This is a genomic window from Acinetobacter sp. 24-47-62, assembly GCF_056779765.1.
Genome location: NZ_JBWYIN010000008.1, coordinates 57,672 through 115,342, shown reverse-complemented (window position 1 = coordinate 115,342; position 57,671 = coordinate 57,672). Strand labels below are relative to the sequence as shown.

The window sequence follows — 57,671 nt, the reverse complement described above, 5'->3', positions numbered from 1 at the left end:
CTTTAGCTGATGAAGTAAATGCGATTGCGATTGTACCTAGCGACTTACGTGACGAAGTGACTGCACTGGTTGAATGGCCTGTTGCGCTTCGTGCAAGCTTCGAAGAACGCTTCCTTGCTGTTCCTCAAGAAGCACTCATCACAACAATGCAGGACAACCAAAAGTACTTCTGCTTAGTAAACAGCGACAATAAACTTCAACCATACTTCATTACTGTCTCAAATATTGAGTCGAAAGACCCGACACAAATTATTGAAGGTAACGAGAAGGTTGTTCGTCCACGTTTGTCTGATGCTGAATTCTTCTTCTTACAAGACCAAAAACAACCGCTTGCTTCTCGTAAAGAGAAATTAGCAAATATGGTCTTCCAAGCAGAATTGGGTACGCTTTGGGACAAATCGACACGTATTGCAAAACTCGCTGTTGCTTTAGCGCCAATTACAGGTGCAAACCCTCAAGACGCTGAAAAAGCTGCGCTTCTTGCAAAGTGTGACTTAACGTCTGAATTAGTGGGTGAATTCCCTGAACTTCAAGGAATTGCAGGCACTTACTACGCACGTCTTGAAGGCGAAAATGACGAAGTTGCTGAGTCTTTGGGTGAGCAGTATTTACCTAAATTTGCAGGTGACGTTTTACCGAAAACCAAAACAGGTACAACGATTGCCCTTGCTGACCGTTTAGATACACTCACAGGTATTTTCGGTATTGGTCAAGCGCCGACAGGTTCTAAAGACCCGTTTGCACTACGTCGTTCTGCGATTGGTATCTTACGTCTAGTGACTGAAAACGAGCTTGATGTGTCTATTGAAGACCTGATCAAACTAGCACTCGCTGCTTATGGCGATGTATTGAAAGACCACGATAAGACTTTGGCAGATGCAGTTGCATTCCTTGAAGGTCGTTACCGTGCGAAATACGAAGACCAAGGCGTTGCTGTAGATGTGATTCAAGCGGTTCAAGCGTTGTCTCCAAAATCACCACTTGATTTTGACAAACGTGTAAATGCGGTAAATCATTTCCGTGCATTACCTGAAGCGGCTGCGCTTGCTGCTGCTAATAAGCGTGTTGCCAACATTCTTGCAAAAGAAGCTGCACCTGAAGGTCAAGTGATTGAAGCGAACTTGGTTGAAGATGCTGAAAAAGCATTGTTCGCTGAACTTGCAAAAATCACGCCTGTGGTTGAGCCGTTATTTGCTGCGAAAGACTACACTGCTGCGTTGTCTGCACTTGCTGCACTTCGTGCGCCAGTCGATGCATTCTTTGACGGTGTAATGGTGATGGCAGATGATGCTGAATTAAAAGCAAACCGTTTACGTATGCTTGCACAGCTTCGTGACTTGTTTACGAAAGTGGCTGATATTTCGGTGTTACAGCACTAAGTTGAATTTGAAATAAGCTTAAAACCCTGCTAGAAATAGCGGGGTTTTTTATTAAAAATTTTGAGTAAATTATTCCTATTTTTAATCATCCCATAAAAAAGTAAGTTCCTCTTATCATATTTGACTATTGTGAGACATCTTAAAATAGGAAATCCAGAATGTTAGACACATGTATCAAAGCAGTGGATTTGATATTAGATGCAATATATTCAACAGGTGAAAGACACCAACTACTATCTGAATTTGGGATTCGTGAACCAGATAGCCCTATTTGGTCTAGCACACTTGGTACTTCAATCTATGTGAGAAATGAAAAAACGTACTCTAAAGCTATTTTTTACATTAGACAAAATGGTGTTCCATATCTATCAGAACTTCCTATATCAGAACTAAAACGACAAGTAACTCAATTTTTAACAGAAAATTTCTGGTACATCAAATACGGGGAATTTTCCCCTAATCCAAATTTATCCTACAACTTACAAATCCCTTTTAATGCAAAATTGCAATTAGCTAGGGCATTAATGATCTCACCGCTTTTTCAAACAACCCATATAATTTTTCTATACCCATTTAATTCCATTTCCACAGAAAATAACTTAAGGCTAGAAAGTTTTTTTATAGTAAATAGCTCTAATCTAAGCTCTAAAGATCTAAATATTTCTAATGATGACTTCAAGCAATTTAATTTTAATTATTATCCTAGCATTATTGATGATCAAATAAATCAAAAAAGAATATCGACATGGATTGGTATACATGCTCCAACAGAGAAAATTTCTCAGCGAATGTTATATGCACTTCTCGGTGCAATTTCCTTATTTGAAGACTTAAAAAAGAGATATTGCTTTAATGGCGAACCCAAAGATTCTGGGTGCGCTTATTTTCCAAACGATTATCAATATACTTATAAAGAGACCGCAGATTTACTACCAAGCTTATATTTCAAATTAAAAATTGGAAATGATCTATCAACTCATTTGAAAGATATCTCTAATTTTATGAGCTCTATGAGTAAAGAAAGCGAAAGGAGTATTTTAGCTTTAACTAATTTTTATAAAAGTTGGTTTGAAGATGAAGCTGGACAATATAGAACTCTTTGTACTTGTATTGAATCCTTAATTGAAGATACTAGTGCTAAGAGTTCCCAAAAATTTAAAAATTTATGTCTACAATATTCAAATAAATTTGATAACAACCAAATCCGTCATTTACTAAATATTAGAGGCTCTATTGTTCATGGAAAAGCCCCTCACCTATCTGATAGCTCATACTATGACTCTTATTTTGAGACCTATTTATCGGAACCATTAGCCGATCTTTTAAATATTGTTGAAATTGTCTTAAAAGGTCATATTTTTAACATCTGAGAGTAAAAAATGAAATTTCTAAATTTTGTTATTGCATTATCAAGTAGCTTAACCCTTACAGCCTGTTCAACTACACCAACGAATCCAAACGCCCCTATTGTATTAGAACAACACAAAAACATCGCTGTTGAACCTGAAACTCAACACAATATTGCTCGCCTCATTAAACAAAAAGACAACTGCCTCATCGAATTCACAGGCAACTTTGCAACAGGCAAAGCCACTGAATACTGGTTCTTCCAAGGGAAGCAACTGATTTCAGCCCATTCAAATTTAGATGCAGATGTCGAAAACAAACAAACCGTGTTTGATATTCAAGATTCGGTGAAACAAGCCAATTTCAACGCGCTAAAAAACCACTTTAACGCGCAAAATCTTCAACAGTGTGAACATTTCTAAGACTCTAAAACACCATTCATCTGTTCATTCGTAAACTACAAAAGCACAATTGGCTAAAACCAATTGTGCTTTTTTAATTGGAATGAAGCTACTTCATGATTTCTTAATCACAGTACCTAATTGGCATAAATGCTCACAATTTATAATTTTCTTTAGAAATCAGATAGAAGAAATATCTTCTAAATTATGATTAATTTATATACAGTTGTATTTTTTAAACTGACCCAATCAATTTTTTTTATATTAAAAATAAAACACTTAATCAAAACATCATTGCCAATCCGACAAACAGCAAGACCCCAACTTGTTAGTTAAACTAAACAGTGATACAATATCAAAGCCTAATCTGAATTATCTTTTTTGATCAGATTAGGAGACATAAAAATAAAATGAATGGAACGATTTTGCTTTATACATATTTCATTCTTCACTCAAGCACGACTAAAAAAATGAAAAACAAAAAGGAATTATGTAATGAAGTTGCTAAATTCTTTCTATGCTGCTGTTGGCATCGGTGTCACGATACTTGCGACCACCATTGGCATAGCGAATAAAACAATTAATCCAACTCCAAATGTGACACCAGACTTAAGCTATTTAAGTCCTCAACCCGACCCGGTGACCTCCCCAGATGTCACACTCCCAGGTACTCCCGTTGCATTAAAAAACACCCGACTCGGAACTAGACAATCTCCGAGTCAACCTCAAGTCCCATTACTTTCCAATGCCAATGCTCAATGGCAATTGTATGATCGACCTGCTGAATATCCTAAGTCGGTGACCTTGCCAGCACAGTGGATTACCATGCGTGATGGAACGCGAATCGCCACTTATGTCACACTCCCTGCGGATGAGTCAGGTCGTCCTATCAATGCAAAATTCCCTGTGATTGTTATTCAAACGGCTTATAGCGCAGGGGTTGCAGGTAAGGTTTCAGCAATAGCAGGTGGTGCAGACCCTGAAATGGTGAAACGTGGCTACGCAACAGTCGTTGCAGATGTTCGTGGAACAGGTAACTCTACAGGCAAGTGGGAAGCTTTTGGCAAAGTCGAACAACAAGATGCTTATGAAATTATTGACTGGTCAAGTAAACAAAGCTTCTCTGATGGAAATGTCGGCTTATATGGCGTTTCTTATTTAGGAATCACGGCGATGCTGGGTACAGCGACACAACATCCAGCAATCAAGGCAGCGTTCCCAATCGTACCTATGGGTGATGCGTACCGTGATATTCTTTTCAATGGTGGACAGCTAAATACTAACTTCATTCCACTTTGGATGAGTTTGATTACACTGTTGGGTACTTTACCGATTGATACCTTGGTTCAAGACCCGATTACTGGAAAACTTACCGCACTCGATAAAATTATTAACAGTACAGAGTTCCAAATACCGCTTTTTGCCAATGCTCTAAAAGGCAAAGCTGATGCATTTGATAATGACTTTTGGCAAGAAAGATCGCTGTTAGAACAAGCCAATAATATTAAAGTTCCGACTTTTATTGTCGGGGGAACACGTGATTTGTTCCAACGCAGTGAACCGCTTTGGCATGAAGCATTAAAAGGTCATACCACAGTAAAAACCTTTATTGGACCTTGGGCACACATTCAAGCCGCACAACTTTTCCCAAGTTTGCCTAAAGGTAATGTACCGCGTTTAGACAAAATGCAACTTCAATGGTTTGATCAATATTTAAAAGGCATCAACACTGGCGCTGAAACTCTACCTAATGTCACACAATGGGTGCACGGTTATGAAGATTATGTCGTCAGTACGGATTGGCCGCATGTAGCATTAGAACCTGATCGTTTATTCTTAAATACACGGGGAAATCTTGCAAAAGATCGACCAACGTCAAGCTCTGGTGAAAACTACTTATTACAAGCGCCAACTTTCGGTTTATGCTCAAGTACTGTTGAACAAGTTCTCATTGGTGCAACGTCTATCCTACCGTTCCCATGTCTGGAAAATAGCAACTTGGCGAATATTCCTGCTTCAGTCTTTAACTCAGTACCTTTAACTGAAGACTATTATTTAAATGGACCGATACAAGCTGACTTGTGGATTTCATCCAGCTCTAAAGACAGTGGTTTAGTCGTACGTGTATCCGATGTGGACCCAAGAACGGGCAATGCTAAAACATTAAGCACGGGTATTATCACAGCGTCCATGCGTAAAGTTGACGAATCACGTTCTCGTTATATCAAAGGACAAATGATTCAACCTTGGCATACATTTAAAGCATCGGATATTCAGCCTTTAGAAAAAAACAAGCCAGTCTTGGTCAATGTTGAGATTCCAGCAACTGCTGCGCTTATTCCTAAAGGACATCGTATTCAAATTTCGGTGGTTTCCAGTGATGTATGGAAAGGCGTTGCCCCATTACCAAGTTTAACTTCATCGCTTTTGGGATCGATTTCGATCTATTCGAATTCACAATACCCATCAAGCGTGGTTTTACCAAAAGTCCCGACTCAATATCTGAAGCATTAATTTTTAGATTTCTTATAAACAGCGTCTGAGCATGAATCCATGCTCAGACTTTTTTTATGTTGAATATATTGGTTTGATCAACACCTGTCTTAGAATCGGAGGATAAACTTTACTTTTAATTTTGTTGTCCACGATCCAATTCACACGATGTAGCGTTGTATCCTAAGAGCCTTTAAGCGATACAAGATGAATAAAAATTGTAGCTTTAGTCATTAAAACTGCCGAAGCACAACGTTACGGATACATTTCAACATTGAAACAGCCCCATCGCTCATGTAGTTTGCTTGGAAACTGATAAAAAATTCAAAAGTTTTGTACAGATGAGGCGATTGAGTCACAGCGCCACCTATACAGAACCGAGAAGAGGATCCTTCATGAACATAATGAAAACGATGCTGGTAAGTTGTATTACGCTAAGCTCAGCAACTACATTTGCTCAAGACTCTACTTTAACAGGCAACAATCCTGCTTACGGTGACAATCCAAATTTAGCCAAAGTACTTGCAGTCAAAGCACAAGAGACTTTGCAAAATACAGCCAACACCGTTGATGATGCGACCAAGCGTGGTATTGCTAAAATCAAACCATCCGTCGATTCAGCTTGGCAAAACACCAAAGAATTCACCAATGAAAAAGCGGTTGCATTACGTGACGGTGCTCGTCAAGGCGTAGATACAACTGTTAAATCTGTGCAGCATGTTAAACAGAACCTCGTCGGAGCAGGTGGTGTTCCCATCGAAAGAGGCAGTTTGAGTCAACCTAACCCAACGACAGCACCTGCTGCCATAGCCTCACCTGCTCAAACCACTGCATCGGTCGCTTTACCCGTTCAAGAAAATTCAGTCAACCTTGAAACTGCGCAATCAGCCAACACCACGCTAGCAAGTCAAAATCAAGCACCTGAAGCAGAACCGACCATTCAGCGTCAAAGTGTTGCTTTACTTAATAGTGGAGCTACCACCTCTAGTCCAGCTGTAGATGACAGTGATGCAGGTGTCCCACGTTAACCCATGTCGTTTTATTCAAACCTAAGTGGAGTTTATTTATTAGGTTGAGTTTATTTATATCTCTTCAAGAAAAAAGGTGCTTCTCACAGCACCTTTTTTTATTGCTTAACTTCAGTTGACTTGACGGATCGGTTGACCCACTTTAAATGCAGCTGCGTTTTCCTGTACTTGTTGCACAATGCGTTGACGTGCTTCAACGCTTCCCCATGCACTGTGTGGTGTAATAATGAGATTAGGGATATCCGAATTCAATAACACATTGCCTTGCTGAGGCGGTTCTATACTCAATACATCAGTCGCTGCCCCTGCGATTCTCCGATTTATTAGTGCTTCCGCCAATGCTTGTTCATTCACAATACCACCACGGGCACAATTAATTAAATATGCACTTTCTTTCATTAGACTGAATGCTTCTGCATCAATTAAGTCGCGTGTTGTTTCAGTTAATGGACAATGTAAGCTAATAAAGTCTGATTGACGCAGCAAGCTTTCTAAACTGACACGATCAGCGGCTGCAGGTCGTCCTGGTAAATGAGCCACAATCACCTTCATACCAAAGGCTTCAGCCAATTTCGCTACGGCTTGACCAAGTTCACCATAGCCCAAAATCCCTAAGGTCTTACCATTCAATTCAGCAATGGGGAAATCTAATAAACAAAATTGTGATGCTTTATTCCATTCACCCGCACGAACTGCACGATCGTATTGAATAAATGATGTCGCCAAGTTGAGCATCAACATCATGGTATGTTGAGCTACAGCGGCAGTACCATATGCCTGACAGTTACAAACCACAATGTTTTGTGCTTTTGCTTGGATTAAATCGACATTATTGGTGCCTGTGGCTGAAATTAAAATTAATTTAAGCTGCGGTCGTCGTTGCATCATGTCTGTCGTAATCACCACTTTATTGGTCACCACCACATCTACATCAGCGATGCGTTCAAGCACTTGATCTGGATCAGTGCGCTCAAAGAATGTTACCTCATCAAAGACTTGATACCACCCCGAAAAATCTAAATCATCCTGATCGAGAGAGAATTGATCCAAAAAAACAGCTTTCACGTTGAACCTCAGCTATATTGATCTGCATTTCGACTGCAAGATTTTCATGATAATTCAACTGATTGTAAGCTTAATTGTAGGTCAACAATAGTTGATTTGACTGGTTTTTTGTCTCAGATTGCATCGTTGCTGCACGCTGTGCTTTTAGGGAAAATTGATCTTCTTTTAGTGCATTTAAATATGCAGTCGCCAAACGATACGCCTCTTCACAAATACGTTCAGAAATCCGATCTTCTGTGTAATAACCATGCTTCATACAAGTAAAGATCATTTCAATAATGATCAACATACTGTCAGGTTGTTGCGGTAAATAATCATCTACCCGAATTGCTTTAAGTGCATCTCTTAAATCTTGACTGAACTGTTTGAGTTCCATTTGATGACGTAAATATACTTGTCGGTTCAGTGGTCCTGATAAAATCAATAATCGGGCCACAGCAGATTCATTATAAAACTTTGCAGTGGTCTCAATCACAGCTGCAGCCACCATTCGACCATAAGCCGACATACTTTCGTGCGGATGTTCTCGTATGACGTTTAAACCAGCTTCCTTAAGCAAGCTTACCAGTTTCTGCAAATGCAACTGTGCCATATGATGCAACAGATCATATTTTGTCGGAAAGAACTGATAAATACTGGCTCTTGGAATTTTTGAAGCATTGGCAATTTCGGGAATTGAAATTGACTCTAAGCCCATTTTAACTAAAAGTTTTTCAGCAGTTTGAATCACCTGCATAACACGACGATGTGTACGCGATTGTTTTGGAGGATTCATTCCTGTTTCAGTTTTTGCAATTTTCTTTTTATTCATTTGTCCCACCTAAATTCCATTTATATGGGTTTTTTTGTGCTCAAGTAGACACGTGAAAGATGCATGAATATTCCGATATTCATAAATACATCATCATTTGAATCATTCAAATTCGTTATATATTGCCTGATCTTAGCAACGAAACAGAGTCATTCCGTCGCTTTCGTTACAAAATAAACACGGGTAAATTTTAAACAATATCACTTTTTATGACAGATTGAGACCTATCACACACTCTATCTTTTTTTTACTTAAAGATAAAAAAAGCGCCGAAGCGCTTTGATCAATAACTATGAAAAATTCAGCCTTACTCCACTGAAAATTTTTCTGCCTCACCAACAGTATCTGATTCAAAAATACAGTTTCCTAACTCATCGCAGTGCATATAGAGATGCTTATAACTGATGCTAAAGAAACCTTCGCCCTTTTTCACAATCAAAGGGCTCATATCCGCACTGAGCGCATCATCCATTTTGATCAATTTGGTGACACGGCGATCATTCATACAAATGAGATAATGCTGTTTTTTAATTTCAATCTGGGCCAATCCAGTACTTTCCACATGTAATGGAATAATATACTTACCATTAATATCAATCACATGTTGTTCATAGCTTTCTAGTTTTTGGGTGATCACGTTAAAGACCAACACTTTGCCAAAGCTGTCATGAAGTTGTGTTTTATTTTCAAATGGCAAATGAATCGAAATACCAAGCTTTTGTAAATCTTGTTCATCAACTCTTTTATTGGTCAGTAAGATACGTGTAATCGTCTGTTTAAGACTGGCATCAAAAAAGCTACTGTCTAGTTGTAGATCGATGGTTTTTAAAATATTACCTAATGCTTCATTGTGGGTGCCAAGCAGATGTGCGATCACGCTTCGATAGTAAAATTTACTGTTCTTTTTAACTGCTCGAATCTGGCGATAAAAGTAAGTTGCATCAAATTCATGTTCAATAAAATCATGCAATAACGCAGAATTTGCTAATACAGCAACCGCATCATGACCCGTATAAGGTAAATGAAGTGTATTGAGTTGAGGAATAAGTGGCTTAATCTTTTCATAGTGCTCGCGATCCAGATCAAAGTAAGGATCATAAACCACGATATATTCTGCATCGCACGCAATATCTGTAGCGGCAATTTGCATGTCAGCATTGACCTTAGGATCGTAAAAATCAGTATAACGGCGGTCTTCAATTTCAGCAGGATTAATTGAATATTGCGGCACCATTGAAACCACACGTGCTGCGCCCAATAACTTACTGTACTTAATCGCTGCGTAGCCGCCCATAGAACCACCATAAGCCACGACACGCTGAAATTGATTCAACAAAGGCGATATTTGCTCGATTAAAGCGTGCATGCTCTGTGATGGGAACCATGACTTTTGTTTTGGCATGATACCTATGACATTGTAGTCATATTTGGCTAAGGATTTTTCAGCATTAATGGCATTGCCTTTGGCACGACTGATCAAGTCACCAAAAGAGAGAACCAATGTTTCTGTTGTTCCTTTTAAATAAATTGCTCTGATGTGTTCGTCTTCAAATACTATTTGCTTATCCATTGCAATTCCAAAAAAGGGTTCTCATCATCTGGTTTGCAAAATGAATCAATCGTTCACTTGCTTACATCACATTGTCGGTGTCATATTTTATAGATACTGTTCAGATTAAAAAGCGCAAAATATGACACATTCACTTCATCCTGCTGCTGAAAATGGGTTTAGTTCTGCGGCTGAACTTTATCAACAAGTCCGACCAAATTATCCACAGGCTATCGTCACGTGGTTGAAAGATGAGTTGAATATTCATCCTGATGCAGTTGCGATTGACTTAGGTTCAGGGACAGGAAAATTCCTGCACTATCTAAAACAAGTCACCTCGAACATAATCGCCGTTGAACCGATTCCAGCAATGCTCGAACAATTGAAAATAGTACATCCTGAGGTGCAGACACTACAAGCATCAAGCCATCAAATTGCGCAATCAACGCATAGTGTTGATGCTATTTTATGCGCACAGTCATTTCATTGGTTTGCTGAACGACAAACATTGCAAGAAATGCATCGCCTTCTTAAACCCCAAGGGCATTTAGGTCTAGTCTGGAACCAACGAGATATCTCAGTGGATTGGGTCAAAGCATTGGCGGATTACATCGCACCTTTTGAGTCCGATACGCCACGCTTTCATAGCAACCAATGGCAAAATGTATTTCAGCAGCAAGAATTATTTGAATTCCAAAGTTTAAGCACCTTCACTCAGCATCAAGTCGGCAGTGTTGAACAGGTCGTCAGCAAACGACTGTTATCTACCAGTTTTATTGCGGCAATGTCAGCAGCAGACCAAGCAAAAATGAAAACAGTATTTGAATCGATCGTATTTGAACATACGGGACTCATGCCCCATGATGAGGTTTCCTTTCCTTATATCACTTATGCCTATCACTATCGTGCGCGATAAACTAAACTTAATCTCGATCATTCATTAAAAAAACCAACAGAGGATTGACTCTCATGACGGCAAATCTTCACCCTATTCGACTTTCGATATTTGCACTCTGCCTGAATATACCTTTCATGCTCATTGGATGCCAAAAAACAGAACAAAACCCTCAGACCGAACAAAAAGAATCCGTTGATCCATCCGTTGAATTGAAAACACAGATCGAAGCTCAGCCGATCAAATCGTTTGAATCTACTCCAAATGACGCACATGACGTTGCTTTGCTGAATCAATATGATCAAAGTTTTGAGCAATTAAGTGATGAGCTAGACGCAGAACTTCAGCAATTAAAAGCAGATGGCAATTTAAATGCGGATATGGAGTTCCAACGTAAACGAGATCTCATTCAGTCTTCCCTCAATATGTTGAAAGACTTAGATCTTAAGACGGAACAAGGTAGATATATTCAAGGCTTATTTTATCAATACTGGGAAAATCAGATTAAGGTCTATCAAGAGCTCGAACAGTCTCCCGAAGATGAGCTTCGAAATCCTAAAGATGCAATTCGAAATATGAGTGATTATTATACTGCGAAAGCCCAACTCCAACATTGGAGTCAAAATACTAGTGTCACGAAAGAACAATAGCGTACATAGTAAAAGTACAGCACAATTTTAGAAACAGTCTTCTGCCTGCTTAAGAAATACGTACTCGACATTGCCACGATGTTGGGGCATCTGTTTGAGTACGGTCTTGAGCAACTTCCCAAGGTCGCACATACGCCAATTCAATGAGTTCCTGACCAGGCTTTAGCGCAGTCAGCTTCACTGTCTTTTCACCTCCAACGCCTACCATCGCTTTTGATTTTTCAGTCGCCAAATATTGTTCTTCAACTTTAAAGAGATGAAGCGGTTGCATAATTTGCCATTGATAACCCGTACTTGGATTTTCTGCTGCATTAAATTCTAAGGTTTCACCCACTTTCATCACCAATAGTGCAGGACAATTTTGCTGATCAGTATAGTGATGGGACTCCGCTTGCACTTCAGAGACTGGATTTTGACATGCGGCAAGACTACTCCCGAGTACGCCAATACATAAACTCATCCATAAGGATGTCTTGCCAACGCTCATGATCCCACACTCTCATTTATCTAATGATCAAAACTTTGAGCTGAAAATCATTTCAAACTCATCAATCTCAAATCCTGTTTAAATATTTCGCTTTTCTAACCATTCAATCGATTCGACACGAATTAATTTGCATGCACCATCGCCGATACCATTCCAATCCAAAGCTGACTTCCACACCAAATCTTTGGCATTGATTTGAACCAATTCCCCTTCTAAGCGCACCAGATCACCACGTTGAACTTTCTTAATTTCTTTCGCAATTTGTGGATTAGCCGGGATAATGTGCATGTTACTCACCAACTGTGTTGCTAAGCGTGGGTGAATCGGTGGTTTTGCCATTTTCCAATTTAAATAGCGGTCATACTGATTAATCGAAATTTGTCGTGCAATTCCAGGTTCTGTGAAAATACCGCGGGTCACTGCATAGTCGATGGGTGAAAATTGGGCTTGCGGATCATCGGTATATTCTTTCGAACCAAGAATACGAAATTCCCCTTCAAAAGGTTCCAATACCGAAATTTTTTGATCTGCCGAAGCTGGCGGCAAACCATTGGCAATATTAAAGTCGCTCGACTTCACACTGGCAGAGCTATAAGCCGAAACACCACCAAGGGCGATACATAATGCGAGAACTAACTTTTTCAACAGACATCCATCCTTCTTTCTAAGTGTCAAAAACAACTCAACAGCAGCACATACATCTACTATGGACAACATCCGACTGAATTGTATTTAACCTAAATCTATATGATCTATCTTAGAACTTCATTCTGAAAAGGAAATTGATGAACAGTAACAATCTATCGTGATTTAGTCACAATTTTGTCTACTGTTAAAAGTGTATTCAACGTGTAAAATAATCGAATAATGGAAGATGTTAAGAACAAAAATGATTTATAAATTTTATCAGCAACGAGTATTCCCTCATATTCTGAATCAAGTCATGCAGTTACCAAGTATGATGGATAGCAGACGCCGTCTACTGCTTCCGATTCAAGGTGAGGTATTAGAAATTGGTTTTGGTACAGGAATTAACCTGCCATTTTATCAAGCTGTGGACAGTCTCTATGCGCTTGAACCGAGCCTAGATGTATACAAATTAGCTGAACAACGTATTCAAGATGCACCGTTCCATGTGGAACATGTTCATGCTAAAGCGGAAAATTTACCATTTGAAGATCAATCTATTCAACATGTCGTCAGTACATGGACATTGTGTAGTGTGAGTCATGTTCAACAAGTTCTACATGAAATTAAACGTGTATTACGCATCGGCGGCACTTTGCATTTGGTTGAACATGTTGCTTACGATGCACAACAGCAAAAGAGTTTAAAGCGTCTTCAAGATCTTTTAACGCCAGTACAGAAAGTGATTGCTGATGGTTGTCATTTGAACAGAAATATCGAGCAAGCACTGCTTGATGCTGGCTTTGAAATTTCTGAACTCGATTATTTCGAAGCAGAAGAAGTGCCCAAAGTAGGTCGTCGCATGATGCTTGCTCGCGCGACTAAAACCAACTGATCACTTCTAAGTAGTGGATTATTGATCCAAGCTAGTCTTGAAAGTCGATACGGATCGTCTCAAAACGCACACGCCCTTCGGCAATTGCATTCGCAATTGCCATCTGACCTTTGGTGAGCCGTGCTCCACCACTTTTAATGTCAATCAATACAACTTCAATATCTTCTGCCGCGCCATCACCATCACGAAAATCTGAATATCCATCAAATACCACATAGTCGACAGGATCACCTAAGAATTTAGCATCACTGGGTAAATATTGAAATTCTGGCATAATCGGTGCTAATTGTTCAGCCATTTTACCTTTCAGTACCGCACGACTGGTATTTACACTGCGTTTTTGAGCAGCAGCTAATGCGTGTTGATGCTCAAGTTCAAGCTCTGCAATATATTGTTCATATTCTGCTTTAATACGGCCATTGCGGGTTGAGCTCAACATCATTGTGGTGATTACCACGCCAATAGCGGCGCCTATTAACATTGCCATCCAAATGGACATTGACGTTCTCTATGACTTGTTATGCGGACAATTTAAACAAGAACTAAACTTTTGTCATGTATGCGCGTTTTGGCTGATTTTAATGCTAAGCTAAGATTAGACCTTATTTGAAGCATGTATAATTTTAAACTCATGAAAACGATACTGATTGCCAACCAAAAAGGTGGCTGTGGAAAAACAATTTCTGCGATTACGCTTGCGACAGCACTCGCACAGAAAGGTTATAAAGTTGCATTGGCGGATGCGGACAATCAAAAATCTGCATTGCAATGGTTAAAGCAGCGCCCAGAATCAGCAACACACATTCAAAGTTTAGACTGGCGCCATGAAAAATCGATTGGTGATGCACCGAAAAATCTTGATTATCTGATTATTGATGCTCCAGGCGCATTAACAGGTGAGCACGCTGAACAATTAATTGCAGAATGTCATGCAGTGGTCACACCTCTGCAACCTTCTTTTTTTGATATCGACAGCACGCGTCGCTTCTTAAAACACATCCATGACATTAAACGTATTCGGAAAGGTAAAGTTCAAGTTCATTTGGTGGCAAATCGTGTCAAACCAAATAGTCAGAGTGCTCAAGAGATCCAACAGTTCTTTACCAAGATTGATCAACAACCTGTTGCTTGGATTTCTGAACGAACAGCTTATGGTCAATTGGCGATGCAGGGTCTCAACATTTTTGATAAAAATCAAAAAACTTATTTATCAATACAACAACAATGGCAACCCTTGTTAGATGTTTTAATTGATGATCCAAGTGATTGGTTCTAAATAAAGAATCCAGATTGTCGTCGCACTTTTTTTTCATTTTCATATATGATGTTAAATGCATACTCGAAATGAATCAGATGTGCGGCAGATACGTTTGAAAATCAAGAATATAGATCAGAGACTTTAGTGCAAGATTTTAATCCAACTTTACAGCGTGTACTTTTATTTGGCTTGTTTTTTATTCTGCTTTATTTGGGATATGACATTGTCAAATACTTTATCGTACCTGTGTTATGGGCTTGTATTATCGCCTATATGACTTGGCCTTTATACAAACGTATTCTCGCTTGGTGTGGTAATCGACCTACATTGGGTGCGTCTGTTATGACATGCTTATTGGCACTCGTTGTCGGTTTACCGTTCACTTTTGCTATCTTCTTACTTCAACATGAAGGTCGAAACTTATTCTTTGATTTACAGCGCCAACTGGCTTCTGGTCATATCACCGTTCCTGATGTGATACGTGAATTACCCATTGTAGGTAAAGAAGTTTCTCGAATTGTACGTGACATCAATGCCGACCCAAATGCACTTTTTAGTAATATTAGTGTATGGATTCAAGGACATCTAAATTACGGTAAATTCGTGATTAGCGAAATTACCAAAAATTTAGTCAAACTTGGTTTTGCCATGCTCTCTCTCTTTTTCTTTTACCGTGATGGACAAACGATTGTTCAACAGGTCAGTAAAGCGATGGAGAAAGTCATTGGTCCACGTATCCAACATTATATCGACACGATCTCTGAAACAACGCGTGCAGTGGTATATGGTGTTGGTTTGACTGCCGTTGCACAGTCGATATTGGCAGGAATCAGCTATTACGTTGCTGGTGTTCCAAATCCAATGCTTTTAACCATTATGACCTTTATCATGGCGCTAATTCCTTTTGGTCCTCCAGTGGCATATGGTGCTGTTTCACTGTGGTTATTTTCACAAGGTCAGACCGTTGAGGCGATTGGCGTAATGGCTTGGGGCGTTTGTGTGGTGAGTACAGCCGACAATGTCATTCGTCCTTTGGTCATTTCAGGTGCTACTCAAATTCCGTTCTTATTGATCATGTTTGGTGTATTGGGTGGTTTAGCGAGCTTTGGTTTAGTTGGACTCTTTATTGGTCCTGTAATTCTCGCCATTCTTTTAGCCATTTGGCGTGAATGGTTACATGAAACACTGGAACCAGAACCCGTGCCTAAAGCCACGATGGCCTACGATCAAGACAATGAAACACCACTCTCATAAGTGGTGTTTTATTTTTACTGATAAGAAATCTATACAATCAAATACTTAAATCATTCTTGTTGCTAAATGCCAAATTTGTTTCAATGCGTTATCACTTACATGGAACAAGGATAGAACAGCATGCAAATGCAATCGAAAGTTTCAGCATTCAAAGTTTCTATGCTCAGTGCATTGCTGAGTTTAGGCTTTGTGGGATGTGCAGCAACGCAAAATACATCTGCATCCAAAGAATCCAACTCTAAAATCCAAACCATTCCTGTAAATGCGGTGAGTGCTCAAGGAGTTCATGATCAAATTGGAACGATTAGCTTCCAAGATAGTGACAAAGGTCTTGTGATCACAACGGACTTAACTAAATTATCACCTGGATATCACGGGTTCCATATCCATGAAAAAGGCTCATGTGAACCTGCTGAAAAAGATGGCAAAATGGGTGCTGCGCTTGCCGCTGGTGGACATTACAATCCAAATCAAGCGCCTGGGCATGGTACGCCAAACGATGGTCATCTAGGTGACTTACCAGTGTTAAATGTTGACGCGTCAGGTAATGCAAAAACACAAGTGATTGCACCACGTCTCACACTTGCAGACATTCAAGGTCTATCCATCATGGTACATGCAGGTGGTGACAATTATTCAGACCAACCTAAACCACTAGGTGGTGGGGGTGATCGTGTAGCATGTGGTGTTATACGCTAAGCTACACTCAAGACTCATCAAAGGATTAAGCTCTAGCTTAGTCCTTTTATTATTTCGCTGATGATCTATAAAATGTTGTGAGTATCACTTCATATTCATCTTTATAGACATGATTGACACATTAGCTTATTTTTAAATCTACTATCATAAAAAACGATTATTATAAATTATATTTCCCTTAAACAATGCGATCTAGTCCACATAGATTCTAACTTTGCTACAACAACGATTAGGTAAAATAGGATGTCTTCTTTTGTGGGGTTTGAGAATGAATATTAAGTCCTTACGTATTATTGGTTTACTTGAAGGGATTTCATTCCTACTACTGCTTTTTTTTGCCATGCCAATGAAATATATGTTAGATCAGCCTATTTATGTGAAATATATTGGCATGGGACATGGCGTTCTATTTGTGTTGTTTTTAGTCGTATTATTTGTGGTATGCGAGAAGCAAAAGTGGTCTATCAATGTATTTATTCTTGGGCTGATAGCTTCCGTTCTACCCTTTGCCCCTTTTATTTTTGATCGTAAACTCAAACATCTCGAACAAATACAATGATTAAAAAATCCTCCACAAGGAGGATTTTTTTATGCTGAAGTGGCTCTTTCTTGCATGATCTGATGAACAATTTTTCTTGGAGCACTAAACCACAGTGCAATAAGGATAAAACAAGCCAATGCATATGCCATCGTGCCGTAAGATTCATACATAATGCGTACAATTTCGATCACAACAAAGAATGCAATCATCATAATCATGCCTACTGCGGCAGCAACAGTTCCTTTAGATACCTCAGATGCATCTAAACTGAAACGATAAAGCACAGAAAAACTGCAGCCCTCACCAAAACTGATTAAGGTCATACCGATAATTAAGCACCATAACAAATAATCCTGCCAAATCGCACCTGCCAAAACAATAAGCGTTCCAACCAACATCAACGGCAATGCAACTAGCACGGTCTTTCCTACCGCATAGCGATCAATGACACGAATCAAGACTATATTTCCAATAATTAAACCACCCAATACAGGCACCTGTGCATAGCCATATTGCATATTGGTCAAACCGAGCTGTTCGACCAAAATTACAGGTGACATAGCGATCCACAAAATCAGTGGAATTGAGACCATGGGTACTGACAAAGCCAAGCCCATAAATTTTTTATTTTTAAAAATGGCTTTGAAGTCATCCCATACATAGCTTAATGGTTGCTTAGGAATACTCAAATGCTGCTCAGGCATTTTTGCTTTAAGACCAAACCAACTTAAGGCTGCTAAAAAGGCAATCCCAATGAAACCCCAATGCCAAGACACATGGTCTATCATAAATGCGCCTAGCACAGGACCAAGTAATGGTGCGATCAATGAAATATTCGCCATTAAAGCCATGACTTTAATCGCATCTCTTTCCTCAAAAATTTCTTGAATGGCAGCATAACCCACAGCTGAAATAATGGTCAGCCCAATCCCTTGTAAAAAACGAAATGCAAGAAATTGCTCTATAGACTGGGTGAATAAAATGAGCAAACAGCAGACCATAAAAAAGAAAACACCTCCAAGGAGTACTTTTTTACGACCTAAGCGATCTGATAACGGACCTAAAAACCACGCCAAACATGCTCCACCCAATAAAAAGAAAGACATGGATGATGGCGCCCACTCACTGCCTACACCAAACTCACGTGTAATCGTAAGCATCGCAGGTTGTACAAGATCATTACAGATATAGACTGAAAATTCGAAGAGCACCAATGCCAAAGGAAACATAATTGTTGCCCGACTTAAGGTTGCTTTACTCACCTTTTGCATGTTTTTTTTCACATGTTTGAATATTTTTTGGAAGCGTAGTTTACGTGAAATGCATCACAATGCCATGACAAAGTTTTGCGTTTTTGTAACCCCGAATTGAGAAAGAAAGTCTGAAAATTAAACGAAAATTTAGCCTTTATCTTAAATCAATTTCTCACCCAAACATTGACATCATTTGGCATCAATTGCATGGCTTTTCAAAAAAGTACCATGCTTCATTTCCTCAATCGCTTCAACAATCTCATCTTGCGTATTCATGACATAAAAACCACGCCCGACTAAAGGTTCATTTAGTGGCTGTCCCATGAGATATAAAATTTTGCTATCAGACAATGTGGTGAATTCAACGTTTTCACCATGACTTGAAAACACCGCCATTCCCTGATCAGTCAGTAATTCATCATCTGTACCAAATTCAACTTTACCACGGCGCATATACATCAGTGTGGTATCCAAATGTCCTGCTGGTAATATGAGTGTGTGACCTGCTTTTAAATCCAAATCCAAAACCAGCAAAGGACTATGAACTAATGCTGGTCCTTTCACTTGCATAAAGGCTCCAGCAATGACACGCACAGTACCCGCATCATGAGCTAACTCTACAACCGGGATATTAGATTTGAGTAAGCTTTGATAACGCGGATTCGATTTTTTTGCAGTTGCTGGCAAATTCACCCACAGCTGAATCATTTCAAATCGTCCACCTTCTCGGGAAAATGACTCACTAAATTTTTCTTTATGAATAATGCCTGATGCAGCAGTCATCCACTGTATATCACCTTTCTGAATAACACCTCCACCACCTTGCGAATCCCAATGCTCTAACTCACCTTCATACACGAACGTGACTGTCTCAAATCCACGATGTGGATGTTCTTCAACACCTTTACGCAGTTGAGAGGGTTTCAACGTACCGGGACCAATATGATCGAGAAGCAAAAATGGGGATACTGTATTTCCCAGTTCATAGTGTGAAAAAACAGACACAACCGGATTAAAGTCACCAACTGAAAAATGACTGTCGTTACGATGGATAAAAGCGAGTGTTTTCATTTTTTATCTTATTTATTGAATGACTTTAGTTTAATGCGGTTTTAGATTTCCCTCTACGTTAATTTTATGATGCTTTCAGTTGTGTTTTATCAATTGAAATATTTTTGTCATCAAAATTTGATGCAATTTGAAACATATAAAATGTTAGAAATCATCTAATCTGAACATTCACAACTGATCAATATGAAACTTTTAATTACTTAATGTTCATGTGGATTAATTCCACAAAGCAAAGGATCTGCAGACTCGATAAAACACTTGTTTTGTCGATGTAATCTCTCAGTACACCTTGAGCTTTTAGAACTATGTCAAAATGCTACATACCAATTAAAAATCGCTGGCGACATCATCATGAAGCTTCGATTCTATCGCTCGTCGGTGGTTGGCTAAATACCGTTGGATTTATTTCATTATTTGGCATTTATACCAATCATGTTACTGGCTATATCGTGACTGCAGGCAAAGAAATGATCTTGGGAGGATTAGGACTGTGGGCTCTTTTTATTGGCATTTTCGTAGTTACGATTGGTATTACTGCGTGGTGTGAACAACGTTGGAAGGACAAATATCCGAACATCTTACTGGGGTTCTTTATTGCAGAGACAATACTGTTAACGCTCTTCATGCTGGCGGGACTTAATTTCAGTCCCTTTAATACTTTGGCTGAATTTGGCGCAATACTTACCGCAACATTGGGCATTGCTGCAATGGGAATTCGAAATGCCATTATCCGAACATTACTATCTACAATGGCTACCTCAACCTTAATGACGGGCAATCTTGCTCAACTGACCATTGATTGTACTATTGCTTATGGGGCGCCTCATGTATCAGAAGAACGCAAACAAGTTGCCAAACAAAATATTCTAAAAATCTTACCGACTATTTTATCCTTCAGTTCAGGTGCAATATTAGGTGCGATTACTTATATGTTGTTTGGCTTCTTATGTATGATTTTTCCCATTTTAGCGATGGGCTATATTTGCTATCGTGAGTGGCGCTTCTCGTCTACTCATCCTTATTCGACTCAATAATGCACGCAATAAAAAAGGCATAACTCACTATGCCTTTTTAAACCGAATTTCTGGTCTGATGTCATGGACAAAGCGCAGTTTGGAAAGATTTTGTATTTTTTCCTCGTACACATTTGTATTCCGTTTTCTTATTAACTTGCTGCCATTTACCATCGTTCAATTTAAAACTATAGATAAAGCGCTCGGCAGCAATTGAGTCATCCATCAAGCCTGTTTGTGTCACTTTGACTTCGGCTACGGTCGGTGCTTCGGCACGATTGAAATACTGACGTAATTCAACAGTCGCAAGCTGATTGCGTAATTCAGGATGTAGCTTCAAGACTTTCTCTAAAGGAGTGTCATTCCCATGTACTTTAGAAATAACATTTTTCGTAGTAGCACACCCCGTGAGCATCACACTAACTAGACCAACTGTGGTCATTATTTTCATCATCATTGTTTTACTCAGTTTGCCATTGATCTTTTACATATGATGTTCTGAACTGTTGTGACAAAAAAGAACAGATATGTATGTTATTTTTTCTAAAGCACATTAAAAATGATTAATAGAACGAGAAATACGAATAAAAAATGCAGCATATTGATGCTACATTTTTGAATTTAATCAGTTCAAATGACGCTCGTAACAATTTTATGGAAAATTTCGAAAGTAAATTTTTAAGGGCATAATTTATTATGAAAGTTTGTAGTATCTGGTCCACGACCACATTTCCAAGTTTCATCTTTTGATATTTCTTTCCACTCACTATTAATATATTCAAATTGGTAAGTTTCACGTTGTGCAGAAACAGAGTCATCCGCTAGTCCACCATAGGTGACAGTTACTTTTGCATGAGATTTTCCAGATTCAGGTGTATCGAATTCCTGTTGTAAATCTACTGTTCTCATATCTTCAAAGCTTTGAATTTTCCGATACACTTGATCTAAAGGAGAGTTTTGAACAGAATTGGCATTTTGTTTCGACGTTTCTACTTGACCAGCTACAGAATTATGATTTTTAGTATTGATCTCATTCGACTGTTTTTGACCTATACATGCATTAAGTGAAAGTGCAATTGCACTTAGAAAAATTATTCTTTTTAACATTAAAATTTCTCATGAAATAAAAAAACAGCATGACAAGCATGCTGTTTTTTAGACCTTATTTATAGATAGATTTTGTTTCACAAATCAAATAATTTACCTGGATTCATAATCCCATTTGGATCAAATACTTGTTTGAGCGCTTTCATATATTCAATTTCTTCAGCTGAACGTGTGTACTCAAGATATGGCTTCTTCGTCATACCCACACCATGTTCCGCAGAAATTGAACCATCATACTTTTTCACAGTATCAAATACATACTTGTTCACCACCTGACATTTCGCAAAGAATTCATCTTTGGTTAAATTTTCAGGCTTTAAGATATTTAAGTGCAAGTTACCATCGCCAATATGACCAAACCAGCAGATTTCAAAGTCAGGATAATTGTCAGCAACAATTGCATCAATTTCTTTAATGAATGCAGGTACGTGTGTGATGAGCACTGAAATATCATTTTTGTATGGGATAAATGGTGCGATTGACTCAGAAATATCTTCACGCAGACGCCACAAGCTTTCTACTTGGTCTAAGCTTTGACTAAGCACGCCATCAAGTACCCAACCTTGTTCCATACAATGCTCAAAGATTTCCATTGCCTTGTCCATAATTGGCTCAAATGGCGCTTCAAACTCAAGCAATACATAGAATGGGCATTCAGTTTCAAATGGACGTTGCACGTGACCATTTGCCAATACTTTTTGCATCGCAAGTTCACCGAAGAACTCGAACGCAGTTAAATCAATTTTCGCTTGGAACGCGTGAAGAACTGGCATCACTGCATCAAAGTCAGGTACACCGAGCACCATTACTTGCAGATCTTGTGGTTGACGCTCAAGTTTAATTTCCGCTTCAGTCACTAAACCTAAAGTACCTTCACCACCAATAAATAAGTGTTGCAACGCATAACCTGTCGCATTCTTGATCATGCCTTTGTTTAAACGCAGCACATCCCCTTTACCAGTGACTACAGTCAGACCGAGTACCCAGTTACGTGTCATACCGTATTTAATGACTTTAATACCGCCTGCATTAGTACCGATGTTACCGCCGATTTGTGATGAACCAGCTGAAGCGAAATCAACTGGATAATACATACCTTGTTCTTCAGCATAGTTCTGAAGTTGCTCAGTCACCACACCTGCTTGTACACGCACCATACGGTCTGCTGGGAAGAATTCCAAAATTTGGTTCATCTTGTCCATGCTGACTACGATTTCACCGTTAGCAGCGACAGCACCTGCAGAAAGACCAGTACGACCACCTGATGGTGTCACAGCAACATTAAATTGGTTTGCTAGTTTCACAATTGCCTGAACTTGTTCAGTCGTCGAAGGAAAAACGATGACTGATGGGTTTGGATCAAAATGTTTAGTGTGATCGCGTCCCCAATTTTGTAGGCTGTCCGTATCAGTTTTGATACGGTTTTCACCAACAATTGACGTTAATTGAGTCAATAACTCTGGGGTTAAAGCAACTGGAGCATTCATCGTTTGCAGACCTAGCAAGAAAGATACAAGTTGTAGATTGCTTAAAAAACAAACCTTTAATCAAGATTTTAAAAGCGTATTTGTTAAGCGAATGTGAAGAAAATATCACCACGACTGGATGAGTCAATTTCACGATTGTGCATTATAAAGCATTTTCCCATGAAACCCCGATAAAATCAGACATTTTGCGAATGTTACTTAGATATGATGCAGTTAATTCAACCGCAGTTTGTCTGATAAGGACTATATCTTGCAAAAATATCCATAGCTCAAGTCATAAAGGAAATGTATATAGCACGCTCACGTATGCTATCATACTGCCACTAAATTTGGCCTTTGTAGCGGAGCCGTAATGAGCCAACATCTCTCTTTGCCTAAAGATAAAATTCGTTTCCTATTGTTAGAAGGCGTTCACCAAAACGCAATCGACACTTTGAATGCTGCTGGATACACCAACATCGACTATCGTAAAACTGCGCTTGAAGGTGAAGCGCTGAAAGAAGCGATTAAAGATGCTCACTTCATCGGTATTCGTTCGCGCACACAATTAACTGAAGAAGTTTTTGAAGCTGCGAATAAATTGATCGCGGTCGGTTGTTTCTGTATTGGTACAAACCAAGTGAACTTGAATGCTGCGATGAGCCGTGGTATTCCAGTGTTCAACGCACCATACTCAAATACTCGTTCTGTTGCTGAACTTGTATTAGCTGAAGCTATTCTTCTCCTTCGTCGTGTACCTGAAAAATCTACAGATACACATGCAGGTGGTTGGAACAAATCTGCAGTAGGTTCATTTGAAACACGCGGTAAAACTTTAGGTATTGTGGGTTACGGTTCAATTGGTTCACAACTTTCTGTACTTGCTGAAAGCATGGGTATGAAAGTGATTTACTTTGATACAGTAACAAAATTACCATTAGGTAATGCTCGCCAAGTTGGCTCAATGGGCGAACTTCTTGCCAATGCTGATGTTGTATCACTACACGTGCCAGATGTTCCTTCTACACGTAATTTCATGACCAAAGAGCAATTTGCTCAGATGAAACAAGGTTCAATCTTCATCAATGCTGCACGTGGTACATGTGTAGTAATTGAAGATTTAGCTGATGCTCTGAAATCAGGTCATTTGGCTGGTGCTGCTGTTGACGTATTCCCGAAAGAGCCTAAAGCGAACGGTGAAGAGTTTATCTCTCCACTACGTAATATCCCGAACGTGATTTTAACACCGCACGTGGGTGGTTCTACGATGGAAGCTCAAGCAAACATCGGTCTAGAAGTTGCAGAGAAATTCGTTGCTTACTCTGACAAAGGTATGACATTGTCAGCAGTTAACTTCCCTGAAATTGCGCTTCCATTGACTGAAGGTAAACACCGTTTACTTCACATTCACAAAAACATACCAGGCGTGTTGTCTAAAATTAACAACCTGTTTGCTGAACACGGCATTAACATCTCAGGTCAGTCTCTTATGACCAAAGGTGATGTGGGTTATTTAGTCATGGACGTTGATGCTACAGCTTCTGCTGAAGCACTTGATACACTTCATAACGTAGAAGGTACAATCCGCGCTCGCGTATTGTTCTAATCTCTAATACGTTTGGAAAACCACAGCTTTTTCGAGCTGTGGTTTTTTTATGGTGTTTCATCTGAGTTGACGTAGGCTCCGCCAACTTAGATGAAAGATATCCCTTTCTAATCTAACCACCATACGTTTAAAACCATGTCTTTGTTAAAAATAAACCCGCAGTTACAAGCACTCGGTTTGTTATTGATCGCCATGATCAGTCTACAAAGTAGTGGTTCATTAGCAAAAGTTTTGTTTGAACAATTCCCGATCATTACTGTGTCAGCTCTACGTCTGACATTTAGTGCTGTGATTTTGGCGCTTATTTTTCAAGTTTGGAAAATTCAATTTAAACAAATTAAATGGACAGCCATTGTCAGTTATGGTGTCGCATTAGCTGGCATGAATATGTTGTTCTATCTTGCCATTGATCGTCTTCCACTCGGTTTAGCAGTTTCATTTGAATTTATTGGTCCACTCAGTGTGGCCTTATATTATGCGCGTCAAAAGTTTGATTTTATTTGGGTTAGTTTGGCCATTATTGGACTAATCCTTTTATTTCCCTTTGACCAAGCCAAACAACCTTTGGATTTACTTGGTGTATTTTTTGCGTTGGCAGCTGGCGCATGTTGGGCACTTTATATTATTGCTGGTCAGCGGCCTTCGGGAGTTTCAGGTAATCACACCGTATGTTTAGGCATGTTTGTTGGAAGTATCATTCTTATGCCGATCGCCCTCAGTATCGGCTTGCCAGCAAGCGTATTTGAAATTAATCATCTAATTTTATTCATCACTTTAGCGATACTCGCCAGTGCTTTACCCTTTACTTTAGAAATGATTGCACTACGAAATCTAACAGCATTAAGTTTCGGTACCCTGATGAGTATTGAACCAGCTGTTGCCGCATTATCTGGTTTTGTATTTTTGGGTGAGCAATTGTTATGGAATCAATGGCTAGCATTGTTTACCATCATTTGTGCCTCAATTGGCTGTACCTATACCACTCAACACGCCAAACAAAAATGATCTCATACTTAATTTAAACTACATTTTCCATGATGGATTGAAGCACTGTGGTCATCATAATAATGTTAAAATTTGAGCAGTCTCACTCTTTTTAATTCGGCTTCGTTTTCCCAATGCCAAATGCTCAACTCACTGCCGTGCTGTTCATGGTCTTATCCATGATCGCCTATCAAATTAGTGCATCCTTCGCAAAGCAGCTTTTTGAAGTTTTAGATCCATTTACTGTGGTCACTTTACGTCTATGCTTTGCATCAATTATGGTTGTATTGATGTTCCGTTCATGGAAAATTCTTCGTCGCCTTCCTTACTTAAAATGGAAAGATCTTCTCTTTTATAGTGGTTCAGTCGCTTTGATGAATGTCTTGTTTTATGCATCATTAGGAAAACTACCGCAAGGGATTGCAGTAGGACTTGAGTTCTTAGGACCACTCACCTTGGCTTTACTATCAATTCAACAACGAAGTGATTACATTTGGGTCATCCTGGCAATTTTCGGTGTAGCACTGATGGTGCCTTGGCAAGATGCCAATGCGACTAACTTTTCATATCTTGGTGCTGCTATGGCCATTGGTGCAGGCATTTGTTGGGCATTCTATATTTATTTTGGACAGAAAGTCGTTCGGCAGAATATCGGCATGCATGCTCTCAGCATTGCAATCGTCCTCTCAGCGTTGACATTATTACCGATCAGTATGGTTCATAATCCATCCGCATTAGTTCAATTTGAATATTGGTCACAAGCCATCGTCATTGCGCTTTTGGCTACAGCCATTCCCTATGCATTGGATTTATTGGCATTAAAGAATTTAAGTAAAATGTCTTATGGAACGCTATCAAGTTTGTCACCAGCATTAGGTGCATTGACAGGTTGGTTACTGTTGAATGAACACATTACCTTATTACAAGCCGTTGCTTTGGGTTGTATTATGATTGCATCAATTGGTGTTACTTATCGCGCTGCTAGAATGAAATCACATGGCATAGAAACATAAAAAAAGATGGCACATGCCATCTTTTTTATCATGGGATTAAACCAAGCTGTCTTTATCTAATTTCTTATATTTCTTATATTCAGTTTGATATTTTTTAGCCAAACTCTCTTTTTGTTTATCCTCTAGAATTTTTCCTGCTTGCTGAAAAAAGCCATGCTCTTCTTCTTCAAGATGATGATGCACTGTTTCTGACAATTTTTTTGCGATGGCTAACCATCCTGGATTACTGAATTCAGTTTCGGTGAGTTGCTCAAGTAATTCGTCCATTTCATGATGTTCAGCCAATGCATGACGCGTAATATTCAAACCTGAATCGGTCATCATCAGTGGAATATAGAAGTATCGGTCTTCTGCCACTGCATGAGCAAACAATTCATTTTTTAGCTGCTCAAATAATGTTCGGCGTTCTGGCGTGTCCCCTGAAGTTTGAACCAGCTTCTCAGCAAGTTCACGTTGAACATCATGACTTTCACGTAAAGCTTCAAAAATATTCATCTTGTTATCCTGTCTTATAAATATGATTTGAAAAAAGAAAAACTTGAATGATCTTCAAAACACTCAACTTACTATAAGAGCTTAGTCGATAACTTCGAGATAGGTTTAAGAAGCGATTTGTATAAAAAAGTTTAATGTTGAGAATGGTTTACATTAAGAACATCTGATAACTTAATCGAACAATTAAAATAGATACCAGAATTAAAAACAGAATACGAATAAAACCACTACCGTATTTAAGCGCCAATTTCACCCCCACAATCGAACCAATCATATTAGCAACAGCCATCATGGCACCCACTGCAAATAAAATGTGGCCTGCAGGAATAAAGAATGTAAGAGCGGCTAAATTGGTCATCACATTACCAATCTTGGCCAAAGCTGCTGCATGCAAAAAATCGACTTGTAAATATCGAATAAAATAAAAAATAAAAAAACTTCCTGTTCCCGGACCGAATAATCCGTCATAAAACCCAATCGCCAAACTTCCTATTCCAGCCAGGATCAGAATTTTAGTGTTTACCGTTTGTGCAATATGAACCTGTCCAAACTCCTTCTTTGACAATGTGTAAATTGCCATCACAATCAGCATCACCAAGACAAAGGGCTGCAAGATTGATTTCGGAATCATGGAAACACTGGCAGCTCCCGCAAAAGAACTGATGGCAGCACATATCGCCACCACCAGTAATAACTTCCATTCAAACTTAACTTTTTTAGCGAAAGTCCACGCAGATGTTGCTGTTCCAACAACCGCAGCTAGCTTATTGGTGCCAAATAATGTTGCTGGCGCCATATGAGGAAAAGCACTCATCAATGCTGGAATCTGAATGAGACCACCACCACCGACTGCTGCATCAATTGCGCCTGCGCAAAATGCAAAAAAAATCAGGCTGAGGATGATTTCTAATTCCATAATTGAGTTCGCTTATAAATTTAATACACGTTTAGGAACTAGACGTTTTTTATCAGTAATTTCAGCTAAACCTAAACACTTTTTTTCGTCAAAAACGAGGACTTGAGATTCGGCAGGATGATCAATATTGCTTTCCATCCCACGACAAAAATATTCTGCACGACCTTCTGGTACTTGAACTTTTGGAAAATGATCCACAGGCGCATAAGCAGGTAACAACAATGCTTCACGTTGTTGTTCAGTTAGACTTTCTAAGTATTCAATGGTGTACTCTGGCACAATACCAAAATGTCCAGTTTGAATACGATGTAAATATGTTAAGTGCCCATAACTTCCTAAAGCTTTAGCAATATCCTCTCCCAATACTCGGATATACGTTCCTTTTGAGCATGTCACATCCAAAGTAATTGAATCTTGAGTGAAAGACATCAGTTCAATCGCGAAAATATGAATTGGACGAGCCTCACGTTCGATTTCAATTCCTTTACGCGCCAGCTCATACAAAGGACGACCTTCTTTCTTTAAAGCAGAATACATTGGAGGAACTTGTTGAATGTCTCCAACGAATTGCTGAATCACGCTTTGAATTTTATCTTCGTTAAGTTCAATCGGTTGTGCCTCGAGCAAAACTTCACCCTCGACATCACCTGTAGTTGTACTATTTCCCAATTGAATCGTCGTTTGATAACGTTTAGTAGATTCCAGTAAAAAGTGTGAAAACTTGGTCGCTTCACCTAAGCAAATCGGGAGTAAGCCTGATGCTAATGGATCTAAAGCGCCAGTATGACCACCTTTTTCAGCACGATAGAGCCAACGCACTTTTTGCAATGCTGCATTTGAGCTAATCCCCAAAGGTTTGTTGAGTAGAAATACACCACTTATATGACGTCGAGTAATTTTTGGAGATTTAGCAGACATTAGATAATATTCAGATCAGTAAAATACTGCTATTTTATCAAATCCATTTATCGAATATTGATTAAATTTTTATGCATAAAATGAGACATTTGTTGCAAATTATTCTACACCATTAATAATAACTAAATGATTTCATAGGATGTGAAATGAATTCAAAAGCTAAATTGAAAATTACACTGCTGATTGTGGCGTGTCTGATCGTTTTATTCCTTCTCTTTCAATGGTTGAAACCTGACTCAGCTGAATCTGCTGAAAACTCACAACGAGCAGCACAAGATGCCGAAATTCAAGCAGAAAATATGGCGCTACAACAAAGTACAACCGTGAATGGTTCTAGCTTTGCAAGTAAAAGTCAGCAAGATATTCAAATCAATTGTCAAATCCAAACCGATAACTCCAACCGTTTGATTGTGAATGAAAATACTAAGAACTGTTTTGAGTTTTTTATTACCCAATACGGCGAAAAAGAGATTCCGCAAATCAAGGCTGATTTTATTAAATTTGCTCAAAGCACCTATCAAGAACCATTACTAGGTCAACTGACAGATTTATGGTCACGCTATGTTCAATATCGTGAAAAAATGGGTGACCTAACACCACCAAACCATGACAAAGAAAGTGCGCAGTATTACAAAGCTATTTTTAATCAGATGAAATCATTGCGTAAACAATTTTTTTCAGACTATGAAATTGAAGGTTTATTTGGTATCGAAGATGAATATCATGATTATACCTTGGCTCGCATGAGTGTCATGGAAGATAAAAATTTATCGGAAAAACAAAAAGCCGATAAATTAAAAGAACTGTTTAATGATCTACCTGAAGATTGGAAAGAAAATTTAAAACAACTTTCTCAACTCGAAGATCTTCGTCAATTAACTGCAGAAATTAAAGCTCGTGGTGGTAGTGCAGAAGAAATTCGTCAAATGCGTCTCAGCTTAGTGGGTCCTGAAGCAACACAACGTCTAGAAAATCTTGATGGACAGCGCTCAAATTGGAAAAGCAAGGTCAATCAATATTTATCTGAACGTGACAGCATTGTAAAAAGTAATATGAGCCCTAGTGCAAAGCAGGAAGCTGTACAACGCCTCCGTTCTCAACATTTTAATAATTCACAAGAGCAACTTCGGGTAGAAACATTCGAGCAAGTTCACGATCAAGGCGGTCAACTTCCTTTTGCCGATTAATCTTTTCAAGGAACACATTCATTCACAGGGAAGAACGATGAAAAACTTAAAACTTAAATTGATACCTACGACGTTAGCATTCGTCACAACGCTATGCTTATCAAGCTCATTAACTGCCCACGCAGGTCCGGGATTACTCGAAGTAAATGAGACAAAGATCGGTAGTTACGCAAAAACCAAATATCCTATTGTGATGACACACGGTTGGTTAGGCTGGTCTCGCATAGGCAATGAAACATTCAATATTGACTATTGGTATCAAATCTTACCTGATCTATCGCGCAATGGTGCACGCGTTTTTGCAGCACAACTCTCACCTGCTCATACGACTGAATTTCGAGGAGAACAATTAATTTCTCAGGTTGAAGAAGTAATTGCGATCACTGGGCAGAAAAAGGTCAATCTGATTGGTCATTCGCACGGCGGACCGACTGTACGTTATGTTGCAGCAGTAAAACCCGACTATGTTGCTTCTGTTACTGGTGTAGGAGGGACTTTCAGAGGTTCTATGGTCGCAGATAAAATTCAAAATAATGAAGCAACTCGAACAATATTTAATATTTTAGGGGATTACATCATTCCCCCATTAATTGCTTATGCACAAGGTCGTCCTGATATGCCGATCAGCTTTGATGCTTCGATGAAATCATTAACTGAAACAGGCTCTGCTGCATTTAATGAACGTTTTCCAACAAAAGCTCTCGCGTCAAGTTGTACTCGTTTAGGCAGCCCAATGGACAACGGAATCTTTTATTATTCTTGGACTGGTGTTGCACAAACCACCAACCTCTTAGATATCGATACCATTTTAATGCAGCTCGGGCCTTTAGCGTATGGCAATAAAGATAATGATGGCATGGTTGGGCGCTGTAGCACGCATATTGGACGTGTGATTCGTGATGATTACAAACTAAATCATACCGATTTAGCTAATATGATGTTCGGTCTCAGAGGTTTATTTGCCCCAGATCCTATTTCACTTTATCGCCAACATGCCAATCGTTTGAAACTGACAGGACTCTAGACGCAAAAAATAGCGCAGTCAAATGGAAAGCTATTCATCAGAATAGCTTTTCCGACCATCAGCGACTCTCGACCAAATTTAAATAATGCTTTTTGAACACATTTGCTAATGATTAAATCCTTTAATTATTTCAACTTTTGATTCTTTTTTGCTTTTTATATGTTAATTCGGCAAGCTAAATTGGCATTTTTTGTATCTTGTTGCATTCAATAACATCTTTTAAGGTCTTCTGTATGTTCATCTGGAAGAACATCATAGATTCACTAAAAACTAGGAATAATAATGAAAATAAAACACATTCTAGGCTCGCTGGTGACAGCGCTATGTCTAACATCTACGACAACTTATGCTACTCAAGCTCAACAGATCAAAGTCTCAAGTGTCAAATCTGACTATGCCAAAACGAAATATCCTATTGTATTCGCTCATGGAATGGTTGGATTTATACGTTTGGGCACTGAAAGTCTAGGCATGGATTACTGGTATCAAATTTTACCTGATCTAGCGAGAAACGGTGCAAACACATGGGCGGCTAGAATGTCTCCTTTCAATTCTTCTGAAGTCCGAGGTGAACAATATGTTCAACAACTTGAAGAAGTCATGGCGATTACTGGTGCTGACAAACTCAATCTGATTGGTCATAGTCATGGTGCAAACTCTGTTCGTTATGCCGCAGGTGTAATGCCTGAACATGTTGCATCGGTGATGACTGTAGCCGGTGCCAACAAAGGCACAATCATCGCGTCAGATGTATTAAAAATCGCAGATAAAACAGGAACATCAGAGCTACTGAATGTTCTCATCAGCACTTTTGGTAAAGTCATTATGTGGGCGCAAGGTCTTCCTGCTGATACGTTCCCACATGATGCGATGGCCGCTGGTGTGAGTACATCTGTTGAAGGAACTGCCTTGTTTAATCAAAAATTCCCTCTCGGTTTACCATTAACCCACTGTGGCGAAGGTGCTTATCAAGAAAAAGGAATTCATTTATATTCAATGACAGGAAACAAGCCTTTTACGAATGCCTTGGATCTAGGTGACCCTGTCATGGTTCTACTTGACCGTTTGTCGGTTCATAAAGCAGGAAAAAATGATGGCATCGTTCCAGTTTGTAGTGCCCATTTTGGTAAAACTATTCGTGATGACTTTCCGTGGAATCATTTAGATGAGGTGAACTTGCTGTTCGGAATTAAAGGATTTTTTGCTCCTGACCCAGTTGCAGTTTATAGACAGCACGCCAACCGCCTTAAATTACAAGGACTTTAAATCTCTAGCTCTTTAATTGAGTAATTGCTTTCAAATTCATTAGGCTGGATTTGAAAGCAGATTCAAATCTTCATCAAGATAGTTCATTGATCAAATCTACCTCTCTTTTTTAACCTTAAAAATTTACCATTCATCTATTCGATATTTAAAATGTGATTTACATCACTATAATCAATTTAACTCTAGGATTAGGGTTTGATAATAAAAAGTTGAGGATGATGATGAAATACAACAAAATTATGGCGTGCCTACTTACGTCTGCAGCTTGCTTAACGACTCAATTATCTAATGCTTCTGCATTAGAAGTGAAACCTGTAACCTCGACACTTGGCAAATACAATACCTACGCAAAAACTAAATACCCAATCGTATTTGCACACGGACTAACAGGATTTGTCCGTCTTGGTACAGAGAGCTTTGGTTTAGATTATTGGCACCAAATCCTGCCAGATCTAGCGCGTAATGGTGCTAATGTCTGGCCTACACGAGTATCTCCATTCAACTCCAACGAAATTCGTGGAGAGCAATTGCTTCAACAAGTTGAAGATATTTTAGCCATTACTGGTGCACAAAAAGTGAACTTAATTGGGCATAGTCAAGGTGGACCATCAATACGTTATATTGGTGGAACAATTCCTGAACATGTGGCATCCATGACCACTGTCGCTGGTGTGAATAAAGGATCACCTATGGCAGACTTTATCTTGCGTTCAGAAGGAACAGGACTTGATACTGTGCTTGCGACAGCGATAAATTTTGTCTCGGGAGCGATTGTTTGGGCACAAGGATTAAATGCGAAAAGCCTGCCACATGATTCGCTTGCCTCGGCTAAAAGTTTATCTACAGCAGGCTCATTAGCATTTACAGAACGTTTCCCTGCGGGTGTACCAACCACAAAATGTGGTGAGGGTGCATATCAAGTCAATGGCATGCGTATGTATTCATTTACTGGTAATACACCGTTTACCAATGCCCTTGATCCATCAGATTATGCAATGCAAGCGGCATCTTTCATTGTATCTAAGGAAGGTGCAAATGATGGTTTAGTCCCAGTTTGCAGTGCTCGCTTCGGACAAACGATTCGGGATGATTACCGTTGGAATCATTTAGATGAGGTCAATCAAATGATGGGGATGACTAGCATTTTTGCAGCAGATCCAGTATCGGTTTATCGACAACACGCAAATCGTTTGAAACTTCAAGGACTATAATCTTCTCAAGCCTCCATACGCTCATCACGAAATTATGGAGGCTTATCTTAAAAATTGTTCCCTAAAGTTTAAATCCACTTTTCTTTCCTTTTGCTTCGCTATACTCTTATTGTGACAACGGAAATTGTCGAGTATTTCAATCCATCTAAGGAATAGAGATGAGAAAATTTATTTTGGGGACATGCCTCTCTTTCGCATGTTTAATTGGCACGAGTTACGCTGCTACAGCACCTGAACAAGTGACTTCAAAATTTCAAACTACTTATGCAAAAACCCAGTATCCAATCGTATTTAGTCACGGAATGTCTGGTTTTATCCGTATTGGCACTGATCCACTCGGTGTAGATTATTGGTATCAAATTTTACCTGATCTCGCCCGTAACGGTGCAAATGTATGGGCTTCCCGTGTATCGCCATTTAACTCATCAGAAATTCGGGGTGAGCAACTTTTACATCAAGTTGAAGAAGTCATTGCACTCACTGGATCGCCTAAGGTCAATCTAATCGGTCACTCTCACGGCGGGCCCACAATTCGATATGTCGCAGGTGTAAGACCTGAATTAGTCGCATCAATGACAGCGATTGGGGCGCCACATCAAGGCTCACCAGTGTCTGATTTTATATTAAAAATTCGTGATACAGCACCAATCCTTGAAACACCTATTGTGGCTGTAGTCAATCTACTGTCTAAAGCTATTATTTGGGCACAGGGACTTGATCCAGTATCCTTCCCTCATGACTCACTTGCGGGAGCTAATAGTTTGAGCTTAGCAGGATCAGCAATATTTAATCAAAAATATCCTATAGGCGTTCCTCAAAACTCATGCTCTGAAGGTTTATATCGTGAACAAGGAATATATAACTATTCCTTTACGGGTATCGGAACGGTCACAAACCCACTTGATGTAGACTCAGCTTTAAAAATTACCAGTTTATTAATTGATGGTGGTCAAGAGAATGATGGTCTAGTTTCACGCTGTAGTGCGAAATTCGGTAAAACCATCCGTGATGATCTCAATTGGAATCATCTAGATGAAGTCAATCAAGTGCTTGGTTTAAAAAGTGTCTTTGCGCCAGATCCAGTCTCGATGTATCGTCAACATGCAAATCGCCTTAAACAACAAGGTCTCTAATATATTTTTTTGTCTGCACTCATCTCTAGATGGGTCCAGACTGTTTAAATAGCCCTCATTAGCATGACATATCTATCCTATAAATGAGTCACCCATCCAATTTATATCAATAAATTTGCACTTTATCTCTTTTTTATAGACTTAAATCACAATCTTAGTATCTTAAATTATGGCGATGGATATCGCCTGAATCATAAAAATAAACGAATCACTGAATGAGTATCGAAAATGAAACTAAAAAAATTAGTCATGAGCCTATGCATAGGTTCATGTTTTCTTCCTGTTGCACAAGCCTCAACGCAAATTAAAGATTTAGCCGTTAACCATACCGTCAAAACACCTAAATCAAATTATGCACAAACCCAATACCCTATTGTGCTTGCCCATGGCTTATTTGGCTTTGGTAGTATGGTCAGTGTTGACTACTTTTATCAGATCACTCCTGATCTTGCTCGAAATGGTGCAAACATCTGGCAAACACGTGTTTCAACGATGAACTCAAGTGAAGTGCGAGGCGAACAAGCACTGAGTTAAGTTGAAGAGATACTTGCCATTACCGGTAAGCAAAAAGTGAATTTAATCGGACATAGTCATGGTGGTCAGACTGTTCGATATATTGCAGGTGTTATACCTGATCATGTCGCATCTGTTACGACAATTGCTTCTGGAAATCAAGGAGCAAGAATGGCTGATATACTAGAAGGTGTTCTGGTAGGTAATATTTTAGAAGCACCTGCACGCGCGATTTTTGACAATCTGGTATCGCCAGTGATTACATTCGCATCTGGTCTTGATCCAAAAGTCTTTCCTTATGATGCTAAAGCAGCCCTACAAAGTTTAGGAACGAAAGAATCACTCCAATTTAGTCAGAATTTTCCAAATGGTGTACCTACAACCCAATGTGGCGAAGGGATTTATCGTGTCAACAATACTCATTATTATTCATTTATGGGTAACTCTCCATTTAATACCGCTTTAGATCCATCTGATTATGGCATGTTAGCTTCTTCTCTTTTGGCTGAAAAAGATGGAGATGGAATTGTAGGGCGTTGCTCCGCTCGATTTGGCAAGGTCATTCGTGATAATTATAAATGGAATCATTTAGATGAAATTAACCATCTACTCGGTTTAAAAAGCATTTTTGCACCAAGTGCTGTAGATATTTATCGTCAGCATGCAAATCGACTTAAACTCCAAGGGCTATAAAACCTAAACACAAAGGGTGAATTTTTCACCCTTTCTTTTCAGTTCAATAATGATCAACATTTAGTCGGATTTATCTTATTTTTGTTTAGTTTTTCTTTACAATATTTTTTGACAATAAATATTGTCTTTTTAAGGAAGAAAAAATGAAAACAAAAAAAATGATCCCAGCACTTCTGCTAAGTCTCGTAGGATTATCTCAACTTACATATGCTTCCGGCCTGATCGATGTCGAAGCTAAATACGTAAATACCAATTATGCGCAAACTAAGTACCCTATTGTAATGGCCCATGGCTTTGCATTAGGTTTTAGCCGCATTGGTACAGAACATTTCGGTTTAGATCAGTTCTATCAAATTACCCCTGACCTCGCACGAAATGGTGCACGTGTTTTGTCGCTCAAATGTCTCCTGTCGAATCAACTGTGGTTCGTGGTGAGCAACTGTTACAACAAGTGGAAACAGCTTTAGCTATTACGGGTAAAGACAAGGTCAATTTGATCGGCCATAGTCATGGAGGACCTACTGTACGTTACGTTGAAGCCATTGCTCCTAAGAAAGTTGCTTCTCTAACTGCTGTTGCAGGCAGTATTAAGGGCTCTCCCCTAGGAGATACTTTCGTAAATAGTAAAGTGCTTAATAGTGTAGCAAAATTAGTTATTGGTGATATTTTGGCACCTGCAATTTCAATTATGGAAGGTAATCCAAGTCTTAGCGTTAATTACGACCAATCCATGTATGATCTTTCTGTAAAAGGTTCTTTAGAATTTAATCAAAAGTTCCCTTCTGCTGCGATCCCTAAAGACTGTAATTCTAACGGTTCATCACAAACGGCTAACGGCGTATATCATTATTCTTGGATTGGTTCTTCAAAGGTGACCAATGTTCTCGATATTTTAGATACCGCAATTGTTGTCTTAGGGACAGCGATTATGCCTAATGAACGCAATCACGATGGTCTCGTGCCTATTTGTAGTGCTAAATACGGCAAAGTAATTCGTGATAATTACAACTTAAATCATTTTGATGAAGTCAATCAAATACTTGGGCTTAAAGGCTTCTTTGCTCCTGATCCAGTATCAATCTTTAGACAACATGCCAATCGTTTGAAGATTCAAGGTTTGTAAGTTTTGATCATAAAAAATGCGCCAAAAGGCGCATTTTTTTGCTTCGAAGCAAGGCTAAAATTAACCTTGTTTACGAGCTGGTAACTTTTCACGAATACGTGCAGCTTTACCAGAAAGTTCACGTAGGTAATAAAGTTTAGCACGACGAACGTCACCACGACGTTTAACTTCGATTTTAGCTACGATTGGTGAATGAGTTTGGAAAACACGCTCAACACCAACACCGCTAGAAATTTTACGTACTGTGAACGCAGAGTTCAAACCACGGTTTTTCTTAGCGATTACAACGCCTTCGAACGCTTGTAAACGTTCACGGTCGCCTTCTTTTACTTTTACTTGGACAACTACTGTGTCACCTGGTGCAAAAGCTGGGATGTCTTGTTTAAGCTGAGCATTTTCTACAGCTTGTACTAAAGGATGCTTACCGCTCATGGGGTATCTCCAATATGTGTGGGTCAGAAGAGGTCTGATATCCACTGGGGCTAGAGGCTAAGGCGCATAGACCCGATTGACTTTCCCTTTATGCTTGACCGCTTCAATGCATAAAGAGCCTATTTAATACTTCAAGCAATATGCTTGAGGTCATATTTGCTTAAATAAATCTAAAAGATTTATTTTTGCGAATCTTTGAGCCATTTCTTTTGCTGCTTAGTCAACTCAACTTTTTCAACCAATTCAGGTCGACGTTCAAGCGTTCGTTGATAGCGCTGCAAAAAACGCCATTTTTCAATATTTGCATGATGACCTGATTTTAGTACCTCAGGCACATCCAAACCTTCAAAATGATCAGGCTTTGTATATTGCGGACAGTCGAGTAAACCATCTACAAATGAGTCTTGAACGTGTGATTGTTCATCAGACATTGCACCCGGAAGTCTCCGAATAATACTGTCCAATAAAACCATCGCAGGCAGTTCTCCCCCAGATAAAACGTAATCCCCTATGGACCATTCCTGATCAACATATTTTTGGATCAAACGCTCATCAACACCTTCATAACGACCACACAATACAATTAATCCGTCATATTGCACGAAATCTTGTACTGAAGGTTCATTTAAGGTTTTACCTTGTGGCGACATATACACCACAGGTACATGAACAGCACCTGCTTGCGTTGCAAGCTCTTTGGCACGATGAATTGCTTTTGCCAATGGCTCAGCCATCATCACCATACCAGGACCACCACCAAATGGACGCTCATCCACTCGTTTGTAGTTCCCTGTTGCAAAATCACGAGGATTAATACAATGAATTTGCATTAAATCGCGTTTCGCTGCGCGACCGCTAATACCAAAACTTGTAATCGCTTCAAACATTTCAGGAAAAAGCGTAATGACTGCAAAAAACATCGCAGACTCCCGTATTTCCGAAAATATTAGTAATCTACGCCCCAATTGACATAGATACGACCAGTTTCGAGATCAACGCGTTGCACCACATCTTTATGCCATGGAATCATTCGCTCTTCGCCATCGACACTGTCAGCAGTTGCGCGAACTACCATCACATCGTTAGCACCTGTTTCAAACAACTCGTGGATTTGACCAAGATTGACTTCTTGCTCTTCATCATCAAGACCTAACACTGTTAGACCCTTTAGATCAGACCAATAATACTCGTCCACGCCTGGTTGAGGCAGTTGCGATTTAGAAATCCAGATATTTGCGCCAACTAAATTGTCTGCTGCAGTACGATCACTCACACCTTTCAGCGAAACAACTAAGCCTTTACCATGTGGCTTCCAACGTTTCACATCTACAATTTGCCAACCTGCTTTGGTCTCGATGTACCAAGGCAGATAGTCAAATATGTTGCTCATAGGTTCTGTATTGGAATAGACCCAGAGCCACCCATTTAATCCATAAGCTGAACGTAGCTGTCCAATCTGAATACGATCTTCGGGAACATTCTGTGTTGGTGTCATGGGCTAGCTTCTACCGTATTAAACAGCAGCTGCAGCTTTTTTAGCTTGAGCAGCTAATGAAGCAACACGTTCAGAAGGTTGAGCACCTTGAGCAACCCAGTGAGCGAAACGATCAGCATCTAAACGAAGTTTTTCTGCTTTACCTTGAGCTGTAGGGTTGAAGAAACCGATACGTTCGATAAAACGACCGTCACGTGCATTACGGCTATCAGTCACGATGATTTGATAGAACGGACGTTTTTTAGCACCACCGCGTGCAAGACGAATAACAACCATGATAGAACCTTATAGTTTTTACGGATTATCCCTGCACCGACCATCGATACATTTCAAACCCCTTTCATAGAGGGCAGTATTTTACGTGAACTTTGATCCGATTGAAAGCTCAAAAATTATTTATCCACATTTTTGAATTTAAATTTATTTTCCATCCCAGTTTGTACTTGAAGAAGGTGTACAAGAAGCTGCTTTCACCCAACATTTTTCATTGGCTTCATTTATGACAAAGTGACCATCTGTTTGCATCAATTTTCCACTCACAGGCACTGCACTCAACACCCAGCTGTTGTTGGTTACATCTGATATACCAACCGTATAGACAGGATCATAATGCGGAACTTCAACTCGATTTTGCGCATTGGTCTGAAATCCCAATTCAGCCAACGTGACTGCTTTGCCATCCGATTTAATATAACTGTAATTCGCAACCTGATAGTGCTGAAGTCGAGCTGCAATATCTGCCAATGTGGTTTTTACTTCGACACGTTTAGTTTTACGAACATATTCTTGGTAGGACGGATAGGCAATCATGGCTAAAATTCCAATGATGACCACTGCAATCATGATCTCTACTAAAGTAAATCCTGAATTACCATTGTTTTGCATTTGCACCACATCCTGTATATGCATTGACTTCTTTTAAGTCATTTTCCACCAAATATTCTGTTTTACAACGAATACCCTGACTCGTCGCCAAAAACGCATCATAGTCTGTCTGCGTTGGTACAGCTCGAATCCCCCATGCCCGTCCCAAGCCCTGATCTGAACTTAATAAGGTTTTAGGTGTTTTTTCACTGATATCGGCAATACTAATCACATATTTTGGTTTCTTCGCATCAGGCAGGGAAATACTCGTCATTGATGTATCTTGATCGTAAATATACTTCGCATCAAAACCTCGATAGGAAAAACTGCGACTTTTATAGCGTTCAAGTTGTTCAATAATTTTGGATACTTCTTGCTGAGCCTGTGCAGCAGCATTACGTTTTAAATAACTTTGGTATGATGGCACTGCGATTGTCATCAATATGGCAATTATCACTACAACAACCATCAACTCAATCAGCGTAAAACCTTTTTGATTCATGGTAACCACCTACTGACGCTCAAACCAGTTATAAGCTTTCAGCACTTTGGTTGTGATGTAGTTGGTATAACCACCGCCCAGCAAAGTCGTTTTCTTTTTACCATTCTGGACAATAGGTACGCTGTTTAGCTTACTAATCCCATCAGACTTAGTGTCTGAGATTTCTGCCACAATTTTATTTTGAAGATTAGACGTTGATCCAGCATCTCCACAAACACCATACGGCAAGCAAAGCTTTAAGGTACGACTTGCTCCTTTAATGCCCCCAGTACATTGGTTCGGTTGTTGTGACGATGCATCATTTGGATTGTATAAAGACACATATAAATCTGAATGACTTGGACTATTTGCGATCGCAATATAACCATTTAATGCTTTAACTGTACCAGTATTCGCTGTTTCGTTTTTAGCCGTTGTTCGTTGCAACACATAGAACCAACCACGCTTATTACGGTTCATCAGATGTGGCACTGTTGTACCTGATAAATTAGACCATGCAGTTAAATGAGCTTCGGTAAGGTTTTGTGTTTTAGCAAAATTCGCTTGAAACAAATTCGGTTGTGCCAAGTCATAATCATGTAACACATAGACTCGATTGTCATAAATATTGCTGGTATTTAATGGAAAGCTGCGATTTCCTGACGCAATACTCACCGCACCAAATCGCTCACCATTCAGATCATGGATGGTCAAAGCAGGCATTTCATAAAAACGTTGGTGATACGCACTAAAATCAGCAAGACGTGTCACTCGTCCAAACGCGGTTGTATTCGTTCCAAGACGATTATTGAGATCGACGCGCCACACTTGCCCACCTAAATCACCAAAATATAGGTGATCGATCAAACCATCCGTATTGCGGTCAAATGCTTTAATTTGACTGACCACACTATATTTCATCTCAGCATGCTTAACATCAACACTGGTTTGATTCGATTGGTTGCCATAGCGTGCATTCCACAATAATTCGCCTGTTTCAGCATCAAAAATATAGACGCCCGCCCCTTGATTAGCTCGTTGACCAGTTAATGCAGATTGAGGCTGATAACCATCCGTTTCATAGGCCATATCATAGCCACCACCCACAATCATGACCGTTTTAACTTTGCCGTCAAAACGAATTTTAGCAATGGTAGGTTTAGACCAACTATATCCCATAGCTTTTAAGGCATCTGATTGATTTGTGCCACTCACTGATGTTGATTTACTCTTTATCGTTCCAGAACTTGGATCAACATGGAAAAGTAATTCAGGTTGGTTCGGATTTTTCATATCCAAGGCATAATAACTACGCCCACCCATGCGCATACCACCATAAATGTTGGCTTTCGCAGCAATAAACTTATTGTTGTTCTGATCAATCTTATATTGAACATCTGAAGTCCATGATCCATCCATGCCATAAATAGGATGCGCAGATGACAATAATGTATTGGACTGTTCAAGTAACGCGTCTCGTCGACTTGGATCTTGAACCATTTCATGAGCTAAGAAACTAAATGCCTCTTCACCAGTTTCTTGATCCACAACATGCAATAATCCTTGCATCGTCCCAAATACCACGTAATCTTTTCGATGAGTCGCATTACGGGTATTCGCTAAAATGGTACCAGACCCCGCGTTATATTTTGCTTCGAGCGTCACCAACAATGGTTCCGAGTGAACAACGCCTCCCATTTGCTGCATCACCTTAAGATCTTTAACCTTATTTAGATCATTCCAAATGTATCCAGCAGGTAAGCTACTTAAGTAGTTTTTATCAAGTCGATAACCCAAAGCCGACAGTAAATAGGGTTGATATACATTTTGTCGCCACCCCGACTTGGTTGAATCAATATAGGTCGCGGCTAGCACATTCTGTGTCGTTAATTTCGTCAGTTGTCCATTCTCAGAACCTACCAATCGTTTTGCTTGATCACCCGTTGTGGCAATCGTTGCATTGGTGAATAAAGGGCGCGTTTTTATTTTGTCTGTAGCAGTAACACCTGCTAGTGGTGAAGGTGTGGCAATCCGAGAGAACACGCCCCCTTGAATTGCACTCAAACCATCATCTATTCCAGTATTGTTCCAAAAATCCTGCGTATTGGTTCGTATGGCACCTGATCGATCAAGTACCTCTTTCCCCGCACGATCAATCATCACAGCTTGAGCGTTAATACTGTATTTCTTTAAGTTCCCTAACCATAATTGATGTGTGGAAGCCAATACCGAATTTGCTGTGCTCACCTGTGGTTGAAACTGAGGTGCGAACACATAAGGATATGCTGAACTTGTTGATAAACGGTCAAATGGCACCACATAAGTACCGAAACTAGCAGCCTCAAAGTTACCGTGAGAGACGGCAACCAAGAAGGTATTCAATGCATTCTGAATATCTTCACCAGAAGTCGCTTGGGTATACCCCCCAATTTCTTGGCGAGTCCCGTAGGTATCCCCTTTACCAATCACATTCCCCAACTGTTTTAATGCTTGAGCATTCATACTATTGGAAATGTCATTTCCAGAACCTGTATAGCTACTATCAAAAGTACAATGATCGTATAGACCGTCATTGTCATAATCACGACAGGTTTCTCGTGGATGCTTTTGGAATAAGGGACCAAAACCTACAGTAGATGTATAAACACGCTTCTGATTCGCATCGCTGGTCATCTGTGTTTGATTTGCCAAACGCTGAACCATCTTACCCACACAAGCCCATGAACTACGGTTTTGCCAGGTGGTTTGATTGGCTGACACAGCATTACCAATATCATCTTCATAAAAACGATATGGCTGCGTCGCCATTTCCTTAAACTCGCCATTGAAGGTCGCGGCACCACTGGCACCTTTGGCATTACCGTAATTGTAATAGACATCTTTTAAGGGCGAGCCTTCACAAGTAAAGCTGTCATCTGCCAACGCATTTTGCATGACAGGGAGTACCGTCTTTGGTCTCAAACCAACTGGCGCCCCATCTGTTAAGAAAAAAACACCTTGCGTACTACATTGGGCATCACTGTTATTCAACTTGTTGAGTGGCGCTCTATAACTACCATCCGCTTTGCGAATGTCCGCTGGCGCAAATGATGCTCCAGATAAACCACGGCTATAATTAGAATATTTAGATGAAGGAAGTAAATCGATGCCTTTTAGGTTAGCCCCAAAGGTACGATTTCCTAGTAAATACGCATAAGTTTCTGAGAGTAATAGTGGTGTGGGCGTACTACCTACGGCTCCAATACTATTAATTTTATTGATTAAATCCGTACGGTGAGCAGGTGTAAGTTGTTTTGCTTCTAGTAAGATTTTAGATGAACGAGCATTTTCACCATAGCTTAACCAATCTTCTGTTGTCCCTATTTCACCCGTTGACGTAAACACCGACACCCCAATATAAACATTATCTGGAATACGATAATTTCCTGATAAGTCCTTTGCATTTAAGGCATCTACCAATGAGTTTTTTAAGGCATTTAAACGGCTAACACTTTGACCTTTATAAGTTGCATCTACTGCACTCATACTCATCGAGTTATCAATCGCCAACATGATAATCGGATTATTTTTTGCTACAGGATTTTGATAAATTTGTAGATCACTGGCACTCAATTGCATTGGGATCGCACCCAATGCCATCACGACTGCAATACTTTGCGCAATCATCTTTTTTGTAAAATGATTCTTTATCTTTTTATTCACAACACATCCCCATTAAGATTCAGCGCGCTGATAAGCATCAAAAATGTAACTTTGAATTTGGGTGTTATACGGCACACCAATATCCTTTAAACAAGATGAAATGGTTTGTGCATTACCCACCAATGGTGCTGTGTGTGGTCGGCGCAAACAAAGATGGATTTCATCCGTTAAATCTGTCGAAGACAATGCGGGTAAGAGCGATGTTGAATAGACTGTTATTTTTTTAGTATCAGAAGGTTGTCCTATACTTTCAGTGTCAGTTCCAACGTTTGCGTTTGAAAGTGGGATATCATGATCACTGTCTGATGGAGGGCTTACGATTACAGATACCTGAGTTAATTGCGCCTTACGAGCACTGGCATAATCCCCATCATTTGATAAGGAACAAAACCCAGAAACACCATCGACTGAGACATCACTCATTGCTTCATTCCAACGCAATACACTACTGTTGGAAACATTAAACATCGCACTATTGGATTGGTTTCTAAAACAGAATACGACTTCGTCACCTTCATTCTGAATCGAGTAACCAATTAAGCTCAGAGGGTTACCACTGGAGGCAGCATAGCCGCCATGCCCCAATCGATAAAAAACAGTATCGGAAGATTGCATTAACAATTGTTGCGCTTGGCTGTTGGTGGTGATATTCAAACTCACCATACTTTGTCGAATCGCCCAAGTACCAATAATGGTGAGCAGAACTAACATAATCAGTACCACAATCAGCGTTGCACCACGTTGATGTTGAATCATAAGCCCTCCGCTGAATCCATCACACTCATACCATTTCGAATCGCGATCGTTTGTGTAATGACTTGTCGAATAAATTTAGTCGCGACGGTTTTTTGTACTTTTTTTAATTTTACTTTTTGATCTAGAACTTCAAATGTTTGATGAGGAGAAATTGCTTGATTTTGACCTACATTTTCAGATGACCTTACTAATAAACCGACCTGTATTGAATTGATGCGTGGACGTGGATAAACATTGAGCTTTTTATAATCTTCAATACTTATATATCTTTGCTGTGCCGTATTATCGTCATTAGAAATCCCCAACAGATAGTGAAAGTGATCAACACGATGCATCAAAATTTCACCATTCGTTGTTCCAAAGACAGTCTTTTTATTATTAAAATTTTTTAAAATTTGAGTGCTGTTACGCGTGTACCACCCTGCTTCACAGGCCAAGACCAATGCATCGTGTGGTTCTTTTTGTATATTTGCATTTGCATCTTTACGTAGAAAAAAACGTTGAACAATATATCGTCCAGCATCGTAATTATTACCTTCACAATCCACACCTTGTGTATCAGCATAAAACTGCATGACCAATTGGTCGCTCATTCCCGCTTGAGCAGGTTGTGAAGATTCAGCTGAAACCAACTCTATATTACTCGGCATACCAGATTGCGATACAGGCACAACCTCCGTATTTGGAATATTTCGTGAAATATTGACGGGAATATTGGTCGCATTAAATGCCAAATCACCAGATGTAGGCACCACTGGAGACTGAGCTGAAGTGATAACAATGCCACCATGCGTCAAACGATCATTAATGATATTTACTTGACCATAATTTGCTTTACGAATTTCATAAGTAAGAAAGCGCAGACCAAAGTTGCCGTTATCTTGAACCTCCGACATCCCTTTCTGCATCGTGAATCCCATCTGCCCTGTAAAAAACAGATGTACCGCAGCAGCGGTAATCAATAATCCAAGCACCAAAGCGATCATAAGCTCGACTAGCGTCAAACCTTTTTGTGTATACCTAAGATGCTGCATCAATAAAGCTCCATAACGATGCATTGCGCTTTTGGTAAATAACTTCCACCATGGGTACATGCATCTTTTGCAGAAGCATCATCGATAGGTTTTGTTTTTCCCCAGGCTACGTAAATGCATCGGCGAGATTGCAAATTATTACTGACTTGGCAATTCGGCATTTTGATACTCATACCAAGACCATTGGCATTTTTTATTATCTGGGCAGCATCATAATGGGCAAAATCGGCTGCTTGAACACATGGATTCGTCGTTCCTTTTTGCACACATGATTTGGCTGTAGTTGTTTGTGTTTCTGCATTTATTCTGGCTTGATACTGAGTATAAGCATTTGAGTTCGCACGTATCTTCTCAGATAAGTCACGCGCTAAATTCATGGCTTGTAATTTAGACATTGCTTCATGTGAAGCATCAATTGCGCGCATTTGTAAAAATGAAAACTCCAATACCCCAATGGCCAAAACCAATAAGGCAACTAGAATTTCAATCATTCCTACCCCCTGTTGCGCAGCACGCATTAGCATGTCCCCTCTGCTTTTAAATATTGTGTTCCCATTCTTGTAATTGCTATCGTTTTAGAAACACCTAACACCTTATTACAAATAGAAAAATTTATGTCAGATGTAAAGTCAGAAATTCCCCCATCCATCCAGAATGTGACTTTTTCTTGTGATGAAGTCAATTTATTTTGCGCTTTGGGTGTCCAATGAAAGATTGTATTGCTATCTGATTGATTCGACTGAAGATCTACAGTCACATCTTTTCTTAACAATGTTGCTTGATTACGCGCCATCATCAGCACGCTTGATAATTCACGTACATCTGAATTTAGGCGATATTGCGCAACAATATTTTTAAAAGATGGAATAGCCATGGTTGCTGTGATTGATAGCACAATTGTGGTAATCAACAGCTCAATAATGGTAAAGCCCCGTTGTAAGTCTTTCATATTCAAACTTTTGTATTTATTTATTAATGTTACAAAAGTAATATTTTATAATAATAAAGCCAACACAGTTGTGACAAATGGTATGAAAATGAGGATAAGATCACACTTTTGCAATCTGTTCACTTACCCTGCTATGTCATTGATAATTCATTATTAAGCTTGAGTAACTTGAATTCTCAATTCTTTAGGCAAGCTAAAGGTTATATTCTCCTCTCGCCCATTTAATTCCTGTGGTGACGTAGCGCCCCAATCTTGTAGACGCTGAATCACTTGTTTAATCAAAATTTCAGGTGCTGAAGCACCTGCGGTAACACCAATTTTAGTGGTTTCAGCAAACCATTCCTTTTTCAGCTCATCCGCATTATCTACGAGATAAGCATGCTTACCCATTCGCTCTGCCAACTCACGAAGACGATTAGAGTTCGAGGAGTTTGGAGAGCCAACCACTAAAACGACATCACATTGAGTCGCTAAATCACGGACCGCATCTTGACGGTTTTGAGTTGCATAACAGATATCATCTTTACGTGGCCCTTGGATGGCTGGGAATTTAGCACGTAAAGCATCAATGACTTTTGCAGTATCATCAATTGAAAGTGTCGTTTGAGTGACAAATGCTAACTTATTAGGATTATTCACCTGTAAAGCAGCAACATCATCCTCATCTTCAACCAGATAAATTGCACCACCATTTTTCAGATCATATTGACCCATTGTACCTTCAACTTCTGGATGCCCTTCATGACCAATCAGAATGGCTTCTATCCCTTCACGCGCATATTTTGTGACTTCGATATGCACTTTTGTCACGAGAGGACATGTGGCATCAAATACTTTTAGTCCACGGCGCTCAGCTTCTTGCTGCACAGCTTTTGATACACCATGTGCACTAAAAATCACGATATTGTCATCAGGAACTTCATCTAATTCATCTACAAAAATTGCACCACGTTGGCGTAAATCGTCCACAACAAATTTGTTATGTACCACTTCATGACGAACGTAAATCGGAGGATTAAAGCTTTCAAGTGCACGATTAACGATCGCAATAGCGCGGTCTACACCAGCACAGAAACCACGTGGATTAGCTAAAACAATTTCCATAAGACCCTCAAACGATCGCTAAAATTTGGTCAATGAATCAGAATATTTTTTAAAACAAATGCGAATTGCTATTTAGTTTAAAAGCACTCTGCTCTAAAATAGAGAAGATATTTTATCATATCAGGAAAAATATCATGTCGGGTCTCTTGTTTGTCGTTTCAGCTGCTTCTGGAACTGGCAAAACATCATTAGTTAAAGCCCTACTTGAGCGCGTAAGCAATTTACACGTTTCTGTTTCACACACTACTCGAGGTCAACGTCCTGGTGAATTAGATGGTGTGCATTATCACTTTACCAGCAAAGAATCTTTCATTGAGCAAGTGAATCAAGGTGGTTTCATCGAATACGCGGAAGTTTTCGGTAACTACTACGGCACTTCACAAGCGACTGTAAAAGAACAACTTGCAAAAGGTCATGATGTTTTACTTGAAATTGATTGGCAAGGTGCAGAACAGGTTCGCCAACTTTTTCCTGAATCAAAACAAATTTTCATTCTTCCACCTACTCAATTTGATCTTCGCCAACGCCTATCAAACCGCGGTACAGATTCTGTTGAAGTGATTGAACATCGCTTAAGTTGTGCGGTAGAAGATATGCAACAGTACGTAAACTTCGATTACATCATCTTGAATGATGATTTTAATAAAGCTTTACATGATCTTGAGTCTGTCATTAATGCGAACCGTCTTTCATTATCACAACAGGCTCACCGACATAAAGATTTAATTCAAAAATTAATCACACCGAATTCGTGATTAAACTTGAGTCTATAGACAAAGCATTTTATACTGCGCAGTCTGTTAAAAAATTTCATACATACGAGAACTCTTATGGCACGCGTAACCGTTGAAGATTGTTTAGACCATGTAGACAACCGCTTTGAGCTTGTACTAGTGGCAAGCAAACGCGCGCGTCAACTTGCTCGTCAAGGTATCGAACCAACTGTAGAATGGGACAATGACAAACCAACAGTGGTTGCTTTACGTGAAATCGCTGAAGGTCATGTCACTAAAGATATCTTGAAACAACGTGAGCAAGATTATCAAACGTCTAGCTTAGATTTAGCACTTTCTGCAAATAACTTAAACTTAGATGGTTTTTCTTTCCAATAAGCTTAAGACCTGCATTTAAAAGAGCCTAGTCCAATGACTAGGCTTTTTTATTGAATTTTTTTAGAGAATGATTCGACAAAATTGAAAAAATTTGTTAAAAAAATTAGATCTATTCTCTATTTAAAAATAGAGCATTGTAGCAATATGAATTTTTAGTAAAGTCTTTTACTTTTTACTCTCTTCCACGGATTCAAAGGTGTAGTATGCCAGGCCCATTGGTCAGCCAAGCTAAGCAACAGCTAAAAGTCATCATCGACGCGTATTTATCTGAAAAGGACGTCGACAGAGTACTTGTGGCCTGCGATTATGCTGACATGGCGCATGATGGTATTACACGCAAAAGCGGTGAACCCTATATTCTGCATCCGATAGCCGTAAGTTGTATTCTGGCGCATATGCGCCTAGACCCAGAAACGTTGATGGCAGCACTACTGCACGATGTCATTGAAGATACCGACTTTAGCAAAGAAGACATTACTGAAAAATTTGGCAAAACAGTGGCTGAGCTGGTCGATGGTGTTACGAAATTAAGCCACTCTAGTGACAAAGAATATAATAAAGCAGCCTCATTCCGAAAAATCCTACAAGCCACATTACAAGATCCTCGTGTGATCATCATTAAACTTTCAGATCGTTACCATAATATGACGACTTTGGAAGCTTTAAGACCGGATAAACGTGCCCGTATTGCACAAGAAACTTTTGATATATTTGTGCCAATGGCGCGTTTGGTCGGCATGAATGAAATGGCTGACAATCTTGAACACCTCTGCTATCAAAATCTTGATTTAGATATGTTCAATGATGTACAAGATGCTTTGGCGCAAACCAAACCGCAACGCTGTAAGTACCAAGCCATTTGGGAAAAGCATTTGAGCGATCTCTTGGAAAACTCCAATATTCCTGGGCGGATTAAAAAGAAAAACAATAACATTGAATTATTACGCCACTTTGTTAAAAACGAAATTAACCTTCAAGAACTCACACATAGTCATGCGTTTGAAATCGTACTCCAGACCATTGCCGATTGCGATCGTTTAGTTGAGTTGTTAAAAGATAATTTCCAAGTTTTAAATTACCAAGATCATATCCGCCGCCCTCTTCCTGGTGGCAATCAATCCTTGATGCTTCGTTTGAAAGGCGAGAAAACCACGCTTTCGCTCACCATTCAAACTGAACTTATGCGTAAGGCTGCGCGATTTGGTGTGGTATTAGGTGAAAATGCTCCTCAAACATGCCGATCTGCCATTCAGGCATCTATGCAGAATTTGCATACCTTAGTCGGTGGCGACTGTGCAAAGACCACGTTTAATGATCTATTGGATTATCTACATCAAGAAAAAATATGGGTCTATACTCCTCAAGGTCACTTACATGAGTTACCACAAGGAGCTACAGCAGTAGATTTCGCCTACTCTGCAAGCTTGTTCTTAGGTAACCATGCCGTCGGCTGTAAAATTGATGGTGAAATCAAACCGCTTTCTACACCACTCTCAAGTGGTCAAGTCATTGAGGTGATTACCGATGTTCTCGCTTCACCCAACCCGGATTGGCTGAGCTTTATCAACACTCAAAAAGCCAGACGCTCTATTCAAAATATTTTGCGAGATCAAGATATTGATGAACAGCGCCTTGTCGGTCAACAAGCCTTAAATCGTGCATTAAAGTTATTTAATACCTCTATTCATGATCTAACCGATCAAAATTGGACTGAACTATTACAATGGCGCCATATTCCAAGCAAGAATCAACTTTTTGAACAAATTGCTGTAGGTGATTTGCTCCCACAACTTGTGGCGAACCATCTCTTTGCTCAAGATCATCATCAAGATCAAGCATCAAGTCGCCTGATCTTAGGTACTGATGGTGTAGATGTAAAATATGCCCATTGTTGTAATGCAGTGCTAGGCGACCCTATTCAGGGACATTTATCTCGCCGCGGTCTTATTGTTCACCGTGCTCGCTGTAAGAACCTTCTACACGAACAACAGTTACACCCTGAAAATATTATGCCGTTGCACTGGAAAGATGAAGGTGAATCAGAAATCAACTTCAATGCTTACTTGTGTATCGATCTATTATTAAGTGATGAGCAAATTTCACAACTGATTTATATCTGTCGTAAATCAAAAATCGGAATCGAGTCCGTTCGACAATACGAATCAAAAACCTATCTGAGTATTGTTGTTCATAGTCGTCAGCAAATTGCGCAAATCATTCGTGAACTCCGCATGCAATTTGGTTTTCCGCGTATTTCACGCATGTCAGCCCCTCTTGCCGTTGAAGAAGTCTCACAAGCCTGCTAAACAAATACAGATTAGAGCTTTCACCTATAGTGTTCATCCTTTATGATGAAGCTAGATTTGAATAATGGAGAAATAGATGTCCCGCCAAGTCATTCATACTGAAAATGCACCTGCTGCAATTGGTACTTACTCTCAAGCCATTCTTGTCGGCGATACACTTTATCTTTCAGGACAAATTGGATTAGATCCATATAGCATGGAATTGGTTGAGGGCATTGAAGCTCAAATTCGTCGTGTTTTTGATAATCTAAAAGCAGTTTGTGAAGCTGCTGGTGGTTCTTTAGCTGATATTGCCAAACTGAATATTTTCCTCACTGATTTATCTCACTTTCAATTGGTAAACCAAATTATGGGTGAATATTTCGCTCAGCCGTATCCAGCGCGTGCAGCATTAGGCGTTGCAAGTTTACCTAAAGGCGCACTGGTTGAAATGGATGGTGTTGTGATTATTTCTAAATAATTTCAATATCTTAAAAAATACCACCTATGAGGTGGTATTTTTTTATCTAGAAAATCGATGAATTAAACAGCATTTTTAAATGAATTTCATTGACAAACGATAATAATTATCAATAATATCAACTATCGCATTTATCCTTGTGGTTGAGCAGAAATGTACGTTTGTTTATGTCGTGGAATTACAGATCAAGATATTAAAGATGCTATGGCAAATGGCGCTGAATCTTATCGTGAAATTCGTGACTTGCTTGATCTAGGCACTTGTTGCGGACGCTGTGTTCCTGAAGCACGCAGTATTATTAATGAAGAACTTGCTGAAATAGCTGCCAGAATTTCAATCGCCGCTTAATTCAGAATGTGCTAAAAATAATAAGAACTCATTCTATAACTATAATTCAGATTTCCAATTTCTCCCCCCGCTTTGACTCAGCGGGGTTATTTTTTGAAAAAGTGTATTTGATTGCGATTTTCATTTGCTGTTCAATAAATTACTCGTCAGACTTTAGCAAGTTGGGTTAAGATAATCTCTATCGATAGCCTTCTATGATAGGCTGAATTTTGAGTTTGGAGCTAAGATCATGAAAGGCAACCGTGACGTTATTCATCAGTTAAATCAGGTGCTTTACCACCATCTTACAGCCATCAACCAATATTTTTTACACTCACGCATGTTTAATGATTGGGGCATCGAACAACTCGGTTCAGCGGAATATAAAGAATCTATCCGCCAAATGAAGCATGCAGATAAAATCATTGAACGCATTTTATTTTTAGAAGGTCTTCCAAATCTTCAACATCTGGGTAAGCTCTATATTGGTCAACACACCATTGAAGTGCTGCAATGCGATGTTCGGAAAGTAAAAGAAAATATTGAAACGATTCAAACTGCTGTGAAATTAGCAGAAGAACAACTCGATTATGTTACACGTGATTTAGTACAAGAGATTTTAGAAAAAGAAGAAGAGTATTTAGATTGGGCGACCACTCAACTCGATCTTGTCGATCAAGTTGGTGTAGAGAATTATATTCAAAGCCAAATTTAATGATTGAAATAAAAAAATCCCCTTTTGGGGATTTTTTTATTTCAATAACTCATCATACTCAATATGCTGCTTATGCAATATTTCTAAAATCCATAACTGATGCTTCGCTTCTTGCTCCTTCCCATTAAAAGCCAACACTTGTGCATACTTATGTAAATCATATTTTGATGCCAAGTTTGCAACCATTCGCTCTAGATCAGCAAGTTGTTGTTCTGTCATTTCAGTTTTAGGATCTAATCCGATCCACCACACGCGCTCTTTAAATTGGGTAATCAACCAAATTTGCTTTTGCATGGTGTGTTGTTGATCTACTGTTAAAGCTTCAGTCTTTGATGCGAGTACACTTTGCTCTTTATATAAAAAATAATCCCGTGTCGTAACTAAAGCCCCCACAATCGTGATAAGAGCAATCACTGCGAACACTCGACCATTCATTTTTACTGAAGGCAAATTTTTATATTGCGCCTGAATGATGCCCAGTAAGAAACCTGCTGGAAGTAGAAAATAAGCATAATGCAAAGGAAACTCTAACATGCCATGAATGAGGATTGCACATACCATTAATGTTGCAATGATCGAGATATTATCCTTCACCCCTTTATTGAGCCACAGTAGCCAAGCTGTAAAGTACAGAAGAATAAACCCACCTAAAATCAAACCATTCCAGACCAACAGATCTAGAATCATGTTGTGTGCACTTTTATACCAAAGTGAAACTTGGAAGGTATCGGTAATATAATATTGTGCTAAGCCTGTTTGATTCCATCCATATCCCCACCATGGTTGATGCAGAATCGCAGCTATCATTTGTTGCCACATATCAAGACGAATATCGCCCATACCTTGGACAGCACGGTTTGCTGCGGAACTTTGCACAACTAAAGCTGAATCACCAATAGAAAAGATCAACTGGTTGATCATCGTTAAATTCAGTGTTAAGAGTACAAATACACCTAACCAAAAAGCTAAATGAGTCAATGAAAATCGATTCTGTTTTTTGAATTGTTTGATTAACCAATAGATCACGATAAAAGCACAAACGATAATGCTTGTTCGGGATTGTGCTAAAACAATTCCCAATAAAATAACAAATGCGATTGGTATAAGATAAAGATTGGAAAGTAATCGTTTTTCAAATAGATAGAGCGAACTCAGTAGCCCTAAAAAAAGTAAAGTCCCTAAGTTATTGGGTTGAGCTAAATTGGCGTAAGGTCTAGTTCCCTTTAGTGGATAAATGACATCGCCTAAAATCCAATTCAACTGGAGCCATTGAAGCATCGCGAATATAGCGGAAATGAAGCCAACGGAAATAAATGTTAAACAGGTAATTTTAAATACTTGTTCTCTATTTTTCTGCTCAAGGCAAAGTTGATACCCAGCAATGACCATCAATACAAAGAACAGAATATACGCAAAACTAAATAAAGCATTGCTGAAATAGATGTTCTGTCCAAAAATAAATTGAATGAGTGGAATACTTAAAAATGGCAATAAATAAAGCTGTGGTTTTGGTATGTTTAGTTTAAACTTTGCTAAGCCTAACAATAAAAATGATGCTGCAATAAAAGTTAATATTTCTGAGCCAAAAGTCGGCCAAGGAGAACGATGATAAGATATCAAATAAGAAAGTGCCACTAAAGCAACATTAATGTAATTCATTTCTTGAGTATTTAATAAAAAATTAATTTTAATACAAACTCTAAAAATTTACAGTAAAGACATCCTCTGATGAGGATGTCTTGGATTACATTAATTAATCTTCTTCTTCTTCTTCAACAACACCAATTGCTGGACAGTTATTAGCGAATTGTTGTGGTACATCTGTGTTACATGCCCATTTACCTGAAGCTTGATTGTATGTAAATACAACCTTTTTATCTCTTAGGTTTTTATTTACAGTGTCATTAAAGAAATATGAAACAGCGTATGCCTCTGTTGATCCATCCCATGCTGGTGCACCTTTGGTACCCTTAGCTGTAGCAATATCTCCATACTTACCATCTAATTGTATTCCTAATGCATTAGTTGTCGCAGTAGAAGCACCGATCGAAGTACCAAATGCAGCACCTTGATCAATTTTTTCTTGAGCAGCAGTTTTTACACCATTTAAAAGTGTTTGTGATTCAGCAAATTGTGATCGAGCAATGTAATTTTGATATTGAGGAATCGCAATCGCAGCAAGAATACCGATAATTGCAACAACAATCATTAACTCGATTAAAGTAAAACCTTTTTGAGCGTTCATAACATCTCTCCTAATTTTTTAAGTTCAAAGTTAACAACCTATCCCCAAAATAGATTTTGTTGTTGCTAACTAACTGATGCTATTTTCGGATAACGATTCAAGGTTGCCAATAAATATTTTTCAAATTTATTTTTAATGTTAATTTATGTAAAAAAGTGACATTTTTTGTCACTTTTCTTAAATCAATTTAAAATAATTGGCTGATTACTGAGCTCATTTTCCAAATTTTGCACTTTATCATCGTAAAAACGATTCAAAATTCCCCCAACTTCCATTACGCCAACAATAACACCCTGTTTATAATTTTTATTTTTTAGCTCATTAATCATGTGATCACAGATTGCTTGCCAATCTTGTTGCGTTGTTGCCTTTTGAATTCCACGATCAATCACAATTTCAACTTTCTGCTCACATAGATTTAAATATATCAGTACACCACTATTAAATTCTGTATCCCATACACCTAATTCAGCAAAAAGTTGTTCGGCGCGCTGACGAGTATTCATTGAATAAGCCAAGGCACATGGAATATATCCCTCTATGACCACTTGGATCTCTCCAACATGACCTTGCTCCGCTTGTTTCACTGCCTCTGCAATCGCATTTTGATCCATTTTGGAAAAATAACGTTTAGACGCAGGCAAATAACAAAAGTGCCTAATCCAGCGCTTGAAGCTCGGTTGAGATGCTTGTTGCAACTTAGGTTCAGTGATAATTTCTGTCGTTTCAGTTTTTGTTACCATGAGCCTGACGCACCTCCCCCACCAAAGCCACCACCACCACCACTAAATCCACCACCGCCAAATCCGCCTCGACCGCCACCGCCGCCGCGTCCTCCGCCAGATAAAAATGCTTGGAAAATCAACTGTGCGATTGATGTAAATAATAAAAAGAAAATTCCAATACCCACAATTAAGCTGATTAAAATCCCTGAACCATAAATCATACTCGCAGCAAAAGCAGTAACACCCGCGACCGAAGCACTTAAACGATTACCAATAATAAAAGAACCAATCACACCAGCGATTAAAATAAATAATACCGTGTTAAATGTCTTTTCCTTTGCATATTGCACTTTTAAGGCTTGTTCTTGTCTAAGTTTCAGTTCTTCAGCAGCTTGCTGGGCAATTTCCGGATCAAGGTTAACGATTCGTTCAATTTCTCTGACCCCTGCAATTAAACCCTGTCCAAATTGATTGACTTTAAAATAAGGGGTGATTTGTTCGCGAATGATTCGACTCGCAACGATATCTGGAATCACACCTTCCAATCCATAACCTGTTGCGATATGTAATCTTCGATCATTAATCGCCACTGCGATTAATAAACCATTATCTTGTTGAGCAGAACCTAACCCCCAAGTCTGTGCAGTCCGCATTGCAAAATCAAAGATACCTTCCTGACCAGTTGTCGGAACAATGACGATCCCAATTTGAGCCTTACCCTCATTATATAGACCGCGAATTATTGTATCGAGTTCTGACTTTTCTTGAGGAGAAAGTATATTCGCCTGATCTATCACAGGTTCATTTAATGTAGGAAGTTGACGTTGTGAGTCTCCTTCCTGCATATCATTTGAAACAGTAACAGGAGATACTGATGTTGGTTTATTTTGCTGAGCACTTGATGATGGATTTGTTGAGTTGGGTTGAATCACTTTTCCCAGCACAATCGTGTCAGACTCATGATCTACTGCTGTTGCAGTTTCTGCATGAACTGTTTGCAATGTACAGGTCATCACAAAGACAAATAGCCATGAAATCAATTTCATACTGTTGTGTCTAAGATGCTGAGTTCTTATGCTCATATTCATCAACTTCAAATCTTTGATTTAATCAAAAGAAACATTCGGTGCCTTTTGTGCACTCGCTTCAGCACTAAAGTTTTCTTTTGCATCCATGCCAATTACTTTCGCAGTTACGACTTGTGGGAATTGACGAACATAGGTGTTGTAATCTTGGACGGTAGAAATATAGCGATTACGCGCAACTGCTATACGGTTTTCTGTACCCTCTAATTGTACCTGCAAATCACGGAATTGCTCATTCGCTTTAAGATCTGGATAGTTTTCAGTCACTGCCAGCAAACGTGATAATGCACTTGTCATTTGCGATTGCGCTTCTTGATAACGCTTGAATAGTTCAGGATTTTCAAGAACCTCTTTATCAACTTTGAGCCCTGCAACATTTGCACGTGCCTCTGTGACTTCAGTTAAAACTTGTTCTTCATGTTTTGCATATCCTTTAACTACATTCACCAAATTCGGAACAAGGTCTGCTCGACGCTGGTATTGGTTTTGTACCTCAGACCATGATGCA

The 57,671-nt window shown here is 39.2% G+C and carries 58 protein-coding genes and 3 pseudogenes (2 of these 61 cut by a window edge); 29 read left to right on the top strand and 32 right to left on the bottom strand.

The genetic code is table 11. The features are described from left to right. The 5 genes from glyS to AC1M87_RS07935 form a co-directional block, all read left to right on the top strand. Positions 1 to 1,379, top strand: the 3' portion of a protein-coding gene (gene glyS / locus AC1M87_RS07955) for a glycine--tRNA ligase subunit beta (RefSeq protein ID WP_481593391.1). It extends 691 nt beyond the left edge of the window; only the last 1,379 of its 2,070 coding nucleotides appear in the window; its start codon lies off the left edge, out of view; its stop codon occupies positions 1,377 to 1,379. 158 nt (positions 1,380 to 1,537) lie between these two features. Further along, a complete protein-coding gene (locus AC1M87_RS07950) occupies positions 1,538 to 2,749 on the top strand; it encodes a hypothetical protein (protein ID WP_481593390.1) in 1,212 nt (403 codons plus the stop codon). 9 nt (positions 2,750 to 2,758) lie between these two features. After that, entirely contained in the window at positions 2,759 to 3,148 is a 390-nt protein-coding gene (locus AC1M87_RS07945; RefSeq protein WP_481593389.1) for a hypothetical protein, read from the top strand. 474 nt (positions 3,149 to 3,622) lie between these two features. After that, positions 3,623 to 5,641, top strand: a complete 2,019-nt coding sequence (locus AC1M87_RS07940; RefSeq protein ID WP_481593388.1) for a CocE/NonD family hydrolase — start codon at positions 3,623 to 3,625, stop codon at positions 5,639 to 5,641. Between the two features lie 374 nt (positions 5,642 to 6,015). Further along, positions 6,016 to 6,648: a hypothetical protein gene (locus AC1M87_RS07935; protein ID WP_481593387.1), complete on the top strand. Its 633-nt coding sequence runs from the start codon at positions 6,016 to 6,018 to the stop codon at positions 6,646 to 6,648. A 111-nt stretch (positions 6,649 to 6,759) separates the two neighbouring features. Here the strand turns inward: AC1M87_RS07935 and AC1M87_RS07930 are convergent, their stop codons facing one another. From AC1M87_RS07930 to AC1M87_RS07920, 3 genes are all read right to left on the bottom strand, one after another. After that, complete coding sequence (locus AC1M87_RS07930; protein WP_481593386.1) at positions 6,760 to 7,713, bottom strand: 2-hydroxyacid dehydrogenase; 954 nt, start codon at positions 7,711 to 7,713, stop codon at positions 6,760 to 6,762. Positions 7,714 to 7,783: 70 nt separating this feature from the next. After that, positions 7,784 to 8,524 carry a TetR/AcrR family transcriptional regulator gene (locus tag AC1M87_RS07925; protein ID WP_481593385.1) on the bottom strand — a complete coding sequence of 247 codons (741 nt, stop codon included), beginning with the start codon at positions 8,522 to 8,524 and terminating at the stop codon, positions 7,784 to 7,786. A gap of 307 nt (positions 8,525 to 8,831) precedes the next feature. Beyond that, a complete protein-coding gene (locus AC1M87_RS07920; protein ID WP_481593384.1) occupies positions 8,832 to 10,094 on the bottom strand; it encodes a hypothetical protein in 1,263 nt (420 codons plus the stop codon). A 121-nt stretch (positions 10,095 to 10,215) separates the two neighbouring features. Here AC1M87_RS07920 and AC1M87_RS07915 point away from each other — a divergent pair, with 121 nt between their 5' ends. Then, entirely contained in the window at positions 10,216 to 10,989 is a 774-nt protein-coding gene (locus AC1M87_RS07915; protein ID WP_481593383.1) for a class I SAM-dependent methyltransferase, read from the top strand. Between the two features lie 53 nt (positions 10,990 to 11,042). After that, complete coding sequence (locus tag AC1M87_RS07910; RefSeq protein ID WP_481593382.1) at positions 11,043 to 11,618, top strand: hypothetical protein; 576 nt, start codon at positions 11,043 to 11,045, stop codon at positions 11,616 to 11,618. A 49-nt stretch (positions 11,619 to 11,667) separates the two neighbouring features. Here AC1M87_RS07910 and AC1M87_RS07905 read toward each other — a convergent pair whose 3' ends face one another. Further along, positions 11,668 to 12,105, bottom strand: coding sequence for a protease inhibitor I42 family protein (locus AC1M87_RS07905; RefSeq protein WP_481593381.1), 438 nt, complete (start codon positions 12,103 to 12,105; stop codon positions 11,668 to 11,670). A gap of 78 nt (positions 12,106 to 12,183) precedes the next feature. Next, positions 12,184 to 12,753: a hypothetical protein gene (locus AC1M87_RS07900; protein WP_481593415.1), complete on the bottom strand. Its 570-nt coding sequence runs from the start codon at positions 12,751 to 12,753 to the stop codon at positions 12,184 to 12,186. A 241-nt stretch (positions 12,754 to 12,994) separates the two neighbouring features. Between AC1M87_RS07900 and AC1M87_RS07895 the strand changes: the two genes are divergently transcribed. Next, positions 12,995 to 13,627 carry a class I SAM-dependent methyltransferase gene (locus tag AC1M87_RS07895; RefSeq protein WP_035264378.1) on the top strand — a complete coding sequence of 211 codons (633 nt, stop codon included), beginning with the start codon at positions 12,995 to 12,997 and terminating at the stop codon, positions 13,625 to 13,627. A 31-nt stretch (positions 13,628 to 13,658) separates the two neighbouring features. On the opposite strand, the gene AC1M87_RS07890 is transcribed toward AC1M87_RS07895, so the two are convergent. Next, the gene (locus AC1M87_RS07890; RefSeq protein WP_481593380.1) at positions 13,659 to 14,126 is read right to left on the bottom strand and encodes a Holliday junction resolvase-like protein; all 468 of its coding nucleotides are present in this window, start codon (positions 14,124 to 14,126) and stop codon (positions 13,659 to 13,661) included. Between the two features lie 132 nt (positions 14,127 to 14,258). Between AC1M87_RS07890 and AC1M87_RS07885 the strand changes: the two genes are divergently transcribed. From AC1M87_RS07885 to AC1M87_RS07870, 4 genes are all read left to right on the top strand, one after another. After that, on the top strand, positions 14,259 to 14,903 hold the full coding sequence (locus AC1M87_RS07885; RefSeq protein ID WP_179998757.1) for a ParA family protein: 645 nt from the start codon (positions 14,259 to 14,261) through the stop codon (positions 14,901 to 14,903). A 126-nt stretch (positions 14,904 to 15,029) separates the two neighbouring features. Beyond that, a complete protein-coding gene (locus tag AC1M87_RS07880; RefSeq protein ID WP_481587358.1) occupies positions 15,030 to 16,139 on the top strand; it encodes an AI-2E family transporter in 1,110 nt (369 codons plus the stop codon). A gap of 120 nt (positions 16,140 to 16,259) precedes the next feature. Further along, on the top strand, positions 16,260 to 16,838 hold the full coding sequence (sodC, locus tag AC1M87_RS07875) for a superoxide dismutase [Cu-Zn] SodC (protein WP_481590082.1): 579 nt from the start codon (positions 16,260 to 16,262) through the stop codon (positions 16,836 to 16,838). 268 nt (positions 16,839 to 17,106) lie between these two features. Further along, positions 17,107 to 17,397, top strand: coding sequence for a DUF3817 domain-containing protein (locus AC1M87_RS07870; RefSeq protein WP_179998758.1), 291 nt, complete (start codon positions 17,107 to 17,109; stop codon positions 17,395 to 17,397). Between the two features lie 29 nt (positions 17,398 to 17,426). Here the strand turns inward: AC1M87_RS07870 and craA are convergent, their stop codons facing one another. Both craA and AC1M87_RS07860 read right to left on the bottom strand, forming a co-directional pair. Next, positions 17,427 to 18,650, bottom strand: coding sequence for a chloramphenicol efflux MFS transporter CraA (craA, locus tag AC1M87_RS07865; protein WP_481588622.1), 1,224 nt, complete (start codon positions 18,648 to 18,650; stop codon positions 17,427 to 17,429). Between the two features lie 171 nt (positions 18,651 to 18,821). Further along, complete coding sequence (locus AC1M87_RS07860; RefSeq protein WP_481588621.1) at positions 18,822 to 19,703, bottom strand: pirin family protein; 882 nt, start codon at positions 19,701 to 19,703, stop codon at positions 18,822 to 18,824. Positions 19,704 to 20,008: 305 nt separating this feature from the next. Between AC1M87_RS07860 and AC1M87_RS07855 the strand changes: the two genes are divergently transcribed. Then, complete coding sequence (locus AC1M87_RS07855) at positions 20,009 to 20,737, top strand: YoaK family protein (protein WP_481593379.1); 729 nt, start codon at positions 20,009 to 20,011, stop codon at positions 20,735 to 20,737. Positions 20,738 to 20,798: 61 nt separating this feature from the next. Here the strand turns inward: AC1M87_RS07855 and AC1M87_RS07850 are convergent, their stop codons facing one another. The 3 genes from AC1M87_RS07850 to AC1M87_RS07840 all read right to left on the bottom strand — a co-directional run bounded on the left by AC1M87_RS07850 (position 20,799) and on the right by AC1M87_RS07840 (position 23,310). After that, positions 20,799 to 21,170: a hypothetical protein gene (locus AC1M87_RS07850; protein WP_481593414.1), complete on the bottom strand. Its 372-nt coding sequence runs from the start codon at positions 21,168 to 21,170 to the stop codon at positions 20,799 to 20,801. Positions 21,171 to 21,394: 224 nt separating this feature from the next. Beyond that, positions 21,395 to 21,823, bottom strand: coding sequence for a hypothetical protein (locus AC1M87_RS07845; protein ID WP_180028908.1), 429 nt, complete (start codon positions 21,821 to 21,823; stop codon positions 21,395 to 21,397). A 77-nt stretch (positions 21,824 to 21,900) separates the two neighbouring features. Beyond that, entirely contained in the window at positions 21,901 to 23,310 is a 1,410-nt protein-coding gene (locus AC1M87_RS07840) for an FAD-binding oxidoreductase (protein WP_035264271.1), read from the bottom strand. A 352-nt stretch (positions 23,311 to 23,662) separates the two neighbouring features. Here AC1M87_RS07840 and serA point away from each other — a divergent pair, with 352 nt between their 5' ends. The 3 genes from serA to AC1M87_RS07825 all read left to right on the top strand — a co-directional run bounded on the left by serA (position 23,663) and on the right by AC1M87_RS07825 (position 26,892). After that, entirely contained in the window at positions 23,663 to 24,895 is a 1,233-nt protein-coding gene (gene serA / locus AC1M87_RS07835) for a phosphoglycerate dehydrogenase (RefSeq protein WP_035264273.1), read from the top strand. Positions 24,896 to 25,030: 135 nt separating this feature from the next. Next, a complete protein-coding gene (locus AC1M87_RS07830) occupies positions 25,031 to 25,900 on the top strand; it encodes an EamA family transporter (RefSeq protein ID WP_092766681.1) in 870 nt (289 codons plus the stop codon). Between the two features lie 113 nt (positions 25,901 to 26,013). After that, positions 26,014 to 26,892 (top strand): EamA family transporter, encoded by an 879-nt coding sequence (locus tag AC1M87_RS07825; protein WP_092766680.1) that lies wholly within the window; start codon positions 26,014 to 26,016, stop codon positions 26,890 to 26,892. Positions 26,893 to 26,928: 36 nt separating this feature from the next. Here the strand turns inward: AC1M87_RS07825 and AC1M87_RS07820 are convergent, their stop codons facing one another. From AC1M87_RS07820 to truB, 3 genes are all read right to left on the bottom strand, one after another. After that, the gene (locus AC1M87_RS07820; protein ID WP_035264279.1) at positions 26,929 to 27,387 is read right to left on the bottom strand and encodes a hemerythrin domain-containing protein; all 459 of its coding nucleotides are present in this window, start codon (positions 27,385 to 27,387) and stop codon (positions 26,929 to 26,931) included. A gap of 148 nt (positions 27,388 to 27,535) precedes the next feature. Further along, positions 27,536 to 28,303: a sulfite exporter TauE/SafE family protein gene (locus tag AC1M87_RS07815; protein WP_481593378.1), complete on the bottom strand. Its 768-nt coding sequence runs from the start codon at positions 28,301 to 28,303 to the stop codon at positions 27,536 to 27,538. 12 nt (positions 28,304 to 28,315) lie between these two features. Then, the gene (gene truB, locus AC1M87_RS07810) at positions 28,316 to 29,221 is read right to left on the bottom strand and encodes a tRNA pseudouridine(55) synthase TruB (RefSeq protein ID WP_481593377.1); all 906 of its coding nucleotides are present in this window, start codon (positions 29,219 to 29,221) and stop codon (positions 28,316 to 28,318) included. Between the two features lie 146 nt (positions 29,222 to 29,367). On the opposite strand from truB, the gene AC1M87_RS07805 reads away from it, so the two are divergent. From AC1M87_RS07805 to AC1M87_RS07775, 7 genes and pseudogenes are all read left to right on the top strand, one after another. After that, complete coding sequence (locus AC1M87_RS07805) at positions 29,368 to 30,408, top strand: lipase secretion chaperone (protein WP_481593376.1); 1,041 nt, start codon at positions 29,368 to 29,370, stop codon at positions 30,406 to 30,408. 37 nt (positions 30,409 to 30,445) lie between these two features. Next, complete coding sequence (locus AC1M87_RS07800) at positions 30,446 to 31,432, top strand: esterase/lipase family protein (RefSeq protein WP_481590089.1); 987 nt, start codon at positions 30,446 to 30,448, stop codon at positions 31,430 to 31,432. Between the two features lie 282 nt (positions 31,433 to 31,714). Beyond that, positions 31,715 to 32,698 (top strand): esterase/lipase family protein, encoded by a 984-nt coding sequence (locus AC1M87_RS07795; protein ID WP_092766675.1) that lies wholly within the window; start codon positions 31,715 to 31,717, stop codon positions 32,696 to 32,698. A 221-nt stretch (positions 32,699 to 32,919) separates the two neighbouring features. After that, positions 32,920 to 33,909: a lipase family alpha/beta hydrolase gene (locus tag AC1M87_RS07790; RefSeq protein ID WP_481593375.1), complete on the top strand. Its 990-nt coding sequence runs from the start codon at positions 32,920 to 32,922 to the stop codon at positions 33,907 to 33,909. A gap of 158 nt (positions 33,910 to 34,067) precedes the next feature. Next, positions 34,068 to 35,042, top strand: a complete 975-nt coding sequence (locus AC1M87_RS07785; protein ID WP_180028916.1) for an esterase/lipase family protein — start codon at positions 34,068 to 34,070, stop codon at positions 35,040 to 35,042. 228 nt (positions 35,043 to 35,270) lie between these two features. Further along, positions 35,271 to 36,248 (top strand): annotated as a pseudogene (locus AC1M87_RS07780) (lipase family alpha/beta hydrolase). Positions 36,249 to 36,391: 143 nt separating this feature from the next. Then, positions 36,392 to 37,371, top strand: a pseudogene (locus AC1M87_RS07775) (esterase/lipase family protein). 60 nt (positions 37,372 to 37,431) lie between these two features. Here AC1M87_RS07775 and rplS read toward each other — a convergent pair. The 12 genes from rplS to ispH form a co-directional block, all read right to left on the bottom strand. Then, positions 37,432 to 37,803: a 50S ribosomal protein L19 gene (gene rplS, locus AC1M87_RS07770; RefSeq protein ID WP_004787066.1), complete on the bottom strand. Its 372-nt coding sequence runs from the start codon at positions 37,801 to 37,803 to the stop codon at positions 37,432 to 37,434. 179 nt (positions 37,804 to 37,982) lie between these two features. Further along, the gene (gene trmD, locus AC1M87_RS07765) at positions 37,983 to 38,723 is read right to left on the bottom strand and encodes a tRNA (guanosine(37)-N1)-methyltransferase TrmD (protein WP_092766672.1); all 741 of its coding nucleotides are present in this window, start codon (positions 38,721 to 38,723) and stop codon (positions 37,983 to 37,985) included. Positions 38,724 to 38,749: 26 nt separating this feature from the next. Beyond that, positions 38,750 to 39,298, bottom strand: a complete 549-nt coding sequence (gene rimM, locus AC1M87_RS07760; RefSeq protein ID WP_035264305.1) for a ribosome maturation factor RimM — start codon at positions 39,296 to 39,298, stop codon at positions 38,750 to 38,752. An 18-nt stretch (positions 39,299 to 39,316) separates the two neighbouring features. Beyond that, complete coding sequence (gene rpsP, locus AC1M87_RS07755) at positions 39,317 to 39,574, bottom strand: 30S ribosomal protein S16 (protein WP_035264308.1); 258 nt, start codon at positions 39,572 to 39,574, stop codon at positions 39,317 to 39,319. 144 nt (positions 39,575 to 39,718) lie between these two features. Further along, positions 39,719 to 40,183, bottom strand: coding sequence for a type IV pilin protein (locus AC1M87_RS07750; protein WP_171260680.1), 465 nt, complete (start codon positions 40,181 to 40,183; stop codon positions 39,719 to 39,721). Then, entirely contained in the window at positions 40,167 to 40,664 is a 498-nt protein-coding gene (locus AC1M87_RS07745; RefSeq protein WP_092766670.1) for a type IV pilin protein, read from the bottom strand. The genes AC1M87_RS07750 and AC1M87_RS07745 overlap by 17 nt, the downstream gene beginning before the upstream one ends. 9 nt (positions 40,665 to 40,673) lie before the next feature. Then, positions 40,674 to 44,345, bottom strand: a complete 3,672-nt coding sequence (locus AC1M87_RS07740; protein ID WP_481587373.1) for a PilC/PilY family type IV pilus protein — start codon at positions 44,343 to 44,345, stop codon at positions 40,674 to 40,676. A 12-nt stretch (positions 44,346 to 44,357) separates the two neighbouring features. Continuing rightward, positions 44,358 to 45,101 carry a pilus assembly PilX family protein gene (locus tag AC1M87_RS07735; protein ID WP_081403224.1) on the bottom strand — a complete coding sequence of 248 codons (744 nt, stop codon included), beginning with the start codon at positions 45,099 to 45,101 and terminating at the stop codon, positions 44,358 to 44,360. Then, positions 45,098 to 46,135, bottom strand: a complete 1,038-nt coding sequence (locus tag AC1M87_RS07730) for a PilW family protein (protein ID WP_481593374.1) — start codon at positions 46,133 to 46,135, stop codon at positions 45,098 to 45,100. The genes AC1M87_RS07735 and AC1M87_RS07730 overlap by 4 nt, the downstream gene beginning before the upstream one ends. Further along, entirely contained in the window at positions 46,135 to 46,653 is a 519-nt protein-coding gene (gene pilV, locus AC1M87_RS07725) for a type IV pilus modification protein PilV (protein WP_481593373.1), read from the bottom strand. The genes AC1M87_RS07730 and pilV overlap by 1 nt, the downstream gene beginning before the upstream one ends. Further along, complete coding sequence (locus AC1M87_RS07720) at positions 46,653 to 47,084, bottom strand: pilus assembly FimT family protein (RefSeq protein WP_092766666.1); 432 nt, start codon at positions 47,082 to 47,084, stop codon at positions 46,653 to 46,655. The genes pilV and AC1M87_RS07720 overlap by 1 nt, the downstream gene beginning before the upstream one ends. Before the next feature lie 153 nt (positions 47,085 to 47,237). Next, a complete protein-coding gene (gene ispH / locus AC1M87_RS07715; protein WP_092766665.1) occupies positions 47,238 to 48,188 on the bottom strand; it encodes a 4-hydroxy-3-methylbut-2-enyl diphosphate reductase in 951 nt (316 codons plus the stop codon). Between the two features lie 134 nt (positions 48,189 to 48,322). Here ispH and gmk point away from each other — a divergent pair, with 134 nt between their 5' ends. The 6 genes from gmk (at position 48,323) to bfr (ending at position 53,108) form a co-directional block, all read left to right on the top strand. Next, positions 48,323 to 48,943 carry a guanylate kinase gene (gene gmk, locus AC1M87_RS07710; protein ID WP_481593372.1) on the top strand — a complete coding sequence of 207 codons (621 nt, stop codon included), beginning with the start codon at positions 48,323 to 48,325 and terminating at the stop codon, positions 48,941 to 48,943. A gap of 75 nt (positions 48,944 to 49,018) precedes the next feature. Beyond that, positions 49,019 to 49,300, top strand: coding sequence for a DNA-directed RNA polymerase subunit omega (rpoZ, locus tag AC1M87_RS07705; RefSeq protein ID WP_035264331.1), 282 nt, complete (start codon positions 49,019 to 49,021; stop codon positions 49,298 to 49,300). Positions 49,301 to 49,503: 203 nt separating this feature from the next. Next, positions 49,504 to 51,606 carry a RelA/SpoT family protein gene (locus AC1M87_RS07700; RefSeq protein ID WP_481593371.1) on the top strand — a complete coding sequence of 701 codons (2,103 nt, stop codon included), beginning with the start codon at positions 49,504 to 49,506 and terminating at the stop codon, positions 51,604 to 51,606. Between the two features lie 76 nt (positions 51,607 to 51,682). Continuing rightward, entirely contained in the window at positions 51,683 to 52,066 is a 384-nt protein-coding gene (locus AC1M87_RS07695; protein WP_035264336.1) for a RidA family protein, read from the top strand. Between the two features lie 153 nt (positions 52,067 to 52,219). After that, positions 52,220 to 52,414 (top strand): bacterioferritin-associated ferredoxin, encoded by a 195-nt coding sequence (locus AC1M87_RS07690; RefSeq protein WP_035264349.1) that lies wholly within the window; start codon positions 52,220 to 52,222, stop codon positions 52,412 to 52,414. Positions 52,415 to 52,643: 229 nt separating this feature from the next. Next, positions 52,644 to 53,108, top strand: coding sequence for a heteropolymeric bacterioferritin subunit Bfr (gene bfr / locus AC1M87_RS07685; RefSeq protein ID WP_035264352.1), 465 nt, complete (start codon positions 52,644 to 52,646; stop codon positions 53,106 to 53,108). A gap of 36 nt (positions 53,109 to 53,144) precedes the next feature. On the opposite strand, the gene AC1M87_RS07680 is transcribed toward bfr, so the two are convergent. The 6 genes and pseudogenes from AC1M87_RS07680 to AC1M87_RS07655 all read right to left on the bottom strand — a co-directional run. After that, positions 53,145 to 54,767 carry a PglL family O-oligosaccharyltransferase gene (locus AC1M87_RS07680; protein ID WP_481593370.1) on the bottom strand — a complete coding sequence of 541 codons (1,623 nt, stop codon included), beginning with the start codon at positions 54,765 to 54,767 and terminating at the stop codon, positions 53,145 to 53,147. A gap of 94 nt (positions 54,768 to 54,861) precedes the next feature. Next, positions 54,862 to 55,254: a pilin gene (locus AC1M87_RS07675; protein WP_481593413.1), complete on the bottom strand. Its 393-nt coding sequence runs from the start codon at positions 55,252 to 55,254 to the stop codon at positions 54,862 to 54,864. Then, a pseudogene (locus AC1M87_RS07670) lies at positions 55,239 to 55,353 on the bottom strand (prepilin-type N-terminal cleavage/methylation domain-containing protein); the annotation flags it as partial. The pseudogene AC1M87_RS07670 and the gene AC1M87_RS07675, both read right to left, overlap by 16 nt. A gap of 182 nt (positions 55,354 to 55,535) precedes the next feature. After that, positions 55,536 to 56,096, bottom strand: coding sequence for a TPM domain-containing protein (locus AC1M87_RS07665; RefSeq protein ID WP_481593369.1), 561 nt, complete (start codon positions 56,094 to 56,096; stop codon positions 55,536 to 55,538). Continuing rightward, positions 56,090 to 57,124: a TPM domain-containing protein gene (locus tag AC1M87_RS07660; RefSeq protein WP_481593368.1), complete on the bottom strand. Its 1,035-nt coding sequence runs from the start codon at positions 57,122 to 57,124 to the stop codon at positions 56,090 to 56,092. The genes AC1M87_RS07665 and AC1M87_RS07660 overlap by 7 nt, the downstream gene beginning before the upstream one ends. A 60-nt stretch (positions 57,125 to 57,184) precedes the next feature. Beyond that, on the bottom strand, positions 57,185 to 57,671 hold the 3' portion of the coding sequence (locus AC1M87_RS07655) for a LemA family protein (protein ID WP_092766659.1). It continues 104 nt past the right edge of the window; the window shows 487 of its 591 coding nt (coding positions 105-591); the start codon falls outside the window, past its right edge — the gene reads right to left on this strand; its stop codon occupies positions 57,185 to 57,187.

Excerpts from the sequence above, each read along its gene's own strand:
- AC1M87_RS07825 (WP_092766680.1), top strand. The coding sequence starts at position 26,014 with ATGCCAAATGCTCAACTCACTGCCGTGCTGTTCATGGTCTTATCCATG.
- AC1M87_RS07870 (WP_179998758.1), top strand. The coding sequence starts at position 17,107 with ATGAATATTAAGTCCTTACGTATTATTGGTTTACTTGAAGGGATTTCA.
- AC1M87_RS07805 (WP_481593376.1), top strand. The coding sequence starts at position 29,368 with ATGAATTCAAAAGCTAAATTGAAAATTACACTGCTGATTGTGGCGTGT.
- AC1M87_RS07790 (WP_481593375.1), top strand. The coding sequence starts at position 32,920 with ATGAAATACAACAAAATTATGGCGTGCCTACTTACGTCTGCAGCTTGC.
- AC1M87_RS07665 (WP_481593369.1), bottom strand. The coding sequence starts at position 56,096 with ATGGTAACAAAAACTGAAACGACAGAAATTATCACTGAACCTAAGTTG.
- gmk (WP_481593372.1), top strand. The coding sequence starts at position 48,323 with ATGTCGGGTCTCTTGTTTGTCGTTTCAGCTGCTTCTGGAACTGGCAAA.
- sodC (WP_481590082.1), top strand. The coding sequence starts at position 16,260 with ATGCAAATGCAATCGAAAGTTTCAGCATTCAAAGTTTCTATGCTCAGT.
- AC1M87_RS07750 (WP_171260680.1), bottom strand. The coding sequence starts at position 40,183 with ATGCAAAACAATGGTAATTCAGGATTTACTTTAGTAGAGATCATGATT.
- AC1M87_RS07735 (WP_081403224.1), bottom strand. The coding sequence starts at position 45,101 with ATGATTCAACATCAACGTGGTGCAACGCTGATTGTGGTACTGATTATG.
- AC1M87_RS07905 (WP_481593381.1), bottom strand. The coding sequence starts at position 12,105 with ATGAGCGTTGGCAAGACATCCTTATGGATGAGTTTATGTATTGGCGTA.
- AC1M87_RS07910 (WP_481593382.1), top strand. The coding sequence starts at position 11,043 with ATGACGGCAAATCTTCACCCTATTCGACTTTCGATATTTGCACTCTGC.
- AC1M87_RS07800 (WP_481590089.1), top strand. The coding sequence starts at position 30,446 with ATGAAAAACTTAAAACTTAAATTGATACCTACGACGTTAGCATTCGTC.
- rpsP (WP_035264308.1), bottom strand. The coding sequence starts at position 39,574 with ATGGTTGTTATTCGTCTTGCACGCGGTGGTGCTAAAAAACGTCCGTTC.
- ispH (WP_092766665.1), bottom strand. The coding sequence starts at position 48,188 with ATGGAAATTGTTTTAGCTAATCCACGTGGTTTCTGTGCTGGTGTAGAC.
- AC1M87_RS07680 (WP_481593370.1), bottom strand. The coding sequence starts at position 54,767 with ATGAATTACATTAATGTTGCTTTAGTGGCACTTTCTTATTTGATATCT.
- AC1M87_RS07700 (WP_481593371.1), top strand. The coding sequence starts at position 49,504 with ATGCCAGGCCCATTGGTCAGCCAAGCTAAGCAACAGCTAAAAGTCATC.
- AC1M87_RS07950 (WP_481593390.1), top strand. The coding sequence starts at position 1,538 with ATGTTAGACACATGTATCAAAGCAGTGGATTTGATATTAGATGCAATA.
- AC1M87_RS07935 (WP_481593387.1), top strand. The coding sequence starts at position 6,016 with ATGAACATAATGAAAACGATGCTGGTAAGTTGTATTACGCTAAGCTCA.
- AC1M87_RS07720 (WP_092766666.1), bottom strand. The coding sequence starts at position 47,084 with ATGAAAGACTTACAACGGGGCTTTACCATTATTGAGCTGTTGATTACC.
- AC1M87_RS07785 (WP_180028916.1), top strand. The coding sequence starts at position 34,068 with ATGAGAAAATTTATTTTGGGGACATGCCTCTCTTTCGCATGTTTAATT.
- bfr (WP_035264352.1), top strand. The coding sequence starts at position 52,644 with ATGAAAGGCAACCGTGACGTTATTCATCAGTTAAATCAGGTGCTTTAC.
- AC1M87_RS07915 (WP_481593383.1), top strand. The coding sequence starts at position 10,216 with ATGACACATTCACTTCATCCTGCTGCTGAAAATGGGTTTAGTTCTGCG.
- AC1M87_RS07850 (WP_481593414.1), bottom strand. The coding sequence starts at position 21,170 with ATGATGAAAATAATGACCACAGTTGGTCTAGTTAGTGTGATGCTCACG.
- AC1M87_RS07920 (WP_481593384.1), bottom strand. The coding sequence starts at position 10,094 with ATGGATAAGCAAATAGTATTTGAAGACGAACACATCAGAGCAATTTAT.
- AC1M87_RS07795 (WP_092766675.1), top strand. The coding sequence starts at position 31,715 with ATGAAAATAAAACACATTCTAGGCTCGCTGGTGACAGCGCTATGTCTA.
- AC1M87_RS07840 (WP_035264271.1), bottom strand. The coding sequence starts at position 23,310 with ATGAATGCTCCAGTTGCTTTAACCCCAGAGTTATTGACTCAATTAACG.
- rpoZ (WP_035264331.1), top strand. The coding sequence starts at position 49,019 with ATGGCACGCGTAACCGTTGAAGATTGTTTAGACCATGTAGACAACCGC.
- AC1M87_RS07860 (WP_481588621.1), bottom strand. The coding sequence starts at position 19,703 with ATGAAAACACTCGCTTTTATCCATCGTAACGACAGTCATTTTTCAGTT.
- AC1M87_RS07745 (WP_092766670.1), bottom strand. The coding sequence starts at position 40,664 with ATGAATCAAAAAGGTTTTACGCTGATTGAGTTGATGGTTGTTGTAGTG.
- AC1M87_RS07895 (WP_035264378.1), top strand. The coding sequence starts at position 12,995 with ATGATTTATAAATTTTATCAGCAACGAGTATTCCCTCATATTCTGAAT.
- AC1M87_RS07940 (WP_481593388.1), top strand. The coding sequence starts at position 3,623 with ATGAAGTTGCTAAATTCTTTCTATGCTGCTGTTGGCATCGGTGTCACG.
- AC1M87_RS07730 (WP_481593374.1), bottom strand. The coding sequence starts at position 46,135 with ATGCAGCATCTTAGGTATACACAAAAAGGTTTGACGCTAGTCGAGCTT.
- rimM (WP_035264305.1), bottom strand. The coding sequence starts at position 39,298 with ATGACACCAACACAGAATGTTCCCGAAGATCGTATTCAGATTGGACAG.
- AC1M87_RS07845 (WP_180028908.1), bottom strand. The coding sequence starts at position 21,823 with ATGTTAAAAAGAATAATTTTTCTAAGTGCAATTGCACTTTCACTTAAT.
- AC1M87_RS07855 (WP_481593379.1), top strand. The coding sequence starts at position 20,009 with ATGTCAAAATGCTACATACCAATTAAAAATCGCTGGCGACATCATCAT.
- AC1M87_RS07890 (WP_481593380.1), bottom strand. The coding sequence starts at position 14,126 with ATGTCCATTTGGATGGCAATGTTAATAGGCGCCGCTATTGGCGTGGTA.
- truB (WP_481593377.1), bottom strand. The coding sequence starts at position 29,221 with ATGTCTGCTAAATCTCCAAAAATTACTCGACGTCATATAAGTGGTGTA.
- AC1M87_RS07885 (WP_179998757.1), top strand. The coding sequence starts at position 14,259 with ATGAAAACGATACTGATTGCCAACCAAAAAGGTGGCTGTGGAAAAACA.
- AC1M87_RS07660 (WP_481593368.1), bottom strand. The coding sequence starts at position 57,124 with ATGAAATTGATTTCATGGCTATTTGTCTTTGTGATGACCTGTACATTG.
- AC1M87_RS07925 (WP_481593385.1), bottom strand. The coding sequence starts at position 8,524 with ATGAATAAAAAGAAAATTGCAAAAACTGAAACAGGAATGAATCCTCCA.
- AC1M87_RS07820 (WP_035264279.1), bottom strand. The coding sequence starts at position 27,387 with ATGAATATTTTTGAAGCTTTACGTGAAAGTCATGATGTTCAACGTGAA.
- AC1M87_RS07830 (WP_092766681.1), top strand. The coding sequence starts at position 25,031 with ATGTCTTTGTTAAAAATAAACCCGCAGTTACAAGCACTCGGTTTGTTA.
- AC1M87_RS07815 (WP_481593378.1), bottom strand. The coding sequence starts at position 28,303 with ATGGAATTAGAAATCATCCTCAGCCTGATTTTTTTTGCATTTTGCGCA.
- serA (WP_035264273.1), top strand. The coding sequence starts at position 23,663 with ATGAGCCAACATCTCTCTTTGCCTAAAGATAAAATTCGTTTCCTATTG.
- AC1M87_RS07695 (WP_035264336.1), top strand. The coding sequence starts at position 51,683 with ATGTCCCGCCAAGTCATTCATACTGAAAATGCACCTGCTGCAATTGGT.
- AC1M87_RS07945 (WP_481593389.1), top strand. The coding sequence starts at position 2,759 with ATGAAATTTCTAAATTTTGTTATTGCATTATCAAGTAGCTTAACCCTT.
- craA (WP_481588622.1), bottom strand. The coding sequence starts at position 18,650 with ATGCAAAAGGTGAGTAAAGCAACCTTAAGTCGGGCAACAATTATGTTT.
- AC1M87_RS07690 (WP_035264349.1), top strand. The coding sequence starts at position 52,220 with ATGTACGTTTGTTTATGTCGTGGAATTACAGATCAAGATATTAAAGAT.
- pilV (WP_481593373.1), bottom strand. The coding sequence starts at position 46,653 with ATGCGTGCTGCGCAACAGGGGGTAGGAATGATTGAAATTCTAGTTGCC.
- trmD (WP_092766672.1), bottom strand. The coding sequence starts at position 38,723 with ATGTTTTTTGCAGTCATTACGCTTTTTCCTGAAATGTTTGAAGCGATT.
- rplS (WP_004787066.1), bottom strand. The coding sequence starts at position 37,803 with ATGAGCGGTAAGCATCCTTTAGTACAAGCTGTAGAAAATGCTCAGCTT.